50 protein-coding genes, 1 rRNA gene and 1 riboswitch (1 of these 52 only partly in view) are annotated in these 50,172 nt (G+C 62.2%); of the genes, 14 read left to right on the top strand and 37 right to left on the bottom strand.

The genetic code is table 11. The annotated features are described in order from the left end of the window. Positions 1-116: ribosomal RNA gene (locus tag AB7F10_RS19570) — 16S ribosomal RNA — on the bottom strand; the annotation flags it as partial. Positions 117-930: 814 nt separating this feature from the next. Between AB7F10_RS19570 and AB7F10_RS19565 the strand changes: the two genes are divergently transcribed. Beyond that, complete coding sequence (locus tag AB7F10_RS19565) at positions 931-2,919, top strand: M23 family metallopeptidase (protein WP_428563464.1); 1,989 nt, start codon at positions 931-933, stop codon at positions 2,917-2,919. Between the two features lie 46 nt (positions 2,920-2,965). Here AB7F10_RS19565 and clpB read toward each other — a convergent pair whose 3' ends face one another. After that, the gene (clpB, locus tag AB7F10_RS19560; protein ID WP_428563466.1) at positions 2,966-5,569 is read right to left on the bottom strand and encodes an ATP-dependent chaperone ClpB; all 2,604 of its coding nucleotides are present in this window, start codon (positions 5,567-5,569) and stop codon (positions 2,966-2,968) included. Between the two features lie 148 nt (positions 5,570-5,717). Here clpB and AB7F10_RS19555 point away from each other — a divergent pair, with 148 nt between their 5' ends. Then, positions 5,718-6,500 (top strand): MOSC domain-containing protein, encoded by a 783-nt coding sequence (locus AB7F10_RS19555; protein WP_428563468.1) that lies wholly within the window; start codon positions 5,718-5,720, stop codon positions 6,498-6,500. Here the strand turns inward: AB7F10_RS19555 and AB7F10_RS19550 are convergent. The 5 genes from AB7F10_RS19550 to metX all read right to left on the bottom strand — a co-directional run bounded on the left by AB7F10_RS19550 (position 6,497) and on the right by metX (position 11,700). Next, positions 6,497-7,564 (bottom strand): TIGR02594 family protein, encoded by a 1,068-nt coding sequence (locus AB7F10_RS19550; RefSeq protein WP_428563470.1) that lies wholly within the window; start codon positions 7,562-7,564, stop codon positions 6,497-6,499. The two genes, AB7F10_RS19555 and AB7F10_RS19550, sit on opposite strands and share 4 nt — an antisense overlap. Positions 7,565-7,728: 164 nt before the next feature. Next, positions 7,729-8,469: a TIGR02594 family protein gene (locus tag AB7F10_RS19545; RefSeq protein ID WP_428563472.1), complete on the bottom strand. Its 741-nt coding sequence runs from the start codon at positions 8,467-8,469 to the stop codon at positions 7,729-7,731. Positions 8,470-8,896: 427 nt separating this feature from the next. Further along, entirely contained in the window at positions 8,897-9,400 is a 504-nt protein-coding gene (locus tag AB7F10_RS19540) for a TIGR02594 family protein (protein ID WP_428563474.1), read from the bottom strand. 450 nt (positions 9,401-9,850) lie between these two features. Next, positions 9,851-10,495: a methionine biosynthesis protein MetW gene (gene metW, locus AB7F10_RS19535; RefSeq protein ID WP_428563476.1), complete on the bottom strand. Its 645-nt coding sequence runs from the start codon at positions 10,493-10,495 to the stop codon at positions 9,851-9,853. Between the two features lie 2 nt (positions 10,496-10,497). Beyond that, positions 10,498-11,700 carry a homoserine O-acetyltransferase MetX gene (gene metX / locus AB7F10_RS19530; protein WP_428563478.1) on the bottom strand — a complete coding sequence of 401 codons (1,203 nt, stop codon included), beginning with the start codon at positions 11,698-11,700 and terminating at the stop codon, positions 10,498-10,500. A gap of 83 nt (positions 11,701-11,783) precedes the next feature. Continuing rightward, positions 11,784-11,863, bottom strand: a riboswitch (SAM riboswitch). A gap of 138 nt (positions 11,864-12,001) precedes the next feature. Here metX and AB7F10_RS19525 point away from each other — a divergent pair. From AB7F10_RS19525 to AB7F10_RS19515, 3 genes are read left to right on the top strand one after another with little or no spacing between them, the layout of a single operon-like run. Further along, positions 12,002-12,850: a chorismate mutase gene (locus AB7F10_RS19525; RefSeq protein WP_428563480.1), complete on the top strand. Its 849-nt coding sequence runs from the start codon at positions 12,002-12,004 to the stop codon at positions 12,848-12,850. Positions 12,851-12,894: 44 nt separating this feature from the next. Then, positions 12,895-13,998 (top strand): histidinol-phosphate transaminase, encoded by a 1,104-nt coding sequence (gene hisC, locus AB7F10_RS19520; RefSeq protein WP_428563482.1) that lies wholly within the window; start codon positions 12,895-12,897, stop codon positions 13,996-13,998. Continuing rightward, complete coding sequence (locus tag AB7F10_RS19515) at positions 13,995-14,960, top strand: prephenate/arogenate dehydrogenase family protein (RefSeq protein WP_428563484.1); 966 nt, start codon at positions 13,995-13,997, stop codon at positions 14,958-14,960. The genes hisC and AB7F10_RS19515 overlap by 4 nt, the downstream gene beginning before the upstream one ends. 6 nt (positions 14,961-14,966) lie before the next feature. On the opposite strand, the gene AB7F10_RS19510 is transcribed toward AB7F10_RS19515, so the two are convergent. Beyond that, positions 14,967-15,509: a Spy/CpxP family protein refolding chaperone gene (locus AB7F10_RS19510; RefSeq protein WP_428563486.1), complete on the bottom strand. Its 543-nt coding sequence runs from the start codon at positions 15,507-15,509 to the stop codon at positions 14,967-14,969. A gap of 24 nt (positions 15,510-15,533) precedes the next feature. Beyond that, a complete protein-coding gene (locus tag AB7F10_RS19505; protein ID WP_428563488.1) occupies positions 15,534-16,520 on the bottom strand; it encodes a DUF2125 domain-containing protein in 987 nt (328 codons plus the stop codon). Between the two features lie 211 nt (positions 16,521-16,731). On the opposite strand from AB7F10_RS19505, the gene AB7F10_RS19500 reads away from it, so the two are divergent. Beyond that, entirely contained in the window at positions 16,732-17,304 is a 573-nt protein-coding gene (locus AB7F10_RS19500; RefSeq protein WP_428563490.1) for a gamma-glutamylcyclotransferase, read from the top strand. Here AB7F10_RS19500 and AB7F10_RS19495 read toward each other — a convergent pair whose 3' ends face one another. From AB7F10_RS19495 to ftsE, 4 genes are read right to left on the bottom strand one after another with little or no spacing between them, the layout of a single operon-like run. Next, a complete protein-coding gene (locus AB7F10_RS19495; RefSeq protein ID WP_428563492.1) occupies positions 17,305-18,027 on the bottom strand; it encodes a lysophospholipid acyltransferase family protein in 723 nt (240 codons plus the stop codon). It lies immediately after the preceding gene. A gap of 10 nt (positions 18,028-18,037) precedes the next feature. Beyond that, the gene (locus AB7F10_RS19490) at positions 18,038-18,646 is read right to left on the bottom strand and encodes a YdcF family protein (protein ID WP_428563494.1); all 609 of its coding nucleotides are present in this window, start codon (positions 18,644-18,646) and stop codon (positions 18,038-18,040) included. Positions 18,647-18,649: 3 nt separating this feature from the next. Then, positions 18,650-19,606: a cell division protein FtsX gene (locus AB7F10_RS19485; RefSeq protein ID WP_428563496.1), complete on the bottom strand. Its 957-nt coding sequence runs from the start codon at positions 19,604-19,606 to the stop codon at positions 18,650-18,652. Beyond that, entirely contained in the window at positions 19,599-20,258 is a 660-nt protein-coding gene (ftsE, locus tag AB7F10_RS19480; protein ID WP_428563498.1) for a cell division ATP-binding protein FtsE, read from the bottom strand. The genes AB7F10_RS19485 and ftsE overlap by 8 nt, the downstream gene beginning before the upstream one ends. A 257-nt stretch (positions 20,259-20,515) precedes the next feature. On the opposite strand from ftsE, the gene AB7F10_RS19475 reads away from it, so the two are divergent. Continuing rightward, on the top strand, positions 20,516-21,532 hold the full coding sequence (locus tag AB7F10_RS19475) for an MJ0042-type zinc finger domain-containing protein (RefSeq protein ID WP_428563500.1): 1,017 nt from the start codon (positions 20,516-20,518) through the stop codon (positions 21,530-21,532). A 24-nt stretch (positions 21,533-21,556) separates the two neighbouring features. Here the strand turns inward: AB7F10_RS19475 and AB7F10_RS19470 are convergent, their stop codons facing one another. The 4 genes from AB7F10_RS19470 to argH form a co-directional block, all read right to left on the bottom strand. Continuing rightward, a complete protein-coding gene (locus tag AB7F10_RS19470) occupies positions 21,557-24,133 on the bottom strand; it encodes a TIGR02302 family protein (RefSeq protein ID WP_428563502.1) in 2,577 nt (858 codons plus the stop codon). A 129-nt stretch (positions 24,134-24,262) separates the two neighbouring features. Further along, a complete protein-coding gene (gene lysA, locus AB7F10_RS19465; RefSeq protein ID WP_428563504.1) occupies positions 24,263-25,528 on the bottom strand; it encodes a diaminopimelate decarboxylase in 1,266 nt (421 codons plus the stop codon). Between the two features lie 7 nt (positions 25,529-25,535). Continuing rightward, positions 25,536-25,787 carry an LPS translocon maturation chaperone LptM gene (lptM, locus tag AB7F10_RS19460; RefSeq protein ID WP_428563506.1) on the bottom strand — a complete coding sequence of 84 codons (252 nt, stop codon included), beginning with the start codon at positions 25,785-25,787 and terminating at the stop codon, positions 25,536-25,538. Positions 25,788-25,879: 92 nt separating this feature from the next. Continuing rightward, a complete protein-coding gene (gene argH, locus AB7F10_RS19455) occupies positions 25,880-27,271 on the bottom strand; it encodes an argininosuccinate lyase (protein WP_428563508.1) in 1,392 nt (463 codons plus the stop codon). 42 nt (positions 27,272-27,313) lie between these two features. Between argH and tlpA the strand changes: the two genes are divergently transcribed. Beyond that, positions 27,314-27,979, top strand: coding sequence for a thiol:disulfide interchange protein TlpA (gene tlpA / locus AB7F10_RS19450; protein WP_428563511.1), 666 nt, complete (start codon positions 27,314-27,316; stop codon positions 27,977-27,979). A gap of 9 nt (positions 27,980-27,988) precedes the next feature. Here the strand turns inward: tlpA and AB7F10_RS19445 are convergent, their stop codons facing one another. From AB7F10_RS19445 to AB7F10_RS19415, 7 genes are all read right to left on the bottom strand, one after another. Further along, positions 27,989-28,282: a hypothetical protein gene (locus AB7F10_RS19445; RefSeq protein ID WP_428563513.1), complete on the bottom strand. Its 294-nt coding sequence runs from the start codon at positions 28,280-28,282 to the stop codon at positions 27,989-27,991. An 86-nt stretch (positions 28,283-28,368) separates the two neighbouring features. Then, a complete protein-coding gene (locus tag AB7F10_RS19440; protein ID WP_428563515.1) occupies positions 28,369-28,755 on the bottom strand; it encodes a hypothetical protein in 387 nt (128 codons plus the stop codon). Positions 28,756-28,867: 112 nt separating this feature from the next. Further along, a complete protein-coding gene (locus tag AB7F10_RS19435; RefSeq protein WP_428563517.1) occupies positions 28,868-29,749 on the bottom strand; it encodes a 3-hydroxybutyryl-CoA dehydrogenase in 882 nt (293 codons plus the stop codon). A gap of 163 nt (positions 29,750-29,912) precedes the next feature. Then, positions 29,913-30,857, bottom strand: a complete 945-nt coding sequence (locus tag AB7F10_RS19430; RefSeq protein WP_428563519.1) for an electron transfer flavoprotein subunit alpha/FixB family protein — start codon at positions 30,855-30,857, stop codon at positions 29,913-29,915. Position 30,858: 1 nt separating this feature from the next. After that, on the bottom strand, positions 30,859-31,605 hold the full coding sequence (locus AB7F10_RS19425; RefSeq protein WP_428563521.1) for an electron transfer flavoprotein subunit beta/FixA family protein: 747 nt from the start codon (positions 31,603-31,605) through the stop codon (positions 30,859-30,861). Positions 31,606-31,684: 79 nt separating this feature from the next. After that, positions 31,685-32,374: a rhomboid family intramembrane serine protease gene (locus tag AB7F10_RS19420; protein WP_428563523.1), complete on the bottom strand. Its 690-nt coding sequence runs from the start codon at positions 32,372-32,374 to the stop codon at positions 31,685-31,687. Between the two features lie 26 nt (positions 32,375-32,400). Further along, positions 32,401-32,973, bottom strand: coding sequence for a cob(I)yrinic acid a,c-diamide adenosyltransferase (locus tag AB7F10_RS19415; protein WP_428563525.1), 573 nt, complete (start codon positions 32,971-32,973; stop codon positions 32,401-32,403). 90 nt (positions 32,974-33,063) lie between these two features. On the opposite strand from AB7F10_RS19415, the gene AB7F10_RS19410 reads away from it, so the two are divergent. Continuing rightward, complete coding sequence (locus AB7F10_RS19410; RefSeq protein ID WP_428563527.1) at positions 33,064-33,243, top strand: hypothetical protein; 180 nt, start codon at positions 33,064-33,066, stop codon at positions 33,241-33,243. Between the two features lie 18 nt (positions 33,244-33,261). On the opposite strand, the gene AB7F10_RS19405 is transcribed toward AB7F10_RS19410, so the two are convergent. Then, positions 33,262-33,456: a twin transmembrane helix small protein gene (locus AB7F10_RS19405; RefSeq protein ID WP_428563529.1), complete on the bottom strand. Its 195-nt coding sequence runs from the start codon at positions 33,454-33,456 to the stop codon at positions 33,262-33,264. A 179-nt stretch (positions 33,457-33,635) separates the two neighbouring features. On the opposite strand from AB7F10_RS19405, the gene AB7F10_RS19400 reads away from it, so the two are divergent. Further along, positions 33,636-35,672 carry a glycosyltransferase family 2 protein gene (locus AB7F10_RS19400; RefSeq protein WP_428563531.1) on the top strand — a complete coding sequence of 679 codons (2,037 nt, stop codon included), beginning with the start codon at positions 33,636-33,638 and terminating at the stop codon, positions 35,670-35,672. Here the strand turns inward: AB7F10_RS19400 and AB7F10_RS19395 are convergent. Further along, positions 35,617-36,234, bottom strand: coding sequence for an SCO family protein (locus AB7F10_RS19395; protein ID WP_428563533.1), 618 nt, complete (start codon positions 36,232-36,234; stop codon positions 35,617-35,619). The two genes, AB7F10_RS19400 and AB7F10_RS19395, sit on opposite strands and share 56 nt — an antisense overlap. Positions 36,235-36,243: 9 nt before the next feature. Further along, positions 36,244-36,405 carry a hypothetical protein gene (locus tag AB7F10_RS19390; RefSeq protein ID WP_428563535.1) on the bottom strand — a complete coding sequence of 54 codons (162 nt, stop codon included), beginning with the start codon at positions 36,403-36,405 and terminating at the stop codon, positions 36,244-36,246. Positions 36,406-36,631: 226 nt separating this feature from the next. Between AB7F10_RS19390 and AB7F10_RS19385 the strand changes: the two genes are divergently transcribed. Then, on the top strand, positions 36,632-37,495 hold the full coding sequence (locus tag AB7F10_RS19385) for a polysaccharide deacetylase family protein (RefSeq protein WP_428563537.1): 864 nt from the start codon (positions 36,632-36,634) through the stop codon (positions 37,493-37,495). 73 nt (positions 37,496-37,568) lie between these two features. Here the strand turns inward: AB7F10_RS19385 and AB7F10_RS19380 are convergent, their stop codons facing one another. The 6 genes from AB7F10_RS19380 to AB7F10_RS19355 all read right to left on the bottom strand — a co-directional run bounded on the left by AB7F10_RS19380 (position 37,569) and on the right by AB7F10_RS19355 (position 44,891). Further along, on the bottom strand, positions 37,569-38,258 hold the full coding sequence (locus AB7F10_RS19380) for a glucosaminidase domain-containing protein (RefSeq protein ID WP_428563539.1): 690 nt from the start codon (positions 38,256-38,258) through the stop codon (positions 37,569-37,571). Positions 38,259-38,978: 720 nt separating this feature from the next. Continuing rightward, the gene (locus AB7F10_RS19375; RefSeq protein WP_428563541.1) at positions 38,979-39,947 is read right to left on the bottom strand and encodes a glutaminase; all 969 of its coding nucleotides are present in this window, start codon (positions 39,945-39,947) and stop codon (positions 38,979-38,981) included. A gap of 14 nt (positions 39,948-39,961) precedes the next feature. Next, on the bottom strand, positions 39,962-41,011 hold the full coding sequence (locus AB7F10_RS19370) for a YeiH family protein (RefSeq protein ID WP_428563543.1): 1,050 nt from the start codon (positions 41,009-41,011) through the stop codon (positions 39,962-39,964). A gap of 29 nt (positions 41,012-41,040) precedes the next feature. After that, the gene (locus AB7F10_RS19365; protein WP_428563545.1) at positions 41,041-42,114 is read right to left on the bottom strand and encodes a maleylacetate reductase; all 1,074 of its coding nucleotides are present in this window, start codon (positions 42,112-42,114) and stop codon (positions 41,041-41,043) included. Continuing rightward, the gene (locus AB7F10_RS19360) at positions 42,114-43,544 is read right to left on the bottom strand and encodes a glutamine synthetase family protein (RefSeq protein ID WP_428563547.1); all 1,431 of its coding nucleotides are present in this window, start codon (positions 43,542-43,544) and stop codon (positions 42,114-42,116) included. Before AB7F10_RS19360 ends, AB7F10_RS19365 begins: the two co-directional genes overlap by 1 nt. 30 nt (positions 43,545-43,574) lie before the next feature. Beyond that, positions 43,575-44,891 carry a Rieske 2Fe-2S domain-containing protein gene (locus AB7F10_RS19355; RefSeq protein ID WP_428563549.1) on the bottom strand — a complete coding sequence of 439 codons (1,317 nt, stop codon included), beginning with the start codon at positions 44,889-44,891 and terminating at the stop codon, positions 43,575-43,577. Between the two features lie 160 nt (positions 44,892-45,051). On the opposite strand from AB7F10_RS19355, the gene AB7F10_RS19350 reads away from it, so the two are divergent. The 3 genes from AB7F10_RS19350 to AB7F10_RS19340 all read left to right on the top strand — a co-directional run bounded on the left by AB7F10_RS19350 (position 45,052) and on the right by AB7F10_RS19340 (position 47,457). Continuing rightward, the gene (locus tag AB7F10_RS19350; RefSeq protein ID WP_428563551.1) at positions 45,052-45,375 is read left to right on the top strand and encodes a 2Fe-2S iron-sulfur cluster-binding protein; all 324 of its coding nucleotides are present in this window, start codon (positions 45,052-45,054) and stop codon (positions 45,373-45,375) included. Beyond that, the gene (locus AB7F10_RS19345) at positions 45,375-46,604 is read left to right on the top strand and encodes an NAD(P)/FAD-dependent oxidoreductase (protein WP_428563807.1); all 1,230 of its coding nucleotides are present in this window, start codon (positions 45,375-45,377) and stop codon (positions 46,602-46,604) included. Before AB7F10_RS19350 ends, AB7F10_RS19345 begins: the two co-directional genes overlap by 1 nt. 67 nt (positions 46,605-46,671) lie before the next feature. Then, positions 46,672-47,457 (top strand): IclR family transcriptional regulator domain-containing protein, encoded by a 786-nt coding sequence (locus AB7F10_RS19340; RefSeq protein ID WP_428563553.1) that lies wholly within the window; start codon positions 46,672-46,674, stop codon positions 47,455-47,457. A gap of 36 nt (positions 47,458-47,493) precedes the next feature. Here AB7F10_RS19340 and AB7F10_RS19335 read toward each other — a convergent pair whose 3' ends face one another. The 4 genes in view from AB7F10_RS19335 to AB7F10_RS19320 are tightly spaced (at most 36 nt apart) and all read right to left on the bottom strand, a layout consistent with a single transcriptional unit that may run on beyond the window. Beyond that, on the bottom strand, positions 47,494-48,276 hold the full coding sequence (locus AB7F10_RS19335; protein WP_428563555.1) for an ABC transporter permease: 783 nt from the start codon (positions 48,274-48,276) through the stop codon (positions 47,494-47,496). 10 nt (positions 48,277-48,286) lie between these two features. Further along, positions 48,287-49,072: an ABC transporter permease gene (locus AB7F10_RS19330; protein WP_428563557.1), complete on the bottom strand. Its 786-nt coding sequence runs from the start codon at positions 49,070-49,072 to the stop codon at positions 48,287-48,289. Between the two features lie 6 nt (positions 49,073-49,078). Further along, the gene (locus AB7F10_RS19325) at positions 49,079-50,032 is read right to left on the bottom strand and encodes an ABC transporter substrate-binding protein (RefSeq protein WP_428563559.1); all 954 of its coding nucleotides are present in this window, start codon (positions 50,030-50,032) and stop codon (positions 49,079-49,081) included. A 36-nt stretch (positions 50,033-50,068) separates the two neighbouring features. Then, positions 50,069-50,172, bottom strand: the final stretch of a protein-coding gene (locus AB7F10_RS19320) for an ABC transporter ATP-binding protein (RefSeq protein ID WP_428563561.1). Its footprint extends 754 nt past the window's final position; 104 of the gene's 858 nt are visible here — the last part of the coding sequence; its start codon lies off the right edge, out of view; its stop codon occupies positions 50,069-50,071.

Here is a 50,172-nt window from a genome sequence, read left to right as displayed (position 1 = left end):
CGTTCCCACGTGTTACTCTCCCGTCTGCCGCTGCCGTATTGCTACGGCCGCTCGACTTGCATGTGTTAGGCCTGCCGCCAGCGTTCGCTCTGAGCCAGGATCAAACTCTCAAGTTGGATGAGATTTTGATACCGGCTGGTCACGTTTGCTCGCGACGACATCAAGCACTGCTGCTCGATATCGCCATTGACGAGGTCCACCCACTGATTGCCTGCACAACTGGGCGAAAGCCCAGAAAAGCAAACAAGTCAGCGATGTACCTTTGTCTCGAAACGTGTACCGCCGAAGTCTCTATCCTGACCGCCGCTCCTGGGAAATTGCTTCCCCATGAGACCGCGGCCCGCAAGGACCCCGCCGTCCACGTTTCTCTTTCTTCCGATTCAGTTTTCAAACAACCGGAACGCTCTGGCCGAAGCCGCGGCAATTCCCACCCTCCGGCGAACCGAAGGGCCGTCGAAGCCCGCGCATCCGAGAACTGTCGGATACCGTTTCACTGTTCCAGTGAGGAGCTTCAACGGCGCGCCAGCGCGCCCGGAGGCGGGCGACGTGCCGAGGAGCGGTATATAGGCCAGCCCCCATTTTGGTGTCAACACTTGTCCGCTGTTCTCGTGCAAAAAAACGCACGCCAGCGCGGCACCGGCAGGCCCTCCCTTAACTCTGGTTAAAATCCCCGCCGGCGTCCGCCGGTCCGGCTGTTGCGCCGCACTGAGGCCATTTTTCTGCGCCGTTCTGGAGCCCCAGAACAAGACCCAGACCGCCCGGGGGAGACACCCAAACCGTTCGAAGCACTGGAAAATTCGCGGCTTCCTGCGACATTGACGTTCGCCAGGTTGAACGGCATCGTGCCGCGCGATTCATCCGGATGCGCCGGTCCCGGCGCGGCTTGATCGGTTTTCCCGTCGACGGCGGCGGACGTAGGGGACGGCAGGCTTGGACCAACACAGGTCACACGCGCATACCCGCCATAAGCGCGGCGACGGGCTCGAGCTTGGCAACGAGCCGCCGCTGTCCGTCGATGGCGGCACTGCCGATGTCATCGACCGCCGCCGCGTGTCGGTACAGTGGTTTTCCGGAACGATCCTGACAGCTTTGTGTGGCGCGGCCCTGATGGGCGGCGCCGTTTTCACGTCGCTCGACGGCGAAACGAATTTTGCAGCGCTGCCCGAGCGCGTCGAAGTCGCGCTGCGCGGCGCGCTTGGCGCGGCGGGCGACCGTCTCGGCCTCGTTCGCAAGAGCGACCGCCTGCCGATCGCGGAGGAGCCGAATGTCGCGCGCCAGGTCATCCGCGTGTCGACGACCACGCGCGTCGGCAATCATGAAGTGGTCCGCGTTCGTCCCTTCGTGCGCATCGCCGGAAATTTGTCGCTGACGACCACCGATCTGTCCGCTCATCTGCCGGCGTTCAATCCGCAGCGCATGCTCGCCGAGTCGGCGACGGAAGCCGCGCCTGACGACAACGTCGCAGCGGCCGCGCCGGACGCCGAAGTCGCCTTCGTGATGCGCGATCTTCCCGCCGTGATGGGCAGGATCAAGATCGCGAGCCTGACGCCGAACGACGAAGTCATCGCGCATGTCCGTGAAGCCGCGACCCTCGCCAATCAGACTGCACGGCATCTTCCTGTCGGCACCGGTATCTCGGACATCCGCCTCGCCTATGCGACGCCCGGCGCGCCCGATCCCTACAAGGGCTTCGAAGCCCGGATCGTTCCCGAAAACGTGACGCTGCTGCCGAAGACCACCAACAGCCAGATCACCGGCGGCAACGCCTGGAGCGAGCGCGTGCTGACCGCCAAGAAGGGCGACACCGTCGGTTCGCTGCTGCGCGAACTCGGCGCCCAGCCCGATGAGGCCAAGGCGATCCAGGCCGTACTGGATCCGCGCTCGCAGGACACCGCGCTCAAGGACGGCCAGAAGTTGCGCGTCCTGCTCGCGCCGGTCACAAGCGCCGCCGGAGCGCCGCTGCAGCCGATCCGGATCGTCATCGCCAACGAGGGCAGTATCGAAGCGGTCGTCGCGCTCTCCGACATCGGCAAATACGTCTCAGTCGATGTGCGCAGCATCGATACCGAAATCGCCGAAGCCAAGGACGATGAAAACGACGGCGATCCGAGCGGCGTGCGGCTCTACCAGAGCGTCTACGAGACCGCGCTGCGCAACAATATCCCCCGCCCGATCGTCGACGATCTGGTCCGCATCTACTCCTACGACGTCGACTTCCAGCGCAAGGTGCAGCCCGGCGACTCGTTCGAGGTTCTTTACGCCGGCGAGGACGAAACGCCCACGAGCGATAGCCGCAACGACGTTCTGTTCGCCGCGCTGACGATCGGCGGCGAGATCAAGAAATTCTACCGCTTCCAGTCGCCCGACGACGGCATTGTCGACTACTACGACGAGGCAGGAAAAAGCGCGAAGAAATTCCTGGTTCGCAAGCCCGTGGCGAACGGCATCATGCGGTCGGGCTTCGGTTCGCGCCGCCATCCGATCCTCGGCTACACCAAAGTGCACACCGGCGTGGACTGGGCGGCTCCGACCGGCACGCCGATTTACGCGGCCGGCAACGGCGTCGTCGAGAAAGTCGGCTGGGAATCGGGCTACGGAAAATATATCCGCCTGCGTCACACCAACGGCTACGAGAGCGCCTACGGCCACATGACCGCGTTTGCCCGCAACATCGATGTCGGCACGCGCGTTCGCCAGGGCCAGGTGATCGGCTTCGTCGGCTCGACCGGTCTGTCGACCGGCTCGCATGTCCACTACGAAATTCTGGTCAATGGCCGCTTCGTCGATCCGATGCGCATCAAGCTGCCGCGCGGCCGCGTGCTCGAGGGCCGCATGCTGGCGAACTTCGAACGTGAGCGCCAGCGCCTCGACAACATCATGACCCGCAAGCCGTCGCGGGTCGCCGCGAGCTACCGCTAGCGACCCGCTTTAGCGGCTGGCGCCGCCGTTTGTCAGGCTGCCTTTTTCAAGCCGCCTTGGCGAGCTTTCCGTTGAAGGTCAGGCCCTGCTTGTCGGCGGAAACGCTGACCTTCTCGCCATCCTTGATCGTGCCGGCCAGGATCATCTCGGCGAGCGGGTCCTGCACCGCCTTCTGGATCACGCGCTTCAACGGACGCGCGCCATAGGCGGGATCCCAGCCCTTGTCGGCAAGCCACTCGCGGGCCTGCGCATCGAGCGCGATCTCGATCTTGCGCTCGTCGAGCAGCTTCTGCAGCCGCACAATCTGGATGTCGACGATGCGCCCCATCTCCGCCTTCTTCAGCCGGTGGAACAGGATGATCTCGTCCACACGGTTGATGAATTCGGGCCGGAAGCTCGCACGCACGATCGCCATCACCTGGTCGCGCACTGCGTCGGTGTCCTGGCCTTCCGGCTGGTTGACCAGGAATTCCGCGCCGAGGTTCGACGTCATGATGATCAGCGTGTTGCGGAAGTCGACCGTGTGGCCCTGCCCGTCGGTCAGCCGGCCGTCGTCGAGCACCTGCAACAGGACGTTGAACACGTCCGGATGCGCTTTCTCGATCTCGTCGAACAGCACGACCTGATAGGGCCGGCGCCGGACCGCTTCGGTGAGAGCGCCGCCTTCCTCGTAGCCGACGTAGCCCGGAGGCGCGCCGATCAGCCGCGCGACCGAGTGCTTCTCCATGTATTCCGACATGTCGAGCCGCACGAGCGCGGTCTCGTCATCGAAGAGGAATTCCGCCAGCGCCTTGGTCAACTCGGTCTTGCCGACGCCGGTTGGGCCGAGGAACATGAACGAACCGATCGGCCGGTTCGGATCCTGCAAGCCGGCACGCGCACGGCGCACCGCGGTCGACACCGCCTGCACGGCTTCCTTCTGGCCGATGACGCGCCTGCCGATCTGCTCTTCCATACGCAGCAGCTTGTCGCGCTCGCCTTCCAGCATCTTGTCGACCGGAATGCCGGTCCAGCGCGACACCACCTGCGCGATGTGGCTGGCGGTGACCGCCTCTTCCATCATCGAGCCGGCCTTGCCCTTGCCTTCGGCGGCTTCGGTCTCTTTGAGCTTCTTCTCGAGCTCGGGGATGCGGCCATAGGCCAGTTCGCCGGCCTTCTGGTATTCGCCGCGACGCTGCGCATTGGCGAGTTCGACCCGTAACTGATCGAGCTCGGTCTTGATCTTCTGCGCGCTGGTGAGCTTTTCCTTTTCGGACTTCCATTGCGAGGTCAGATCGGCCGACTGCTTTTCGAGGCTCTTCAGTTCGGCCTCGAGATTCTTCAGCCGCTCGCGCGAGCCCGCGTCGGTTTCCTTTTTCAAGGCTTCCTGCTCGATCTTCAATCGCACGATCTCGCGGTCGATCGAATCGAGTTCCTCGGGCTTCGAATCGACTTGCATCTTCAGTCGCGCGGCGGCTTCGTCGACGAGGTCGATCGCCTTGTCCGGCAGGAAACGGTCCGTGATGTAGCGGTTCGACAGCGTGGCGGCGGCGACGATGGCGCCGTCGTTGATGCGCACGCCGTGATGCGCCTCGTACTTTTCTTTGAGGCCACGCAGGATCGACACGGTGTCTTCCACCGATGGTTCGCCGACGAATACCGGCTGGAACCGGCGCGCGAGCGCCGCGTCCTTCTCGACATGCTTCTTGTATTCGTCGAGCGTGGTCGCGCCGATACAGTGCAACTCGCCGCGGGCCAGCGCAGGCTTCAACAGGTTGGACGCATCCATCGCGCCGTCGGCCTTGCCGGCGCCGACCAGCGTGTGCATCTCGTCGATGAACAGGATGATGCCGCCGGAGGCGGAGGTCACCTCCTGCAACACGGCCTTCAGCCGCTCCTCGAATTCACCGCGATATTTCGCACCGGCGATCAGCGCGCCGAGATCGAGCGCGAGCAGTTTCTTGTCCTGCAGGCTTTCCGGCACATCGCCATTGACGATGCGCAGCGCAAGGCCTTCGACGATGGCAGTCTTGCCGACGCCCGGCTCGCCGATCAGCACCGGATTGTTCTTGGTCCGGCGCGACAGCACCTGCACGGTGCGGCGGATTTCCTCGTCGCGGCCGATCACCGGATCGAGCTTGCCGTCGCGGGCGGCCTGCGTCAGGTCGCGGGCATATTTCTTCAGCGCATCATAGGCGTTCTCCGCCGAGGCGTTGTCGGCGGTGCGGCCCTTGCGCAGCGCGTTGATCGCGGCGTTGAGGTTTTGCGGCGTGACGCCGGCCTGCGACAGGATGCGGCCCGCCTCGCTGTCCTTCTCGAGCGCGAGCGCGAGCAGCAGCCGCTCCACCGTGACGTAGCTGTCGCCCGCCTTCTCGCCGGCCTTTTCGGCGGCGTCGAATACGCGGGCGAGCGCCGGCGCGAGATAGACTTGGCCCGCGCCTCCGCCGGAAACCTTCGGAATTTTGGCAAGCGCGGCTTCGACCGCCTGATGTGCCTGACGGGACTTGCCGCCGGAGCGGTCGATCAGGCCGGCCGACATCCCCTCGGGATCGTCGAGCAGCACTTTGAGCAGGTGTTCGGGCGCGAACTGCTGATGGCCCTCGCGGAGCGCCAGCGATTGCGCCGACTGGACAAAACCGCGGGCGCGGTCGGTGTATTTCTCGAAATTCATACGGTCTACTCCCTCGGCCCTGAAAGGCACCGGTTAATGCGGGCCCCCGGAGGCAGCCCGCTGTTCAAAATATGGGTGCAAGACTACCAGAGTTGAAGGGGCATCCCAGCCGCTGGCCAATTCAAATCCGCTTCGTTAACACTCGGCGATGGCAGCAGAATCAGCGATCGTCCGGGCGATCTACCGTTACCCAGTGAAGGGCCTGTCGCCCGAAGCGCTCGACCGGGTGGCCGTCGGCCCCCGCGAGACCCTGCCGGCGGACCGGCTCTACGCCATCGAGAACGGCCCCTCCGGCTTCGATCCCGCCGCGCCGGCGCACCTCCACAAGATCCAGTTCCTGATGCTGATGCGCAATGAGCGGCTTGCAGCCTTGCGGACCGCCTTCGATCCGGCGACCCACACGCTCACCATCATGGAGGACGGCCGTGAGGTGCTGCGCGCGGACCTGCGCACGGCGGAAGGGCGGCTCGCCACCGAGGCCTTCTTCCGCCGCTTTATGCCCGATGAGTTGCGCGGGCCGCCCAAGGTGCTGCATGCGCCGGGCTTCAGCTTTTCGGACGTGGCGAGGAAGGTCGTCTCGATCATCAACCTCGCCTCGGTGGCGCAGGTTGAGACGGTCGCGGGCGCGCCCATCAATCCGCTGCGGTTCCGCGGCAACCTCTACGTCGCCGGGTGGCCGGCCTGGCGTGAATTCGACCTGCTCGACCGCGAGGTGACGGTCGGGAACAGCGTACGGCTCAAGGTCGTCAAGCGCATCCAGCGCTGCGCGGCAACCGATGTCGATCCCGACACCGGCATCCGCGACCGCACCATTCCGAAGACGCTGATGAAGGCCTTCGGCCATCCCGACTGCGGGGTCTACGCAGAAGTCATCGCCGGCGGCGAGATTGCCACCGGCGACGCCATGACAGCGAACGGACAAGCGCGTTAGCGCTGCTTGACGCCGAGTAAGCGCGCAAGCGCCGGATCGAGCGGCAGCTTGCGGCTCGGCGCGACGGCATAGACCTGACGCGCGGCGGCCGGAACCGGACGCACGTAATTCACCTGGATGCGATTGTCCTGCACGCGCTCGTTGTCCGCGATCTGTTGCACGACACGATGCGGCGTCATCGGCCGCTGAACCTGCTGAACCGCCCGTTGCGGTTCCACGCGCGTGATTTGAACTCGCGGGCGCGGCTGCGCCGCCGCACGATTATCGCCCTGCTCTTCGGCATTGATCGCAGCAAGCAATTCGCCAATCGGCGACGAGATGCCGCCCTCTTCGCCGGCGTTGCCGCGCGGCGCGTCGGTAGCACGCAGTGTCGACCCCGGCCCGGAGAGCGAAGCGAGGCGCGTCGGCGACGGATCGCCGACCGGCATCACATAGGCGATAACGCGGCGGCGCGGATAGACGCCGATGCCGACCTTGCGGCCGTGATTACCGGACAGAATGATCGGATTACCGCTGCCGTCGAGGCCGGTGACGATGCCGACATGGCCGCCACTCTTGCCGCGTGTCAGCACGGCGATGGCGCCGATCTTCGGCTCATGGATGCGCCGGCCGTAGCTCGCGAAGGAACGCGCGGCGTCCGAGCCGGTACCGGGATAGCCGACGCGAGCCAGCACCATATTCATGAAGGTCGCGCACCATAGCTTCGACCGCTTGGTCGGATTGGTGCCCATGTATTTGCGCGCCTCGGTGACAAGCGCGGGCCAGCCAAACGCCGGACGATGACGCAGGGCGGAAATCGAAACATGCCTGGCGTTGACGCTGCCGTCGTCCTCGACACGCACGATTGCGGCCATCGGGCGGCGGTCGTGTTGCGCGGCGCGGCTGTTCGCGCGCTTCGTCTGGACGTTTGGCTTGAGAGATTTGTGGTTCTTGGCGGCGCGGCTCACGTTGGCGCGCTGATGGCTTTCAGCACCGCGCTTTGCCGGCTTGCTGTCGGCCGAAACGCTGAGCGCGAGCAGCGCCGTCAAACTCAGGGCGAGCAGAGCCAAAAACCTGGTACGCATGCGGAGTCCCCTCGACGCCCGCCGGCACGTGCGCCGACGACGGACTCCGCGTAGCACGATAATTTTCGTTAAAACGCGCGCGCTGAATTAACGGTGAAGCAGCGTGGTGAACTGGTTTACGGTGACGGCGCTTCACGTGGCGCGTAAACCCTAATGCAACTCCATCACTGCGGGATGACGTAGGCGACGACGCGACTGCGCGGATAGGTGGAGATCGCGACGCGGCGATTGTGATTGCCGGAAATCACGATCGGGTTGCCGTTGCCGTCGACACCCGTAACGATGCCGACATGGCCGCCACCCTTGCGGCGCAGTACCACGATGGCACCGACCTTCGGCCCGGCAATGCGCTTGCCATAGCGCGCATAGGCGAGCGCGAGATTGCCACCGCCGCGATATCCGGTCTTCCGCAGCACCATGTCGAGAAACGCGCCGCACCATAGCGTCGCGCGCCGGGTCGGATTGGTGCCGAGATAGCGCCGCGCTTCGGCGACAAGCGCGCTGCCGTTGAATACGCTCGGTGCGACGGACGCAGTGACGGCGCGCTGGTCCGGAGCGACACGCGCCTGCGCCTGCCGGCCCTCTTCCGCGCCGTCTGCCGGCGCCGCGTAGCGGACGGGGTCGGTCGGCGGGACGTTGCCGTTCGCGTCGGTCACGATCGTGATCGGACGAGCGGGCGCTGCGATCGCCAGCGTCAGAACCGCGTCGATGGCCGCGCGGTCGAAATTGAAGCCGTCCTCAGGAAAGGATTGCGACACCGGCAGACGGCCGGAGACACCGGCGACCTCGTTGCCTGAGGCATCCACCGGCCGACCGCCGAACAAGGCGATATCCGGCCGCAGAAGCGCGCCGGTGACGGCGAGCACCAGGGCGAACGCTGCGAGACCTGCGACGGCGAGATTCACGGACCCGCTGCGGCGCAAACCCGCCACCACGGCATCAATGGCCGACGCGCCGGTGCGCGCCTTTGATGTCGCGTCCGTTGATGTCGCGGTCTTGCGGTTGTTCGGCCGCTTTCCGCGCGCAGAAATATTTCGAGTCCGTGTCGTCACATTCAACCTGCCGCAGGGTTTGCGGTACGAAACCCATCCAGATTATCGATGACGGTTGTGAAGCACCGCGAAGGCGCGGCCAGCAACCCGTTAACGCGCGGCGTGTTTAAGCGGTATCCTTAACGGCGGCGGCGTCCCGCGCAGACTCTGCCGTATTCGCGCGCCATATCACGGCCCGGGTGCGACGATCGAGCGCACGGCAAGGTCCAGCGCGCCACGGCGTGAAAAGGCCGCGCACGAGGCGCGGCCTGTTCGTTTCAGCGGGAGTTCGTCGTGTCGCTTACGGAACGACGTAGGTGAGAATCCGGCTGCGCGGATAGGCCACCTCAGCAACACGATTGTTGTGGTTGCCGGAGATCACGATCGGATTGCCGTTGCTGTCGATGCCGGTAACGATGCCGACATGGCCGCCACCCTTACGGGCCATCACGGCGATGGCACCGACCTGCGGACCCGACACGCGGGTGCCGTAACGGGCGTAGGCGCGGGCGAGATTGCCGCCGCCCGGATGACCGGTCCGCTTCAGGACCATGTCCATGAACGCGCCGCACCAGAGGCTGCGGCGGCCGGTCGGGTTCCCACCAAGATATTTGCGGGCTTCCGACACCAGCGAATTCGAGCTTCCGCCGAACGAAGCGGTCGTATCGGGCATACCGCCGATCTCGCGGCGGTTGCTGGCGCGGGCCGCCCGCGCCGCCTTGCGGCCGACCGGCTGGGCCGTCGCTGACGCGGTGGGAGATACGTAGCGGCCGTCATTACCCATGACGGTCGGTTGCCCCTGCACTGTCGACCCCGTCCCCGACGCGGCACGATGTTTCGGGCGCGCAGTCGCGTCGGTCGCGACAACGGCCAGCGCGGCACAGGCAATAGCCAGTGCCGTGATTTCCTTCTTCAGATCCATCCTGTTCAAACCCCATCTCGTAGCAAAACCGGAGGTCCGAACGAATCGAACGAAGCCGGCTCGCCTAACGGCTAGTCAAACGTGACAAATTTATGGTTGCGTCTTGGTACGTCAGCGTTGAACGATCAAGTCATACCAGCCATGCGCCATTAATATTTACGATTCGGAGCGTATTCAGAAAGTTTACACCAAGAAATTCTCATAAATACTTTTAACAATAAAATTACTTCTATATTCGCGGATCGAATACTGAAATCGTCCACAGCCCGCAAGTTGGCGGACAGTTAAAGTTGCATCGCAGCAAGAAAAACACTTGCCCAACGACTTATCGGGCTAGCCGCCCCGCCGGAGCAAGAACACCGCCTGCTCGCCGAACAGGTTCCAGAACCACCACGGCGCGTTCAGTCGTAGCGGCTTGCCCCAGGCGTTGAAGGCGATCGACCGTTCGATGCCCACCCCGACCTCTGCGCAGAGCTGACGGAAGTCCTTGATCGTGCAGTGGTGGATATTCGGGGTGTCGTACCAGCTATAGGGCAGGATCGCGGTCCGCGGCATCGCCCCCTGGGTCAGCAGCTTCAGCCGGACCTGCCAATGGCCGAAATTCGGGATCGATACGATGGCGCAGCGGCCGATCCGCAACATGTGCTCCAGCACCACGCGAGGGTTGCGGGTCGCCTGCAGCGTCTGCGACAGGATCACATAGTCGAAGGCGTCATCCGGATAATCGGCGAGATCCGTGTCGGCGTCCCCCTGGATCACCGCGAGCCCCTTGGCGACACAGGCGTTCACCCCCTCCCGCGACAGCTCGATGCCCCGGCCGTCGACGCCGCGCTCGTCGGTCAGCAGGCGCAGCAGCTCGCCGTCGCCGCAGCCGACGTCCAGCACACGGGCACCGCGCTCCACCAGATTTGCGACGAACAGCAGGTCGACGCGGGCATTCGCCGGAGGACGGCCATTCGAGTGAGAATTGTCCGTCATGGTCACGCCTTGCCGGCCGGAGGAAGACCGCGGGCCTTCCCGGCGCCTTCAAGAAATCCCCGCACGATTGCGAACAGTTCCGGCTCGTCGAGCAGGAAGGCGTCATGGCCTTTGTCGGTTTCGATCTCGGCGAACGACACCCGTGCACCTGCTGCATTGAGCGCGTGGACGATCGCGCGCGAGTCCGAGGTCGGGAACAGCCAGTCGGAGGTGAAGGAGACAACGCAGAACCGGGTCGGCGTGCCCTTGAAGGCATTGGACAGCACGCCGTTGTGGTCGGCGGCGAGATCGAAATAGTCCATCGCCCGCGTCAGGTAGAGATAGGAATTGGCATCGAACCGCTCGACGAAGGAGATACCCTGATGGCGCAGATAGGATTCGACCTCGAAATCCGCGTCGAACGAGAATGTCGGGTTGTCGCGATCCTGGAACTTGCGGCCGAACTTCCGGTGCAAAGCCGCATCCGACAGGTAAGTGATATGTGCTCCCATGCGCGCGACCGCGAGGCCGCGGCGCGGATTGGCTTCGTCGACCAGATAACGTCCGCCGCGCCATTCAGGATCCGCCATGATCGCCTGACGGCCGACCTCGTGGAACGCGATATTCTGCGCCGAGTGCCGCGTCGCGGCCGCGATCGGCAGCGCCGCGAAGACACGCTGCGGAAAACTCGCTGCCCATTGCAGCACCTGCATGCCGCCCATCGAACCGCCGGCCGCGGCGAACAATGAATCGATGCCGAGGTGATCGAGCAGCATGGCCTGCGCCCGCACCATGTCGCGGATGGTGATCACCGGCAGATCGAGGCCCCACGGCTTGCCGGTCTTCGGATCGGTCGAGGCCGGGCCGGTCGAGCCCATGCAGCCGCCGATCACGTTCGGGCAGATTACGAAGTAGCGGTCGGTGTCGATCGGCTTGCCGGGACCGACCAGCGACTCCCACCAGCCCTGCTTTCTGGTCACCGGATGCTGGCTCGCGACATGCTGATCGCCGGTCAGCGCATGACAAACCAGCACCGCGTTGGAGCGCGCCGCATTGAGGGTGCCGTAGGTCTTGTAGGCAATCTGGAACGGCGACAGCGAGACGCCGGCGTCGAGCGTCAGCGGCTTGTCCGGCCCGAACACAGCCACCTCGGAATCGCGTGGATGGTCGGCGTCGCGCACGATCGCGCGTGCGGCCTCACTTTGCAGCGGCGGAACTCTTTCCATCGACAACGGCCTCCGCAGAAGCCCCGCTGAACCGCGCCGCTCAGGCCACAAAAAACCCGGCCTGAACTGAGGTTCAGCCGGGACCCATGTGTTCCCCGGCCTGTTTAGCGAGTTGTTTAACGTGGCTGCAAGCCGGCCGGCTCAAATGACCACGGATGGTTGGTCTTATTCCTCGTGCAAGGCGCCGTCAAGCAACCGCATTCGCAGGGCAGGTTCGCCCACCCGTCCCATCATGTTTTCTTTGCCTTCACCCACCGTCTTTCCTATCAATGCGCCAGACAGAAAAACGCTGAAATTCAAGATGTCGAAACCCGCCGACCAGCCCTCGCGCCAGCCTTCCCTTGCCGACCTGCGCAAGGACATCGACCGCATCGATGAGGGGATGCACAAGCTGCTGATGGAGCGCGGCGAGATCGTCGGCCGCCTCATCGCGGTGAAACGCAGTCAGGAAACTGGCTCGGCGTTCCGTCCGGCGCGCGAAGCCGACATGATGCGCCGGCTGGTCGAGCGCCACAAAGGCGTGCTGCCGCTCGACACCGTCGAGAGCATCTGGCGCGTCATCATCTCGACCTTCACTTATGTGCAGTCGAACTTCTCGGTGCATGCCGACCTCTCGGCCGGCGACGCCTCGATGCGCGATTCCGCCCGCTTCCATTTCGGCTTCACCGTCCCCTTCATCCCGCACATGGGCCCCTCCGGCGTCGTCACCGCCGTGTCGGAGTCGAAAGGCGATCTCGGCCTCGTGCCGGCGACAGCCGGCACCACTGCCTGGTGGAGCGCGCTCGAATTCGACGCCGCACCGAAGATCATCGCCCGCCTGCCCTTCGTCGAGCGCGCCGATCATCCGGCCGCGATGCCGGTGTTCGTGATTTCGCGGGTCGCCGCCGATGCGATGGCGACCGAAACCGGGGTCTGGAGTATCCGCGTTGCCGGCTGGAACGCCCGGACCGCGCAGGCCCTCTCCGCCGTGGCCGAATTCCTCGCCGCGCCGGACCGGGCCTTCGACGGCGCCGCCCTGCTGGTCACGGTGCCGCACGGCCATAGTCTCGAGGGCATCACCGATGCCCTCGTTAAGGCTGGCGCGACCGTGCGATCCACGGCCCTCGTCGGCAGCCACGCAACCCGCTATACGGTTGGCGCCGAGAAATAACTGCCCCTCCGCGGGCCCCCTGTTTGAGATATCCGAGGTCAGTCATGTCCGCCCAGCGCCCGCAGCCGCGGCCCGGTGTGCTTGCGATCAAGGCCTATGTGCCGGGAAAGAGCGACGCGCCCGGCGCCGCCAAGGTCTTCAAGTTGTCGTCAAACGAAACGCCGCTTGGCGCGAGCGAGAAGGCAATCGCCGCCTATCAGACGGCCGGCACGCATCTGCAGGATTATCCGGACGGCGCCGCGACCGCGCTGCGCGAAGCGATCGGCGAAGCGTTCGGTCTCGATCCGGCGCGCATCGTGTGCGGCGCGGGCTCCGACGATCTCCTGAATCTGCTGGCGCGCGCCTATCTCGCCGACGGCGACGAGGCTGTACACACCACGCACGGCTTCCTCGTCTATCCGATCGCCACGCTCGGCACCGGCGCAAAGCCCGTGGTCGCCGCAGAAAAGGAATTTACCGCCGACGTCGACACCATCCTCAAGGCGGTGACGCCGAAGACCAAGGTCGTATTCCTGGCCAACCCGAACAACCCGACCGGCACCTATGTGCCGTTCGACGAGGTACGCCGGCTGCACCGCGCGTTGCCGCCGCATGTACTGCTCGTGCTCGACGCGGCTTACGCCGAATACGTCCAGCGCAACGACTACGAGTCCGGCATCGAACTGGTCGCGACCAGCGAGAATGTCGTGATGATCCGCACCTTTTCGAAAATTTACGGCCTCGCGGCGCTGCGCCTCGGCTGGCTCTACGGACCGGCGCATGTCGTCGATGCGCTGAACCGCATCCGCGGACCGTTCAACGTCAACACGCCGGCCATCGTCGCCGGTATCGAGGCGATCCGCGACACCGTGCATGTCGAGCGGGCGCGCCAGCACAATGCGAAGTGGCTGCCGTGGCTGACGGCGGAAATCGGGAAGCTCGGCCTCAAGGTGACGCCGAGCGTCGCCAATTTCGTGCTGATCCATTTCCCGACGACGCCGGGCAAGACCGCGAAAGAAGCCGACGCCTTCCTGACTAAACGCGGCCTGGTGCTGCGCCAGGTCGGCGCCTATCACCTGCCCGATGCCTTGCGCATGTCGGTCGGCAGCGAGGAAGCGAACCGGCTGGTGGTCGCCTCGCTTGCCGAATTCCTGGGACAGAAGGCGTGACCGGTAAAGCGCCGCTCTACAATCGTCTCGCGCTGATCGGCGTCGGGCTGATCGGCTCCTCGATTGCGCGCGCGTCGCGGCTGCAGAACGTCGCAGGCTCCATCGTCGCCACCGCGCGCTCGCCGGCGACGCGGCGGCGTATCGCCGAGCTTGGCCTTGCCGATCAGGTGGTCGAGACCAATGCGGCAGCGGTCGCCGGCGCCGATCTCGTCATCGTCAGCATCCCGGTCGGCGCCTGCGGCGAGGTCGCCAGAGAAATCGGTCCTTATCTCGCACCCGGCGCGACTGTCTCCGACGTCGGCTCGGTCAAGGGCGCGGTAGTGCGCGACATGGCCCCGCATCTGCCGGCCAACGCCCACTTCGTCCCGGCGCATCCGGTCGCCGGCACCGAATTCTCCGGCCCCGACGCCGGCTTTGCCGAGCTGTTCGTCAATCGCTGGTGCATCCTGACGCCGCCGGACGGCACAGACGCGGCCGCGACCGAGAAGCTCGCGACGTTCTGGCGTGCGCTCGGCGCCAATGTCGAGACCATGACGCCGGACCATCACGATCTGGTGCTCGCCATCACCAGCCATTTGCCGCATCTGATCGCCTACACCATCGTCGGCACGGCGGCCGAACTCGGCGAGGTTACGCGATCCGAAGTGCTGCAATTCTCCGCAGGCGGCTTCCGCGATTTCACCCGCATCGCGGCGTCCGATCCGACGATGTGGCGCGACGTCTTCCTCGCCAACAAGGACGCGGTGTTGGAGATGCTGGGTCGCTTCAACGAGGACATCTCGGCGCTGACCCGCGCGATCCGCAATGGCGATGGTGAAAAGCTTTTCGAGCACTTCACGCACACGCGCGCGATCCGCAAAGGCATCGTGCAGATCGGCCAGGACTCGCCGGCGCCCGACTTCGGCCGGCCGCATCCGGATTTGCCGCACACGCCGCTGCCGAAGCCTTACGCCGGCGAATAGTTGCCGTTAATGGCGGTGCTTGTGCTCGCCGCCGCCTCGACCGTCGCCATAGCCGCGCAACGCCCCATAAAGCGCGATCTGATGCGCCGACAGCAAGGCGCGCGTCTCGAGGTGATATTTGAGATGCGTGTTGCGTAACGCGGCCTGCGTGCGGCCGATCTGCGAGAGTGCGTCCGACAGCGACGCCTCGGTGACGGTCCGGCTAGAGAACGCGCGGTCGAGGGCAACTTCCTGCGCGATCAGCGTCTCGCCCAATGGAACGGCCTCGGCCTTCATCGCATCGAACAGGGCCTGCATCCTGGCCCGCTGCGCCGCGTCGAGGCCGAGCTTGTCCGCGAGATCGAGAACATGAACCGGCCCCGGATAGCCGTTGAGTTCGGCGGCAAGCGCAAAGCCCATGCCGCGCCCCGCCCGCAGATCGGAGATTTGCTGCTCCGACAACGCCTTGATCGGCCGCGCCTCGAAGCCGGCATAAGGCCGTGGCGTATCGGCGGCGGCGAAAGCGGGAACAAATGCGACAGCCAGAACCACTAAAGAGCGAACTCGCATTCGATTACTCCTGCGCTATGTGGCTTAGAACAGCGGCGGAATCTCGCCGACCTTCAGCGGCCCGAAAAACACCGAGCCGTCGCTGACGCGCAGCGGCAGCGAGATCGCAGGGCGGCCTTCGACTCGCGCATTGCCGCCGAGCAGGCCAAGCCCCAGCGTAAAGCCGAAGCCGTTGCGCTGCTGCGTCGCTGCACCCAGCGCGTTAATGAAACCTTCGATCCCGGCGACCGCCATGTTGATCTGGCCGTCGAGCCGGCCGCGCGCATTGATCGACAGCGTGCCGCTGCCGAGCGCCAGCGTGTCGCCCTGTTGCAGCCGCGCGCGCGACACCTCGATGCGGCCACCGTTCGCCTGCATGTCGCGGAAGCGCTCGGGCCAGGACTTCGGCGAGAAATCGGTCAGCCCCCGCAGCGTTCCGGTAATGTCGGCATTGATCGGCGCGGTGGCCAGCGGCCCCGCCGCCGGCGCCGACAGCTGCTCGGCCTGCAAGACGATATCGATCACCGGCAGGCTGGCGATCGAGCCATCGGCCAGCCGGCCGTGGATTTCGATGTGCTTTGCGCGCAGCATCGTACCGGCAGGATTGGTGCGCTCGACCACCGGTTGATCGACCACGATCGAGACGCGCTCCGGCGCGGACGGCGTGCCGCGCACGCTCGATTGTGCCAACGTCCAGCTCAGGCGCATGGCCGGAGCCTGTCCGCGCGTTCCCCCACTCAGCGGTCCGACATATTCGGCGATCAGCAAATTGGGCTGATAGATCTGCGTCGCGACATGAATGCTGGGGGTCTTCAGTTCGAACGGTGGATTGGCGCCGTGAAAGATCGCTGTCGCGCCGTCGCAGGTCATCTCGAAGCGGAAGGGAAACCCGCCAAAGGCCTGCCGGTCGCAAATATATTCGCGCCCGGCCTTCGCCTCCCGCGCGCGCCAGCCTTCGACCGCCGCCTCGCCGCGACCGACGGCGTAGTACCACAGCGCCACCCATCCGCCGGCAAGGCCGAGCACCAGCATTGTCAGGACAAGATAGTGGCGATGTCGTCGGCCAACGGCCCGGTCATGTCGACGGAGTAAAGCCATGGTGTCAGGGACCTGCCGATTGCGGCGAATATGGGCCGCGCCGTAGCATCGCCAGCCGCCGGCAGGCTTGCCTCCGCCGGGCCGCCCTGTTACGCGAACGCGACTTGCCGGCCCTTGTCAACGCCGCAGCCGCTTCGTCGCCGCAATGAACACACAAAAAACGCGAGAGCCGAACGATTTCTGGGTGTTCGGTTATGGCTCGTTGATGTGGCGGCCGGGCTTCGACTTCAAGGAGCGCATCCCGGCGCGGCTGGTCGGCGCCCATCGCTCGCTCTGCGTTTATTCGTTCGTGCACCGCGGCACCGCGGAAAAACCGGGCCTTGTGCTCGGCCTCGACCAGGGTGGCAATTGCCGCGGCGTCGCCTACCGGGTTGACACCGGCAAGCGCGACGCGACCGTCGATTATCTGCGCGGCCGCGAGCAGGTCACCATGGTTTATCGCGAGGCGTGGCGTACCGTCTGGCTGGATAACGACCCCCGCCGGGCAACACGCGCGCTGGTCTACACGGTGGATCGCGGCCACGCGCAATATGCCGGCCGCTTGACGCTTCAGCAGCAACTCCATTTTGTCCGCCAGGGTCACGGCCGCTCAGGCGTCAACCGCGACTATGTGCTGGACACGGTGAAGGAACTCGACGCGCTCGGCATTCGCGACAACGACCTGCGCCGTCTCGCCGAAATGCTCAAGGGACCGCACGAAGCACAACCGGCAGAATAGTCAGCCGGATTTCGCTTCCGCAACGAGCCGTGCCGTCGCGGCCTCGATGGTGTCCCGCAGCCGTTGGAAAAATTCGTCCCTCGGCAGGCCCGGTGCAATCGGATCGAGCACCTCGACGATCACGGTGCCCGGATAGCGCAGGAAAGTGCGCCGCGGCCAGAACAGACCGGAATTGAGCGCAATCGGCACGCACGGCACGCCACCGGCCTCGTACAGATAAGCGACGCCATATTTGTATTTCGGCTCGGCGCCAACCGGACGGCGGGTGCCTTCCGGAAAGATCACGATCTGGCGGTCACGCGCGAGTTCGGCATGGGCGCGTGCATTCATCGCGGTCAGCGCCTGCGAGCCGGCGCCGCGATCGACCGGGATCATGCGGCCCTTGATGGTGAACCAGCCGAACAGCGGAATCCATTGCAGTTCGCGCTTCAGGATGAAGGTCGGATCCCGAAACATCCACAGCAGAGCGAAGGTGTCCCAGGCCGACTGATGCTTCGCCGCCGCGACGAAACCGCCCGGCGGCAATTTTTCGAGGCCGCGAAAATCGGCGCGGATGCCGGCGATGACGCGCAGCAGGAACAGATTGCTCAGGCCCCAGGTCTTCGCGACCCAGACGATGGCGCGATAGGGCAGGAAAAACGTCGGGATGGCCGCGATGAGCCACATCGCCGTGTTGAGATAGAAGGCGAGATTGAAGGCCAGCGAACGCAGGAAAATGATCAAGCAGCCGCCCTCATATCATGTCCGGGTCGATCGAGATGCGGATGACCGCGAAAACATATTTGAGATACTCGGCGAGGTAGAGCCGCACGATCCCGGCATTGGTCCACCAGGTTTCCGACTTGGAACGCTCGCCGACCACCGGATAGGGAATGAGCTTTGCCTCCGGCATCTGATGGGCGATTTCCGCCATCGCCCGTGGCATATGCCAGTTCGAGGTGACGACGATCAGCGAGCGAAAGTTGCGCTCGCTCGCCCAGCGCCGCGTCTCGATGGCATTGCCGAGCGTGTTCAACGCCGAGCGGTCGAGATCGACGCAGCACGCGAACAGCTTGTCATAGACCGGCGTGAGGCGGGCGATTTCAGGCGCAGTGGTCGCGCGATGCACGCCGGTGATCAGCAGCCGCTTGCCGCGCTTGGCCGCCAGCAATTCCATCGCGTCGGGAATACGCGCAGCGGCGCCGGTCAGCACCACGATGCCGTCGGCATCGCCGGACAGCCGCGGCTCGTCGGTTGCGATGCTCGCCGAAAACCAGACAAAGCCCACCGACAGCACGACGAGGCCCGCGAGGGCCGCGACCATCGTCAGGTAACCGATCCAGCGGGAGAGACCGTAAAACATCGTTCAGTCGATAGCGTCCAACGTGCGGTTCACGGTCTGGCGCGAGGTCCAGGCCGTCACCAGCGCAATCAGCACGATCTGGCCAAGCACCGCAATATAGCCCGCGGTGCCGATCGAGAAGGTGCCGAACAGCGCGGCGGTCTGTTCGCCCGCGGCAGTGCCGGTAAGCCAGCCGCTGACGAGGCTCGCCAATGTGAAAATCGCCAGCGCGGCGAAGCCGCCAATCGCGCCGCCCTTGAAACCCAGCAGCAGGAAATGCCGCTCGAAATTGCGGGCGATATAGCGGTTACGGGCGCCGATAAAGTGCAGCACCTCGATAACGGGCTTGTTCGCCGCCATCGCACCGCGGGTTGCGAAGCTGACTGAGAGAACGGTCGCCGCCACCATGAGAATGAGGATGATGACGCCGCCGGCAACCGCCGCCCCGGCCATCGCGCGCATGCGGTCGATCCAGCCGCGGTGATCGTCGAGCGTCGCGCCGGGGACCTCCGCCTGCAGCAGACGCCGCAGCTCGGAAATGTCAGGCGCAGCGCCCGAAGCGATGGTGACCACGATCAGCCGCGGCACCGGCAATTCCGCCAGCGACAAGCCGCTGCCGAGCCAGGGCTCGAGCAGCTGCGTCGACTCCTCTTTCGACATCGCATGTACGCCGCCAATGCCGTGGAAGCGGCTCGCCAGCGCGGCCGCTTTCTCCACGGACGCATCGAGATTGCGGCCCGGCGCCGGACTGATCTGGATCGTGATCTCGCGCGCGACGTCGGCCTGCCAGTCGCTCGCCGCCGACTGCACCAGGATAACCGCACCGGTCGTCAGCGATGCAAGGAACGTCATGATGGCGACGACCGCGATCAAGGCGCGCGCGGCGATCGTATTCGGCGGCACGATCGGCGCTTCGTTACGCGGCTTGCGGCCGCGCGGCCATTGAGGCGCGGAGGTTTCGGTCGTTGCGTGATCAGTCATAGACGTGCAGCCGTCCGTCATGCAGCACCAGCCGGCGCGCGTCATACTGGTCCATCAGGGCGATATCGTGGGTCGCGATGACGACCGAGGTGCCCGACTTGTTGAGTTCCACGAACAGCCGCAACAGCCGTTGCGCGAGGCTCGGATCGACGTTGCCGGTCGGCTCGTCAGCGAGCAGCAGTTGCGGACGCGCGATAACCGCGCGCGCGATCGCGGCGCGCTGTTTCTCGCCGCCGGAGAGCACCGGGGGCAGCGCCCAGATGCGATCACCAAGGCCGACCCAGTTCAACAGCTCGATCACCTCGTCGCGATAAGTCGCCTCGTCGCGGCCGATCACGCGCAGCGGCAGCGCGACGTTCTCATACGTCGTCATGTGGTCGAGCAGACGGAAATCCTGGAACACGATGCCGATGCGCCGCCGCAGCGTCGCCAGCGCGTCGCGGCTGAGCGAGGCGACGTCGTGGCCGAATTGCGTGATCAGGCCCCGGGTCGGGCGCAGCGACAGGAACATCAGCCGCAGCAGCGAGGTCTTGCCCGCGCCAGAGGGACCGGTGAGAAACTGGAAGGAATGCGGCTCGATCCGGAAGGTCAGGTCGCGGAGAACCTCCGGGCCGAGTCCATAGCGCAAGCCGACATTTTCGAATCGGACCACACACGTCTCCGCATTCGCCGACCCGGCGGCCGGTCCCCGGGCCCGGATGCGCGCCGTCTCGGACGCGCCCGCCGAATCGCCCTTTTCCGCTATGCCGCCCCAGAGCGGCGTTTTACAGGAATATCGCCCTCCCGCCACCGCCGAAGCCGCGATTTTCCCGCGTCAATCGGGCCTTGATCGGTCCCTGGCGGCCGCCTCCATGGTTTCCGATGCGTTAACGGACGGCTGGTAGTTTCGCCCCGTTTACTCGCGACGCCATGGCCATGCTGATCGTCTGTCCGACCTGCACGACCTCTTACATGATCGATGCCGCCTCGCTGGGGCCGGCCGGTCGAACCGTGCGCTGCGCCCGCTGCCGCGCCTCCTGGCACGCCGGGGGGCCGGAAAAGTCCGGCAGCATCCAGGGCTTCGTCAATGACGTGATCGCCGAAGCCGAGGCGCAGCAGTCCGCTCCGGCCACCGACGCCAACCCGCCGATGCCGGCGCGCTCCGCAAGCGAGTCTTTCGCCAACAAGCGCGACATTCCCGCGCCGGACGATTTCGGCGCCGAGACCGAAACACCTTTTGCGCCGCCTCCGGATGGCGCCCCGAACGACAGCGCATGGCAGGCCAGCAACGATGCTTCGCCCGATGACGACATCGGCGGCATCGACCACCGCGGCCCCGTCGCGCCGCCGGAACCCGTGCATGACGCGCCGTCCATCGTGCCGCCCGCCGCGCCCTCGCCGATGCGCCGGCCGGCCGCTGCATCGACCGCGCTCGATGTCGACGACGTGGAGGACTTCGTCGCCCGCCGCGAGCGCATGAAGAGCAAACGCACCAAGCGCCGCCGCGCCTCGAAATGGACGGCGATCGTGCTGGTGCTGCTCGGCTTCAACATCGCGCTGGTCGGCGCGCGCAACGAAGTGGTGCGCTACCTGCCGCAGACCGCGTCGCTGTTCGCGATGATCGGCCTGCCGGTCAACCTGCGCAATCTTTCGTTCGAGAACGTCAAGGTGCTGAAGGAAGAAGCCGACGGCGCCAGCGTGCTGCTGATCGAAGGCGAGATCGTCAGCACCGCGAGTTCCACCGTCGAAGTTCCGCGCCTGCGTTTTGCGGTCCGCAATACGCGCGGCCAGGAAATCTACGCCTGGACGGCGCTCGCCACCCGCGGCTCGCTCGCGCCCGGCGAGCGCCTGCCGTTCCGCAGCCGGCTCGCCTCGCCGCCCGCCGATTCAAGCGACGTCATGGTGCGTTTCTTCACCACGCGCGACGCTGTCGCCGGCGGCAAATAACGCTGACACTCGAAGCCGAAAAAATCAGAAGTCCTTGAGCAGCCGCTCGATATAGTCGAGTTCGAGCTGCGGCCGCGCCGGATCGGCAAAGCGGCGGCGCAGTTCCTCGAGGATTCGCCGCGCCCGCTGGGCATCAATCTCGCCCGGAACCTTCACGGTCACGTCGTCGCCATAGTCGCGGCCACGCAGCGGCCGGCCGAGCGGATCGGTGCTCTGCTGCGCGCGCTGCTGGCCGTTGCGGCCGGGCTGACCGTTCGGCCCCTCGCCCATCATGCCGTTCTGCTGCATGGTCTGCGCGAGGCTCTGCGCGCCCTTGCGCATCGCATCGAGCGCGCGACCCTGCGAGTCGACGGCGCTGTCGGTGTCGCCCTCGCCGATCTGACCCTCGGCGTCGCCCATCGCGTCCCCGGCTTCGCCGAGCTGCTGCATTTCCTTCTGGCCCTGACCCTTGCCTTGGCCTTTGCCCTGACCTTCCTGATCGTCCTGGCCATCCTGTCCGGGCTGGCCGAGGCCGCGCTGACGCAGCTGCTCGAGCAGCTTGCTGAGGCGATCGCGCAACGCCTGCTGGTCCTGCTTGAGGTCGTCCATGCTCTGCGGCGCGCGCTGCGACTGCTGGCCCTTCTTGAAGGTGCGGTCGCGCAACTGCTGCTGCTTACGGATCATGTCGCCCAGTTCGTCGAGCGACGACATCATGTCATCGTCATCGCCATTCTGGGGGGCACCGCGCCGCGCCGTCTGCAGGTTCTCCAGCATCTGCTGAAGCTGTTCCAGCATCCGCCGCGCCGCATCCTTGTTGCCGGAGCGCGCCATCTGCTCCATGCGGTCGATCATGTTCTTGAGGTCCTGCGGCGAGATCGCGCGCGCATTGCGGTCAAGCGGACGCGCCAGCTGCTGCGGGTTCTTCTGCATTTCCTCGGCGAGCGCCTGCATGAACTTGTCGAGCGCGGCGCGCAGGTTATCCATCAGCTTCTTGAGTTCTTCGTCGCTCGCGCCGCGTTCGAGCGCCTGCCGCAACGCCTCCTGCGCCTGGCGAAGCGCCTGTTCGGCGTCGGAGACGTTGCCGTCCTCGATATGAACCGCCATGTCCCACATGCGGGCGACGACATCGCGCAAGCCATCATCGTTGCGGGCATTCTTCAGGTCAAAATAGATCGAACGCAGGCCGAGATAGACGCCAGCTTCGGGCGTGAAGCGCTCCGGCGCGATCGTCAGCGCGTCGAGCGCGGTGGCGACGCGCTCTTTTTCATTCGCGTCCATCGCGAGATTGCGGCGCTGCTCGATCAGCGCACGCGCAACCGGCTTGACGAAAATGCGTTGCGGCAGCACGACATCGCGCGGCTCGCTGGTGCCGACATTGCCGGCCTCGTCGCGCGCCGACAGCGTTATCGAGACCTCCGCGCCAGCCCAAGGATGATCGCTGAGGTCATGCGTGGTCTGTCCGGCGCCGGTGCGGGTCCGCGCCTGCGGCAGCGCAAGATTGATGCTCGGCGCGCCAAACAACGGCCGCGGCGTCTTGTCCGCGGTCTTTGCGTTGTCCTTGGCCGCCTCCTGCTTGCGGTCGAACGCCGCCTTGGCTTCGACCACGCCATAATCGTCGTCGATCTTGTAATCGAGCCGCAACGAACCCCGCGCCTGGCGCTCGGGATCCTTGGTCAGCGAAATCGTCGGCGCCTTGTCCTCGATCGCGGCAAACCGCCAGACCACGTCGCTGCTGCCCGGCCCGCGCAGCGTGGCTGTGCCGTCCTTGCGAATAACGTAATGGCGTTCTTCGGTGCCGGTCGGCAACGGCGTCGGTGCGGTGTCGGCAGACTGCTCGATGCCGCCCTGCGCCGCGACGTCGAACTGCACCTTGCCGGTCGCGCGAACGACGAGTTGGCTGCCCGCGGGCACCGATACCGGAGCGCCGGCATTGGCGGCTTGCGCCGTTTCGCCCGGCCGCATGCCCGGCAGCATCACGGGAGGACGGCCGGTATAAAGCGGCGGGTTGATCCAGGCATCGATACGGTAGTTCGCAGGCGCGACGACGCCGTGCCAGTCGAACGCCGCGCCGATGCGCTTCATGCGCTCGCCGCCTGCGGCAAAGAACGTGACGACGACCATCAGCAGCACCAGCGCGCGCAGCGCCATCGGATCGCGCGCAGCGATCTTCGGCGACGGCCAGCCCGCCTTCAGCTTTTGCGCGGAGAGCAGCGCCCGCTCGATGTGCGCGCGCCACAGCGCCTGCGCGACCGGATCGTCGCGGTTGGCCGACATCTCGTCGGCGATCGCCGTCGCCGGACGATGCGGTTCACCGCTGCCGCGGTCGAGCCGGCGCAGTCCTTCGATGACGTCAGGGAAGCGGACCCAGACGAGCGGCAGCACAGCCGCGCCGATGATGACCGCAAAGATGAAAAGACCGATGGCGCGGCCTAGCGGCGGCAGCGCAAGCCAAAGCCCGGCCCAGGAGAATGCGAGGAACAGCCCGACGGCAGTCGCAAGAGCGGCCAGCGCCGGCCACAGCCGCTCCCACAGCAAACTGCCGCGCGCCCGGCGCAAGGCGTGCCGAAGCAGCAGTTGTGCCGAAGCCGTGTCCCGATTCAGTTCGTCGCCCGAACCGTCCAAAAAACGCTCCGCATCCGGCAGGATCGAGAATCTGCGAATAAGCTAACACGCAGGCCCGTGGCGGGCCACGTGCTTACGTTTGAGCACGGCCTTGCCCGAAAACCGGTATCCACTTTTCGGGACCGTGCTCTAAAGCCATGCCGGAAGCCGATCCAGCGCAATCAATTGGTCGACTTCAAGGCGGGGGCGGATGACGGCCCATTCGCCGCCATTGACCAACGTTTCGGGGACCAGGGCGCGGGTGTTGTAAGTGCCGGCCTGCACCGCGCCATAGGCGCCGGCCGACATGACAGCAAAGAGATCGCCCGGCTTCGGCTCGGGAAGATCGCGGTCGAGACCCAGAAAATCGCCGGATTCGCAGACCGGGCCAACGATATCGGCACGGATGCGGCGCGCGCCGGCCGCCGCTTCGCGGACCGGGCGAATGTCGTGATGCGCCTCGTAGAGCGTGGGCCGGATCAGGTCATTCATCGCCGCATCGACGATCACGAAGTTTTTAGCCTCGCCGTGCTTCACGAACAGCACTCGCGTTACCAGGATACCCGCATTGCCGACCAGCAAACGCCCCGGCTCGAAGATCAGCCGGCAGTCGAGATCGCGCGTCGCGCGCTTCACGACCGCCGCATAGGCCTCGGGGCGCGGCGGCGGTTCGTTGTCGTCACGGTAGGGAATGCCGAGCCCGCCGCCGAGATCGACATGCGAGATCGTATGGCCGTCGGCGCGCAACTCGCGCACGAACGACGCCAGCAGCGAAAACGCATCGCCGAACGGATCGAGGTCGGTGATCTGGCTGCCGATGTGCATGTCGACACCGGCAACGGCGATGCCGGGCAGCTTCGCGGCCCGGGCATAAACCTCGCGCGCCCGGCTGATCGGAATGCCGAACTTGTTTTCGGCCTTGCCGGTCGCGATCTTGGCATGCGTCTTCGGATCGACATCGGGATTGACGCGGATCGAGACATGCGCCCGCGCACCCTTCGCCTTGGCAATCGACGACAGCAGTTCAAGCTCCGGCTCGGACTCGACATTGACGCACAAAATCTTCTCGTCGATGGCGAGCGCGAGTTCGTCCGCCGTCTTGCCGACGCCGGAGAACATGATCTTGTCGGCGGGAACGCCGGCGGCGCGGGCGCGCTTCAACTCGCCGCCCGACACGACGTCGGCGCCGGCGCCAAGCTTCGCCAGCGTGCGGATCACCGCCTGGTTGGAATTCGCCTTCATCGCGTAGCAGACGAGCGACGGCACATCGGCGAACGCGTCCGCGAACACCTTGTAATGGCGCTCCAGCGTCGCGGTCGAATAGCAATAGAACGGCGTGCCGACGGCATCCGCCAATGCGGTCAGGTCGACCCCTTCGGCATGCAGCACGCCGTTGCGGTAAGCGAAATGATGCATGGCGCGCTCAGTTGAGCAGGACGTCGAGCGGGATACGCTTGTTCGGCGCCTGCGATTTTGCGGCCGGATCTTCGCCCGTCGCGGCGGGGGCGTCGGCGTCATCGGCGGAGGCGCCGCCCGATGGCGCGCCGGCCGGACCCGCCGTCGCCGCCGGCGGCGGATCGAGCGGGCCTTTGCGGCCACAGGCCGTCAGGCCGAGCGTCGCGGCCAGCGCGACGATCAGCGCAAAACGGAAAGTCAGATGGCCTGTCCCGGTCATGTCGGCATGCGCTCCCGAAAGTTGCGGCACCATAGCAGATCAGCCACCGTCTTGAACCCTGACGCGGCGACCTCTGCGACTTTTGCGCCGGTCTATTTCCGCTCCTTGTCGAGCCGTTTCAGCCATTTCCGCGCCTGCGCCCGCACGTTCTTCGGCGCGGTGCCGCCATAGCTGATCCGGCTTTTCACCGAGCGGTCGACCGACAGCACCTTGAAGACATCATCGGTGATCCGCGGCTCGACCGCCTGCATGGCCGCGAGCGGCAGCCGGTGCAGCGGGACGCGATCTTCCGATGCCTTGGCGACGATCCGCCCGGTGATGTGATGCGCTTCGCGGAACGGAATGTTCAGCGTGCGCACCAGCCAGTCGGCAAGGTCGGTCGCGGTTGCATAGCCCTCGCCTGCCGCCTTCTTCATCTTCGCGGCGTCGGGCGCCATGTCGCGCACCATGCCGGTCATCGCCGCAATCGCGAGGCTCAGGGCGGAGAGCGCGTCCATCGCGCCTTCCTTGTCCTCCTGCATGTCCTTCGCATAGGCGAGCGGCAGGCCCTTCATCACGATTAGCATGCCGTTGAGCGCGCCGATGATGCGGCCGGTCTTGGCGCGCACCAGTTCGGCGGCGTCCGGATTGCGCTTCTGCGGCATGATCGAGGAGCCGGTGGTGAACTTGTCGGTCAGGCTCACCAGCGCCGTGATCGGCGAGGTCCAGATCACGATCTCCTCGGCGAAGCGCGACAGATGCACCGCCGCGATCGACGCAGCGGCCAGCGTCTCCATCACGAAGTCGCGGTCGGACACGGCATCGAGCGAGTTCGCGGTCGGCCGGTCGAAGCCGAGAGATTTCGCCGTCATGTCGCGGTCGAGGTCGAACGACGTGCCGGCGAGCGCGCCGGAGCCGAGCGGAGATTCATTGAGCCGCTTGCGCGCGTCGGCGAAGCGGCCGCGGTCGCGCGCCGCCATCTCAACATAGGCGAGCAGATGATGACCGAAGGTCACCGGCTGCGCGGTCTGCAGATGCGTGAAGCCCGGCATCACCGTGCCGGCATGCTCCTGTGCCTTCTCCGCGAGCGCGTGCTGGTAACCGGCGAGCGCCGCATCGAGCGTGTCGATGGTATCGCGCACCCAGAGCCGGAAGTCGGTGGCAACCTGGTCGTTGCGCGAACGCGCGGTGTGCAGGCGGCCCGCAGACGCGCCGATCAAGTCGGTCAGCCGGCTCTCGACATTCATGTGAATGTCCTCGAGCGCCCGCTTGAAGCTGAATGCACCCTTGTCGATTTCTGACAGGATCGTGTCTAGACCGTGAGCGATCTTTTTCGCATCGTCAGCCGCAATAATGCCTTGCTTCGCCAGCATCTGCGCATGAGCCTTGGACGCGGCGATGTCCTGGCGGTAAAGGTGGCGGTCGAAATCGATGGAGGCGTTGATCTCCTCCATGATGGCATCGGGGCCTGACGCGAACCGCCCGCCCCACATCTTGTTGCTCATGACCGTTCCACCGAAATTGAACCAGCCGGCATCCTGACCATTATGACAGAACCAGCCGAACAGGCCGCAAAGAGCCCATCGAAACGCCGCTTCGCCCTGATCGCGGCCGGAATTGCCGCAGGCCTCGCCGTTGGGCTTGCCGGGGTATACGGGATCGGCGGGTTCGGAGGCAATGGCGGCGACCCCGCCTGCCGCCCCGCGGTCAGCCTTGCCGGCAAGATCGCGCCGCTGGCGCGCGGCGAAGTGGCCGCCGTCAACATGGCGACCAGGCCGCTGAAGCTGCCGAATCTCGCCTTCAACGACGCCGACGGCAAGCCGCGCAGCCTCGCCGACTGGAAGGGCCGCACCGTGCTCCTCAATCTGTGGGCGACCTGGTGCGTGCCGTGCCGCAAGGAAATGCCGGCGCTCGATGCGCTGGAAAAGAAACTCGGCGGTCCCGCCTTCGAGGTCGTCGCCGTCAACATCGACACCCGCAACCCGGAAAAGCCGAAGCAGTGGCTGCAAGAGGTCGGCATCGAGAAGGTCGGCCGCTACAGCGATCAGAGCGCCAAGGTGTTCCAGGAACTGAAGTCGATCGGCCGCGCCATCGGCCTCCCGACCACGCTGCTGGTGGACGGCAATGGCTGCGAAATCGGCACCATCGCGGGTCCCGCCGAATGGGCGAGCGACGACGCGATCAAGCTGGTCGAGGCGGCGTTGAAGAAGTAGCGGCGCGCGTCAGACGGTGATGTCGATGCTCGAGAACTTGTTCTTGATGTCGCTCTGAATGCGATCGAGCGCCATCTGGCCCGCGATCGTTCCCAAGCCCTGCATCTGATTGATCTGGATGCTGGAGAGTTGCGACGCCAGCGCGAGTCCATCATCGATGCCGAGGCCGTCGCTGAGGAGGCTGCTGTCGGCTCCCGTCACCGCATCGAGGATCGCAATGCCGGTCCCGCTGGACTGCGACTGGATACTGTTCCAGGCGCTGGTCACCCAATCGATCGCATTCGCGGCGCCGACGACGGACATGGCAGTTCACCGAATCAATTCTTAACGACGTCCGCCAGCGTAGCGGGCGGGCCGTTAACGAACCGATAATCAGTCGCGCGACGCCGTCAGGCCGTCGTATCGACGATACTGCCCGGCTCGGCGAACCCGTCGACCTGCGCAAGGAGATCCTCCTGCGCGACTGGCGATGCGTCGGTGTCCGAGGTCGATGCCGCCGCGGTCTGCGTGGCCTTCACCTGGTCCTGCACGCGCGTCAGCGCGGCCTGCCCGGCCAATACCCCCTGCTGCTGAACGAGATTGTCCTCGATCGAGGCGAGTTGCGAGGCGAGCGCATCGCCGTCCGCGATGCCCAGGCCGTCGTCGAGACTGCTATCCGCTCCCGACGCGGCGTCGAGAATGGGAATGCCCGTCGCTTTCGAGGATTGCCCCTGAATGTCGGCCCAGGCCGACGTGAGCCAGTCGATGGTGTTGCTTGCGCCAGCGATGGTGGACATGGTCCGTCACCCATTGCTACGCGCCCCCGCCTGCAATGTGCGCCGCTGCGGTAAATGGACCGCTAAAGCAGAGGTTATCCGGAATTTATGTGGTGACGGCGCGCGACGACGATCAGCGCGTCGGCACCGGCTTTTCGCCGCGATAGTCGTAAAAGCCGCGCTGCGTCTTGCGGCCGAGCCAGCCGGCCTCGACATATTTCACCAACAGCGGACACGGCCGGTATTTCGAGTCGGCGAGGCCTTCGTAGAGCACCTGCATGACCGAGAGGCAGGTATCGAGGCCGATGAAGTCGGCCAGCTCGAGCGGCCCCATCGGATGATGCGCGCCGAGTCGCATCGCGGTGTCGATCGCCTCGACGTTTCCGACGCCTTCATAGAGCGTGTAGATCGCCTCGTTGATCATCGGCAGCAATACGCGGTTGACGATGAAGGCCGGGAAGTCCTCTGCCACGGCGATGGTCTTCTTCAGCGACGCGACGAAAGCCTTGCTGGTCTCGAAGGTCGGATCGTCGGTGGCGATGCCGCGGATCAACTCCACCAGTTCCATCAGCGGCACGGGATTCATGAAGTGGATGCCGATGAACCGTTCCGGGCGGTCGGTCGCGGCGGCGAGCCGCGTGATCGAGATCGACGACGTGTTGGTCGCGAGGATCGCGTCCGGCCGCAGCACCGCGCAGACGTCGGTGAAAATCTTGCGCTTGACATCTTCTTTCTCAGTCGCGCTTTCGATGATGATGTCGCAATCGGAAAGGTCGTCGTACTTTTCGGCGCCCTTGATGCGCGCCAGCGCGTTCTTGCGGTCGTCTTCGCTGATGGTCTTCTTGGAGACTTGCCGCGTCATATTGCCGTTGATCGTCGCCAGCGCGGTCTTGATGCGCTCGGCATTGACGTCGTTGAGCTTGACGGAATAGCCGGCCAGCGAACAGACGTGGGCGATGCCATTACCCATCTGACCCGCGCCGATTACGCCGACATTCTGAATTTTACCCGACATTGTTTTCCCGGTTGGTACCGTTTTTCCGGCCGGTGCGAGAGCGCACCCAGCCGTTCTTTTCCAAGGAGCCGGCCGACGCGGCCACGGATGCGCTTTTTACGACGATCCGGGCGGCGTTTCCACCGGCTCCCGTGAACATGCATGGCTGCATCGCGGCGGGCCGCTATTTGCCGCCTTTTCCAAGCTCGTCGGCCAGTTCGGGCAGCGCCTGATACAGGTCGGCGACCAGCCCGTAATCGGCGACCTGAAAGATCGGCGCTTCCTCGTCCTTGTTGATCGCCACGATCACCTTGGAGTCCTTCATGCCGGCCAGGTGCTGGATCGCGCCGGAAATGCCGACCGCGACATAAAGCTCCGGCGCCACCACCTTGCCGGTCTGACCGACCTGCCAGTCGTTGGGCGCATAGCCGGCATCGACGGCGGCGCGCGAGGCGCCGATGGCGGCGCCGAGCTTGTCGGCCACCGGCTCGATGTATTTCGTGAAGTTCTCGCGGCTCTGCATCGCCCGGCCGCCGGACACGATGATCTTGGCGGAGGTCAGTTCCGGACGATCGGACTTCGACAGTTCCTCACCGACGAAAGACGACAGGCCGGGATCGGCGGCCGCGGCGGCGGCTTCGACGGCGGCCGAGCCGCCCGCGCCTGCCGCCGGGAAGGTCGAGGTCCGTACCGTGATGACTTTCTTGGCGTCGGTCGACTTCACCGTCTGGATCGCGTTGCCGGCATAGATCGGCCGCTCGAAGGTGTCGGGTGACACGACCTTGATGACATCGGAGATCTGCATGACGTCGAGCAGCGCGGCGACGCGCGGCATCACGTTCTTGCCGCTGGTGGTGGCCGGCGCGACGATCGCCTCATAGGAACCGGCGAGCGACACGATCAGCGCGGCGAGCGGCTCGGCCAGCGCATGCTCGTAAGGCGCGGCATCGGCGATGAGAACTTTCTCCGCGCCGTCGAGCTTGGCAGCGGCATCCGCTGCCGCCTTGCAGTCCTTGCCGGCGACCAGGACGTGAACCGGCTGGCCCAGCGCCATGGCGGCGGACATCGCCTTGTTGGTGGCATCCTTCAGCGACTTGTTGTCGTGTTCGGCAATGAGAAGCGTCGGCATGTCAGATCGCTCCCGCTTCTTTGAGTTTAGCAACGAGTTCGGCAACGCTGCCGACTTTGACGCCAGACTTGCGCCCCGAGGGCTCCGTCGTTTTCAGAATTTCGAGCCGCGACTTGATGTCGACGCTGTAGGCATCCGGCGTCTTTTCGTCGATAGGCTTTTTCTTCGCCTTCATGATGTTCGGCAAGCTCGCGTAACGCGGCTCGTTGAGCCGCAAGTCGGTGGTGACGATGGCCGGCATCTTGAGCTTGACGGTCTGCAAGCCGCCGTCGACCTCGCGCGTCACCGAAGCGCTGTCACCGTCGATCGCGAGCTTCGAGGCGAAGGTACCCTGCGGCCAGCCGAGCAGCGCGGAAAGCATCTGCCCGGTCTGATTGCTGTCGTCGTCGATCGCCTGCTTGCCGAGGATCACGAGGCCCGGCTGTTCGGCATCGACTACCGCCTTAAGAATTTTCGCGACGGCGAGCGGCTCAACCGTCGCGTCGGTTTTCACGAGGATGCCGCGGTCGGCGCCCATCGCGAGCGCGGTCCGGATGGTCTCGGAGGCCTGCGCCGGGCCGATCGACACCGCGACGATCTCGGTCGCCTTGCCCGCTTCCTTCAGGCGGATCGCCTCCTCGACGGCGATCTCGTCGAAGGGATTCATCGACATCTTGATGTTGGCGAGTTCGACGCCAGATCCGTCGCTTTTGACGCGGATTTTGACGTTGTAATCGACGACCCGTTTGACCGGGACCAGAATTTTCATCGGCCAATCCTCTGTGCGGTGCACCGCAGCAAGGTCGGCAACCTAATGGCGGCGCGGTTCATGTGTCAACGGAGGCGGTCTAGCGGCTGAACCAAGGAAGCGCGACGCCGGGCCGCCGCATCAGGGCGGTCAAAACCAGTCCCGTGAGGAAACCGGAGACGTGGCTCCAATAGGCGACATTGGTTTCCGCCATCGGCACCACCAGATTGGCGACCTGCCAGGCGAACCACAGCGCGACGACCCAGAACGCGCGTGCGGTGATCGGCAGGATGCCCGCGACGAGGAACGTAATGCGTGCGGTCGGACGCAGCAGCACATAGGCGCTGACGACGCCAGAGATCGCGCCGGAGGCGCCGATCAGCGGCGCACCCGTTTCCGACGACATCGCGACATGGGCAAGACCGCCGACAATACCGCAGGCGGCATAAAAGACGATAAAGCGGAGATGCCCCATCGCCCGCTCCACGTTGTCGCCGAGCACATAGAGAAACAGCATGTTGGCTGCGAGGTGCATCCAGTTGCCGTGCAGGAACGTATAGGTGATGAGCGTCAGCGCCGGCGGGATCATCAGCGTGACGCCTTCCGGTGCAACGCCTGCCGTGACGAAGGACGGCACGATACCGAAGTTGTAGGCGAGGTTCTGCATGACCTGCGACGGAAGCGCCGCGAGCATGAGAAAGACCCCGACATTCACCGCGAACAGAATCCAGACGACCCACGGGCGGATGCCCGGCGTCGTATCGACATCGTCATAGACAGGAATGACCACGGCGGTTTCGCAATTCCATTAATCGGTCAGCGATTTTGTCCCGGCGCCCAGAGCACGTCGGACGTGCCCTTGTCATTGGCATAGCGGCCGGCGACGAACAGATAATCGGACAAGCGATTGACGTATTTCAGCGAGGCATCGGACACCTCTTCGTCCGGTTGGTCGCGCAGCGCGACCATGATGCGCTCGGCGCGCCGGCAGACCGTGCGGGCAAGATGCATATAGGCGGATGCCGCGCTGCCGCCGGGCAGAATAAACGACGTGAGCGGTGCGAGACTGTCATTGAGCGCATCGATCTGGCGCTCGAGCCATTCGACCTGTCCGTCGGTGACCGTCAGCCGCGCGCCGCCGGGGCCTTTCTCGGACAGGCAAAGGTCGGCTTCGACATCGAACAGGTCGTTCTGGATGCGCCGCAGCGCCGCATCGAGCTCGGGCATCGCGCCGGTATGCAGGCGCACCAAGCCGAGGATCGCATTGACCTCGTCGAGCGTGCCGTAGGCGTCGACGCGCAGGTCGTACTTCTTGCGCCGCGCGCCGGAGCCAAGCGAGGTGGTCCCGTCGTCACCGGTACGCGTGTAAATGCGGTTGAGGACCACCATCCGGATATCTCCTTCGCCCTTCGTGGCGCGGCGGATCTGGGCTAATCTGCCCGGCCGATCCGGCAAAGCTTTCGACCATTGGGGGGCAACATGCGCATGATTGCAATCGCCATCGCTTTCACGATCGCTCAGATCGCGGCACCTGCGGTCGCATCGAGCGTCGCGGCACCGGGCCTGTCAAAGGCTGCGGCGCTCGATCTCTCGGCGGCCAAGAAGAAAGCCGCCAAGAAGAAGAAGGAAAAAGTGCAGTACATGCGTTCGGCGTCCTGAGCGGACCGCCCCGTCAGGCTAGCGCCCGAGCAGCCAGATCGTCGCCATCACGATCACGATGGCGACGAACTGCAACAGCACGCGCAGCCGCATCAGCTTCTGCGATGTGTTCGGCGAGCCGCCGCGCATCATGTTGTAAAGGCCGAGCAGCAGAACAACGGCCACCGCTCCGACCGCGATCGGCACCACAACGCTCGACATGAAGCCTGACATGGCGGGCTTCTAACACCCGCCCGGCGGCAGGACCATGCGCTCGCGCCCATAGCTCCTACACGCAAAAGTGTGTACCAAGCCATCGCCCAAGACTTCCGATTGTGCTAGTTTCGCTTGGGGAAAAGCTGCCTGCTCCGGCTGCCGGCAGCTTTTGCGTCTTTAGGGCGTATGGGGCTGAAATGGCTGGTGGCGTGGCGTCGCAGGCCGAGTTCGACCTGCTGGAGGCGGTTTGGCGTCGCCATACCGACCATACGGCGCATCCCGCCGACCACCCCGCTCCCCACGATCCGCTGCGAAACTACCCCGAACTGCGGTGTGTCGCCGACCGTTTCGCCTTGGCCTCGCTGACAGCCGCGGCGGACCGCGCCGGCAAGGTCGGCGTCAGCGCGGATCGCGTCCTCGTCAGTTCGGGCGCCATCTCGGACGAAGATTATGTTCGGGCGCTGGCCGAACGGCTCGACATCGCCTTCGACGCGCTCGCCCTGACGCCGCGCAACTGGTGCCCGCTCGACGACAGCCGGCTGATTGAGGCCATCCCGGCCGGGATTGTTCCTCTGCGGATTGGCGGCGAGCTGGTCTATGTCGTCGCGCCACGCGGCATCGCGGCGCGGCGGTTGACCGAACTGAGCGCCGGGGACCCGCGCTGGCGGAAGCGCATCCGTCTCACCACGAGCGAGCATCTCAAACGTTTCGTCGAACGGCATAGCGCAGACGCGATCGGCGCGCGTGCAACCGACCTGCTGCGCACAGCAATGCCGCAGATGTCCGCCGCGCCCCGGCAACGCCAAACGTTCCGCTGGAAGGCCGCGCTGGTCGCCGCGCTGACCGCCGCCGCCATCGCGATACAGCCGCACACCTCCATGACGGCGATCGAGGCGCTGCTGGCCTTGATGTTCATCGCTTGGATCGTGATGCGTCTGGTCGGTGCGATGATGCGCCTGCCGGGCGAACGGCGACAGGTACGAATTCCCGACGACACGCTGCCGGTCTACACGATCATGGTCGCGCTTTATCGCGAGGCCTCGTCGGTCGACGGACTGATCGCCGCCATCCGCGGTCTCGATTACCCGGCCGAAAAACTGGATGTAAAATTCGTCATCGAACCCGACGACGAGGACACCCACGCCGCGCTGTTGCGCGCACAGCTCAGCGCGCCGTTCGAGATCGTCGTCGCGCCCGCTGTGGGACCGAAGACCAAGCCGAAAGCCCTTAACGCCGCACTGCCCTTTGCGCGCGGATCGTTTCTCGTCATCTACGACGCAGAGGACCGGCCGGAATCCGACCAGCTTCGCCGGGCGCTTGGTGTCTTCCGTCGCAATGGTGACGCGCTCGCCTGCGTGCAGGCCTGCCTGACAATCGACAACACCGGCGACAACTGGCTCTCCGCGATGTTCACCGCCGAATATGCCGGTCAGTTCGATGTATTCCTGCCGGCACTGGCGGCGCTGAACCTGCCGTTACCGCTCGGCGGCTCGTCGAACCACTTCCGGACCGCCGCATTGCGCAAGGTCGGCGGCTGGGATCCCTACAACGTCACGGAAGACGCCGATCTCGGCATGCGCCTTGCGCGGTTCGGCTACCGTTCCGACGTGATCGATGCCGCAACGTATGAGGAGGCGCCGGCACGGCTGCGCCCATGGTTGCGGCAACGGACCCGCTGGTTCAAGGGCTGGCTGCTGACATGGGCAGTCCATATGCGCGAGCCGCGGCGGCTCGCGCGCGATCTCGGCCTGCCCGGCTTCATCGCTTTCCAGTTGATGGTCGGCGGCAACGTCCTTGCCGCGCTCGTGCATCCGATTTTCATCGGCGTTCTTGCGGTCTCGATCTGGCGCAACGGGGGCTGGCCGCACGACCAATTGACGACCGCGCTGTTCGGTATCTCCGTCGCGGTCGGCTATCTTACCTCGGTGCTGCTTGGCGCGATCGGGCTGGTGCGCCGCCGTCTCATCGGCGCCGCATGGGCGCTGCCGTTGATCCCGCTGCACTGGCTGCTGTTGTCCACCGCTGCGTGGCGCGCGCTGTTCCAGTTGATCGCCGATCCCTATCGCTGGGAGAAGACCGACCACGGGTTCGCGCGCACGTCACGGCTTGCACGGCGCAAGCGCGCCGATCGCATCATCGCGACGATCCTTGAAGGCGCCGGCGCGAAAATCAGGCCGGCTAGAAGTATTTCCGCAGGTCGGCGGCCGCCTGCTCGGGAGGCCGCTTCATATTGAACGGCGCGACGAAGTTGCCTCGCTTGTCCATCAGATAGACAAGCGCGGTGTGGTCCATCGTGTATTCGCCGTTCCCGGTCGGTACTTTTTTCGCGTAGACGCGATAGGCCTTGATCATCGCGTCGATGCTCGCCTGATCGCCGGTCGCACCGCGCACATGCGGATCGAAGTTCGACAGATAGTCCTTCATCACCGGCGGCGTGTCGCGTTCCGGATCGACCGAGACGAACAGCGCGGACGCCTTGTCGGCGTCCTTGCCAAGCGCGCGCATCATCTCGGACATCTCGAACAGCGTGGTCGGGCAGACGTCGGGACAATGCGTGAAGCCGAAGAACACCAGGAACGGCTTGCCGAGAAAATCCTTTTCGGTGATCTTGTTGCCGCTCTGATCGACCAATGCGAACGGCCCGCCGACGGCCGAGGCGGTCGTGCCGCCCGGCGTGCGCCCGGTCACGAACAGCACGATCACGACAAAGACGAACACGCCGGCGAGAAACGCCGCGAGAATGAGGCTCAGCCGCGCGCCGAACGGCGAATCCGGAGTTTTATCGCTGTCTGTCATTGCAGTCCGTCAGAAACAGGCCGCCCATCCGGCCCGGATGACTTCGAAAAATACCGCCGTGCCGTAATAAGCCCAGAGGCTCACGGTGCCCGCCAGCAGGATGAAAATCACGGCGCCCGCCGTGATGATCCCGGACGCAAGCCTGCGGTTGTCTATCGAAGATTCGGCCATGAAAGGCTCCGAAAGTCGCCCCGCTTTGAAATAAGACGCGCCGCCGCGACCGGCAACCGGCGTTTCGGCAAGTTGTAGCCGGTTGCGCCTCGCGCGTTAACCATATCCTCATTCCGACGTCCAAACCGCCTGCAAATCGGGGCTTTTCGTTGACTCATATGGTTAAAGCCGCGATGAATAGCCACAGCTTTAACAACAAGCGTCCTTTTTAAAGGATGGAGGCGTTATGCGCAGTTCAATCGCGTTGGCCCTGGCCCTGTCGGTATCCTTTGCCGGCTCCGCTCTGGCCCAGACCGCTGACACCGCGAAGTGTGACAACCCGAACGCGCTCGGCGTGTCGCGGACCATTCAGATCGACACCGAGAGCGGCCCGGGCTTCGGCTTCGAGCACTTCAAGGCCTATGACTTCCTGAAGGAAAAGGAAGTCGTCCTGACCTTCGACGACGGCCCGTGGCCGGGCAACACGCATGCGGTGCTCAAGGCGCTCGCCGATCAGTGCACCAAGGCGATGTTCTTCGTCATCGGCAAGCACGCCTCGTGGCATCCGGAACTGCTGAAGCAGGTTGCCGCGGCCGGCCACACCATCGGCACGCACACCTGGTCGCACGTCGACCTGTCGCGCAAGACTTTCGAAGAAGCCAAGGCCGAAATCGAAAAGGGCATCAGCGCCGCCAGCATCGCGCTCGGCAACAAGCCGGTGCAGCCGTTCTTCCGCTTCCCGGCCCTGCGTCATCCGCCGGAGCTGGTGAAGTACATGGCCGAGCGTCACCTCGGCATGTTCTCGACCGATCTCGACTCTTTCGACTTCAAGGTGCGCAAGCCGGAGAAGGTCGTCGACAACGTGATGAAGAAGCTGGAGAAGCACGGCAAGGGCATCATCCTGATGCACGACTTCCAGCACGCCACCGCACTCGCCGCTCCGGAACTGCTCAAGAAGCTGAAGGCCGGCGGCTACAAAGTGGTCCACATCGTCGGCAAGACGCCGGTCGAGCCGCTCAAGGAGTACAACGAGATCGTGCTCAAGGAGATGGGCGGCGGCATGGAAAACGCCAAGCCGATGTCGAGCGTGATCCAGACGATCAGCAACTGATGTGAACCGATCGACGTCTGAATGAATTGAAGCCGGCCGCCTCGCGCGGCCGGTTTTTTTTATCAGCAACGCCTCATTGGGTCGCCGCGACTTTCGGATTTGCGCAGAACTGCGCGGCAAACCGCGCGGCCACGCCTCCGATGGTGCGGCTATAGGCGCGGTGGCCGGAGCCCACCCATTGGGTCGCGAGATCGTCGAAGGTCACCGGACGCCGCAGTCGGCTCATCGCCTCCTGCACGCCCTGCTGCACCAGTCGCGTGCGCTTCGCGACCGGCCCGGGGATGCGCGTCGTCGAATACATCAAGACGTGCTGGAGATGGGCGAGCACGCCGGTTTCCGGGTCTCGGAAATGCTCACCCGGCCTGCCCGGCACCGTCGCGCCGATACCGGCGAAATTGTTGTCGCTCGCAGGCACGCCGGCCGGACGGCCGTCGGGACGGCGGAACGTCAGGTAATTCGTCTCGACCAGCATCTGAAAGAAGGCATAGTCCCAGCGCACCGCGACGCATTTCTCCGGCGCCCGCGACACGCAAGCGCCGATGCGCTGATAGCGCGCGGCGAGGTTCTCGAATTTCGCTTCGATATCCTGCGGCGGTTGGTGCCGCTCGTTGCGGCGCTCAACGAAGGCCATCAGAGCCCTCGGCGTCACACAGGCCGGGACTTTATTGGAGGCATCCGCGACGATGCGCGGCAATTCGCCGGCATAACCGACAACGGGCGACAGCAGTGCCGCCAGCACGACAACACGCAACGCGACAGACACAACGCCACCCGCACGCAACACAAAACCAAGGCGGCGGTTCTAGCGGAAGAGCGTTTAATAAGACTTAACCATGCGCAGCGCGACGCTCGCTGGCGCGCGCAAGACATAATGTATGCGGCGAGAAATTGGAGCGGGCGAAGGGAATCGAACCCTCGTATGCAGCTTGGGAAGCAGAAGTTATTCGTGGAATGTCAGAGTCTTGACTGCAAAACCGTGCAAATGCGTACCCATCTTTTTCAATGGGTTACGCAAGGATCACAAAACTCAATTCCAGTCGCTGAAGGCCCTTGCGTGAGCCAAATGCTCTCGAATGCACGACGAGAACTGATGAACTCATGAACAACCGCTGCCTCGATTCTGTGGTCGAATCTGTGGTCGGCGGAACGACCAAGGCAACGCGGCAGTGACAACGCGTTGAGTTCAGTGGTGGGCCCGGGAGGACTCGAACCTCCAACCAGACCGTTATGAGCGGTATTGCTCTCTCGGGAAATTCAATGAAATCCGGTGTTTTTCGTCGAGATTGAACACGTTTGTTCGCGTTCGTTCACGGAGTTTCTGTGGTCATACTGTGGTCCCGGGCGCAAACCATCCGAGATATCTGACTCCAAGCTATTTATCGTCCAAAAAGAAATGGACTGGCGGCTAGCCGCCAGTCCAAGTTTCCGCACGTCCGATTTCCGGACCTTGGCCTGGGAGGAAAACGGCCTGCGGCAGTGATCTCTACTGAAAGTTCCCGAATATCGACCAGCCCATCCTTGTGGTGAGCATCTCAAGGGCAACTCTTCCAAGCTGCGAGTTTCCATTGACATCAAGTCCAGGCGACCAGACGGCAATTGAAGCTACGTTCGGTACAATGGCTAGAATTCCACCTCCAACGCCGCTCTTGCCCGGAAGACCAACGCGATATGCGAATTCGCCCGACCCATTGTAGTGACCACACGTCAGCATCAGTGAGTTTATCCTTCGCGCGCGCTCCGATTGAACGACCATCAGATTCGTCGAAGGGTCTCGACCAAGATGTGCGAGGAAACGTCCTGCCTTCGCAAGCTGCCGGCACGACATGGCAATCGCACAATGATGAAAGTATACCCCCAATACATGTTCGACTGGATGAACAAGTACGCCAAACGACTTCATGAAATTCGCCAACGCCGCATTCCTGAATCCTGCGCGTTGTTCCGAGGCGACCACCGTCTCGTCAATTCTGATGGACGAATCCGCCGTAATGCCCCGCACAAAACTCAAAATTTCGCCGAGCGCTTCTCGAGGTTCGTGCCCGGAAAGGATCAAGTCCGTCACGACCAAAGCGCCCGCGTTTATAAAGGGATTCCGTGGGATTCCCCGGTCAAACTCCAACTGGACAATCGAATTGAATGAGTTCCCAGATGGTTCTCGTCCAACTCGTTCCCAAATCCGATCGCCAAAACGGCCGAGGGCAAGTGTAAGAGTAAATACCTTTGAGATGCTCTGAATTGAGAAAGGGGTATCTGCTTCGCCGACAGCGGCAACTTTACCGCCAGCATCCACGACAGCCAGCCCAAAGGATTCTATGTCAACGTCCGCCAGCTCCGGAATATAGGCTGCAACTTGGCCGCGCTCCTTGCGCTGAGTTATCTCTCTGAAAATGTCGCAGAGAACAACGTCAACGTTCGATCGCACGACTTGGCGCTCGTTTTCGATTTTCGCCATAGTCCGCGGCACCATCAATTCGGCAACAGTGCAATAGCAACGAAAACCGTAAGAAATAATACGGCGGTCGGCCCAAGTAGAATCGCAGCATGCCGCCAACCCATGGTCCCGAATGAGGTCAACGAAGTACTTAGACCCAACGCCGCCATGGCAACCAACAGGCCGATATTTGACAGCTGGATCAGGAGGTCTCTCAGCTCAGCGTAGAAAGGCGCCACAGAACTCATTGACGTCAGAACAGTGTTCAATCCGCAGAGTATGATGAACGCAACAGCAAAGAGCGGCGGCGGAACTTTTGATTCCCGAACAAGCGCCCCGGAACGGCTGATCCAAAGCCCGACAGCCAATACAAACGGAAGCAGTAGAAGAACCCGGAACAGCTTTACGATTACCGCGGTGTTACCGATGCTGTCAGACATCGGGTAACCTGCTCCTACTACCTGCGCCACATCATGAATTGTACCGCCGAGCAAGACGCCAGACGCAAAGGTATCGAGGTGAAGCAGTTTACAGATCAACGGGTAAAGAAACATTGCGGCTGTCGACAGGGTGTTGACACCGATAACGACAAACACCACATCGCGATCCTTTTGAGGATACGCTGGAAGTACAGTCGCCGTCGCGAGTGTCGCGGATGCGCCGCATACTGCGACACCGACTCCCGCCAGAGCGCCATATTCGCGCCCCTGCCCTAGAATTTGCGAAATCCAAATTCCAAAAACGACCGTGATAATCATGCTGATTATCACCACGGCGGCCGTCTCAAATCCAAGCACGCGAATTTCGCCAAGAGATATTTTCAGACCTAGGAGCGCAACCGCATAACGCAGTAGAACCTTAATACAGAACGATACCCCGCTACTGTATCGCGGGTGGCGCGCAATTTTATGAAGCAGGCACCCGATAATGAGCACCAGAATCATGCTTGGCACCGCAACAACACGAGCGAGAATTGGCTGCAATACGATTCCTGCAATGACGACCGCGCTAGCCAGCGCAATGCCTGGAACCAGCATGAAGGCGCGCAGTTTGGGGGATGAATTTCGATGCAATACTTCAGACAACACCTTGCTCCGCTCCGATCGGTTTTATTTCATGCGGCTTCGATTAATGGCGGATCACCGCGGTAGGCCCGTTGCAAAAGCTGCAAGATCGAACTGCGAGTGACTGGGCGCGGATTTTCGTATCGATTTTCCAACACGAGGTCGGCAGCCCGTCGCAGGTCCGACGCCTTCATGCCTAGTGCTTGAAGAGATCTCTGAATGCCGAGTGATTTGCCGAGTTCGTAGAATGCGAGTGCCGGATCTTCGTGGCCTATTGTGGCGATTAGAATCTTGGTCGCGTCCGGCGTGACGGTCGCGTTATAGGCGGCGGTGTGAGGCAACAGGGCCGCATGTGTTTCCGAGTGCGGCAGGTCGAACGAACCACCCAGCACATGGCAGAGCTTGTGGTGTAGCGCCATCGGCGCCATTCCCAGGCATGATCCGCACAGCCAACTTCCATAAAGTGCAGCGGTACGCGAATTTCGATCTTCCGGCGTGGCTACGACTTGGACGAGGCTATGAAACAGCGAGCCTATTCCTTCCGCCGCCATAAAACGCACAATCGGACCGCACTCCGGCCAGTAGAGAGCTTCCAGACCGTGCGCGATTGCGTTGAGGCCGGACGAGGCCAATACCATTGCCGGTACTGACAAAGTCAGGTCCACATCGTAGATAACAGTCTTGGGTAATATCTTCGTATTGCGCCGGGTTTTCTTTTCACCGTTGGCGGTTTCGCCAATGATCGGTGTCATTTCCGATCCCGAATAGGTCGTTGGAATAGCTAAATGAAATAGATCCGTTCGGAACGATATTGCCTTGCCAAGTCCGATCGCAGAGCCGCCGCCAAATGAAACGACGCAATCGGCGCTGACATTATGTGCAATATCCACCGCGAGCTCTGTAACACTAAGCGGGGTGTGCATTTTCGCGTCGGAAAATGCCCCGACGCACAGTGGACCAAGCGATTGCGCAATAGCTTCAATCTTTCTGCGCTGGCCGGGCGTGGACAGAAGTAGCGCGCGTCGACGACCGGCCGCTTCCAGCTCCGACGACAGTCGCGCAACGCTGCCCCGCGCGAATATGACTTTCGAGCCAAGGCCCATATGAACAAAGTTTGGGACCATCAGAATATCTCGAGATATTCACGTTGTTCCCAATCGGTTACCGTCATTGCGAATCGCTTGAGTTCCGCAGTTTTTATATGAATGTAGTAGTCAATAAACTGCTCACCAAATGCCTCTTGGAAGCACGAGTCTTCGCGGAGAGCACGCAACGCAGCGTCAATACTTGTGGGAAGCGATTGTGTTTGCGCTTCGTAAGGAACGTCGGCGGACCGGCCGGGCGCCAGAGATCCGTTGATCCCGTGTAGTCCCGAAAAGATTTGAGAGCTTATGTACAGATACGGGTTGGCCGCAGGTTCACCAATGCGATTCTCCAACCGCATGGAGTCGTCAGCGTTGCTACCTACGACACGCACCATAACGCCGCGATTGTCGCGACCCCAATTTGCGCGATCCGGGGCGAGGGAATACGGACGAAATCGCTTGTAACCATTGATCGTGGGCACAGCAAAAGCTGTAGCCGCAGGTGCGTGCTTCAGGAGACCGCCAAGATAGTAACTGCCAATTTCCGAAATTTGATTTTCGGTTCCGACGAAGGCATTCCGGCCCGTCTTCAGATCCTTCAGAGATTGGTGGAGGTGCCATCCGCTCGACATCACATTCGGCAGTTGCGGACGACACATAAAGGTCGCGTGATAACCCATGCGACGGCAAATTTGCTTGGTTGCGTTTCGGAACAAGATCATATTGTCCGAAACTTCCAGAGCGCCGCCTGGCTTGAAGGTAAATTCACACTGGCTAGGGCCGTACTCGATTTCGACTGTGCGCAACGGCAAGCCCAAAGCGATGATGTAGCGGCGAAGCGGCTCCAGCACATGCTCGATTTGGTCGCTTCGAAGTTCCGTCAGATACTGATAGCCATGATTTATCAGGCTGACAGTGGGCGGTTCTCCAGGCTGGCCTGAGTCTTGAAGACCCATCCGGGAATCTTCGAGCTTAAATATGTGAAATTCGACTTCCAAACCTGCGACTAATTCGTATCCGGAATGGCTGGCCGCTTCCGTGGCACGCTTGCAAATCTGGCGGGTCGCAAAGGGGACCGGATTTCCGTTGGGAAAATAGGCATCGCACAGGATCCAGCCAGTTGATGGAGACCACGGCAGACTGCGAAACGTGGTTGGGTCGGCGACCAATACCACGTCGGCGCCGCCCTCCATCTCCTTCATATTAAACCCGCCGCCAGCCTCGAATACGGAATACACGTTTCTGTGCGACGTATCCTTTGTGAAAAGCGTACTTGTTAGAGGACAGCCACTTCGCAGGGCATTCCGTACGGCCGCCGCCAGAATTGTCTTGCCACGAAGGATTCCGTGTTGATCTGGGAACGAGAACCGAACGACCTCTATTCCATCCTTTTCAATTCTCCGTTCGACGTCGTCCGCACTCGCGGACTGCTCGCTTGACCACAATCCGTGGCGCTCGACGAAATCCATTGCAATTACTTCTTTGATTGGAATGGCCGCTCAGGCGGACTTGCGCAGCCAAGCAGCGCCTGACCTTCGTTTGGCTTCAACCTGTTTCCAGTACGCCTCCCAACCGTCGGTGGGCCCTATGCCATCGACAGTTGCGGGTCCGGTTATCTGTCGTGCCTCGACCTCATCCAATCTCATGATCGGCTTTTCGCCGGCCTGTGCTTGGTCGATCGACTGCACGAGTAGTTTCCGATAGGCAATAATTGCTTTGTCGGACTGTCCGAGATGCTCGCGTGTACGGTCCTGAATTCGACCCTGCGATTCGATCGCCCATTGATCGTGGACGTTGATGTCGGAACCCATCCCCGTATAGGTCTGGCTTTTTTGCTCCTCGGCACTGTAGCCGTAATCATTTCCACGGTTCAGTCGTGGCTTGTAGTCAGGCAGCGTGTAGAGCTTCAGGCGTTGCTCGCGCATTTCCTGCTTATTTACCGGGGCGCTGAAGCTGGTAAAAATCGCATACCAATAGCAAGATTCATCGTCAGTCGGCACGTGCCACTGAGTGATCGTCATTTCTCCGCTAAGCGGGATCACAAACGCGTGCGGGAATACGAGATTTGTTACACGAACATGCGTTCTGTTGTCGTCGATCTCCCGAAGTGCGAGCAACCGCAATCCAAATTCTGTCAGTTTCACGTCAATACTCGGACACGGATATTCGCGCATAATTTTCGTCATCGGAATATCGGAGTCTGCCGAAGTGCTACGAAATTGTTTGCCGTAGGAGTGACTAGGATCTTCGTCTTCTTCGAAGCGGTGCAGAAAAGATGCGTGCGCTGGGTCTATTCCAACTTCAAGAGCCTGAAGCCAGTTACAATCTATGTATCCCTTGAAAGCGAAGGTGTGTGTATCGGGCGCGACAAAACAATCGAGATCAGCGAATGCAGGAGGATCGCCCTCTCCGAGGTAACCAAAAATAATTCCATTTCGTTCCGCGACGGGATAGGACCGTTGCCTGATGTTTTGACAAAGTCGGCTTCCCTTGGGCTCCGCTGGTGTTTCAAGGCACCGCCCTTTGGTGTCGAACAACCAGCCGTGAAAAACGCAACGCAGACCTCCGTTTTCGAGTCGTCCAAAACTAAGGTCCGTCCCACGATGCGGACAATCCCGGTCAAGCAGTCCCAACCTGCTATTTTCGTCCCGGAACAACACGAAATCCTGTCCGAGTAACCGGACAGCCTTTATGGGGCGCGACGGATCGAGCTCTTCACTTAGTGCAACGGGCTGCCAGTAGCATCGCATCAGCTTTCCTGTTGGGGTCCCCGGAGCGACTCTCGTAATCTTGTCGTTCTGCTGCACGCTGAGCATTGATCAATTCCCTTGTTCGTATATCGAACATTCGTGCGATAAATATACCGCGGCAGGTCTTCAGAGTCGACCCCAAATTCAAACCATTGGGAAAATATGAATTGTATATGGATCAGCAATTTGATAAACGAACATTTGTTCATTATACGAACGACGCAAAATGCCTAAAGTACTATTTGTTGAAGCGGACGGAATTCAACGGCTCGTCGACGCCAATGTCGGAGAGAGCCTGATGTCTACGGCAATACGCTCGAATATCAAAGGCATCGAGGCGGATTGCGGTGGCTCCTGCTCTTGCGCGACATGTCACGTGTATGTTGATCCGGTCTGCCTTCAAATGATCCCTAGACCGGAATCAAATGAAATGGAGATGCTTGAGGGCGTTGCCGCGGAGCGTCGCGCGAACAGTCGGCTGAGCTGCCAGATTGTCGCGACCAACGGCATCGACGGCCTGAAAGTCGAGATTCCAGAAAAGCAATCTTGATGCGTGATGGCCTGTTGATCGTGGGCGGCGGCTATTCTGCGATCCAGCTGGCGGCTTCCGCTAGGCAGTTTGGATATTCCGAAAAGATTCGAATAGTCAGTTGTGAGGGTGAGCTGCCCTACCAGCGCCCACCTCTATCAAAGGGCTTCCTGGTCGGCTCGGTACCAGAAGAGCGATTGGCATTGCGCTCGGAAGCGTTCTATAGGGAGAACGATATTGAATTGATGTTGAATACCGAGGCAATTGCCCTCGATGTCAGTTCTTCAATTGTTGGTATGAGCGATGGTGCTCAATTGCGATACGATTATCTTGGATTTGCCACGGGTTCCCGGCCCCGACAATTGATGGTGCCTGGAGCGGCCCTCAAAGGGGTTTACTATCTAAACTCCATTGAAGACGCGCGATCTCTAGCTTCGGCCATTGAAGACGCACATTTTATTGCAGTCATTGGCGGCGGCTTTATCGGGCTGGAGGTGGCGTCGTCAGCGCAGAAGCTTGGAAAAGAAGTCGAGGTATTCGAATCTCAACAACGCATTCTCGGCCGAGTTGTTGCACCGGAGGTCGCGGCATTCGTTGAGAGATTGCATGCCGCGAAAGGAGTAAATATTCGAAAAGGGAAAATTGTTCGAAAACTTATTGGCTCTCATGGACGTGTCACTCATTTGGAATGCGAAGACGGTTTCCGTACTGCCGCTGACATTGTGGTCGTTGGTATCGGTGCTGTCCCAAATGTCGAGATAGCCAGCGCGGGTGGCGTCACGTGTACGAATGGTATCGTCGTAGACGAGTTGACCAGATCAAATATACCGAACATTCTCGCTGCAGGCGATTGCACCAATCATTTCAATATCCACGCGGATGAGTGGACACGCCTTGAGTCAGTGCAAAATGCGCTGGATCAGGCAAAAACCGCGGCTGCAACGATTGCCGGATTGAATAAGCCATATTTGGCCACGCCATGGTTTTGGTCGGACCAATTTGACTGCAAACTTCAAATTGCGGGGATTTCTTCGGGCTACGATTCGGTCGTGATTCGCTCAAGGAACTCATCGAGAGGCGAGGCATTCATTGCATTGTATTTCCGGGCCGGAATGCTGATTGCCGTTGATACGATCGATGCGCCGGCCGACCATATGGCCGCGCGGAAGCTACTCGCAAAACCGCGTTCCGTGGGCAAAAACGATCTAGAATCGTTCGATTTCGATATCGCCGCCTATGCAAAAAAATAGGGTAGCGGGTCACCTGAAACCTACGGTAATTGTGTCACGAACGAAAAATGCTTACGGCACAGAAAAAATGGCTCGTATTCGGCGAAGGAACGGTATCTCAGATGAACCTAATTTTATCGCCGGCCTCGCACGAGGCCTGCAGATAATTTTGGCCTTCGACGCCGAGCGCCAGAAAATGACGCTCAGCGATATTTCCAAGATCGTCGATCTGCCGCGGGCTACGGTTCGGCGCTCTCTATATACGCTGGGCGTGCTTGGTTACGTGGAGAATGATGGTAGACTGTTTCGCCTCTCTCCGAATATTTTGAAACTTGCTTCGGCCTATCTCCTTTCAAATTCAGTGGCGACTGTTTTGCAACCCGCCTGCGAGAGAATTTGCGGGGAGGTCGAAGAAATGTGTTCGGCCGCAGTACTGGATGATCAGGACGTTGTCATAATCGCGCGGGCGTCTCCTCCGCGCGCCACCGCGCTAGGAATCGGCGTCGGATTTCGGATTCCAGCCGCTGCTGGCGCTCTCGGCCGCACACTACTCGCCTCGCTTCCCGATGCGGATATCGAGCTGTTTGTTAGCCGTCTTAAGCCGGTGCGGCATACACCTCAAACAATTATCGACAAGCGGGCAATTAAAAAGGCGATTTTTGACGCCAGGAAACAAGGCTACGCATATGCCGACCAGGAGGTCGAGGTGGGCTATCGATCTATCGCGGTGCCTCTCCTGGCTTATGACGGAAAAACGGTCGCGGCACTTCACATAGGCGCGCTGGCTGAACGCGTAACAACAAAAAAGATGCTGGCGGAGTTTCTTCCCGTACTGCAGAGAGAGGCTGCCTTGCTCAAAACGCAACTGATTTAGTCGCGTGGAGGGCCCATAAATTTCAAAGCTAAACTATTAGATTGGCGAGTTGCGCGCGCCAACTGTCTGGTGACGCCAGTTTAGTACGCGATAATCAATCGCGAGATAAATCTTATTAATAGCCAACGCAACAAATGCGAGGACGACAAGGCCCGCTATTCCGTCCACCAGCCGGAAATGTTCTTGGCTTCGCAGCAAGAATATGCCCATCCCATCGGTGCTCAACAGCATCTCCGCAGTGATGCTAACGAGTATAGATACGGATACACTAATGCGAACTCCAGCCATGATTTGTGGGAGTGTCGCCGGCATGAACACAAGCATTGCGGCTTCAAAACTGGATAATCGTAGCGACTTCGCCGCCAGCGCCAAAGATGGGTGCAAACCTCTGGCGCCATCGATTGCATTCAGAAGAATCGGAAAAGCGGCCGCATAAAATATGACCAGAACCTTGGCGGCATCTCCGATTCCAGCAATGAGCATCATCAGCGGTATGATTGCCGGCGTCGGCAATGGTCGCAGCAATTCGACGATCGGCTCGACAACACGCGCAAGCGCCCTGCTTCTACCGATAGCGACCCCGAAAGGTATCATTGTGAGAATTGCCAGAAGCAATCCGATCATCGCGCGCTTTAGCGTATGCATCATCTCGATCGCAAGCTCTGTACGAAGCTCAACGATCCGCGCGGCTACCTCGGTCGGCGACGGGAAATCCTTGATTGCGAATAAATGGAGTCGCGCACTCATTTCCCAGACTGCCAAGACCACGATGATCGAGGTCGCACCCAACAGCCATCGACGTTCTGCGCTAAGTTTCATCGTTTAGTACCTACTCGGCCGGATGCGATGCTGAAAGCTGACGTGACAATCCCAAGTGCCACGCGGTCAGCAGATATCGCACCTGATTTGTCACCCAATTGAGTACGGATCCGTTTATTCCTGCGATAATTACAAAGGCGAACATTAAGGGAATTTGGAGAGAAAACGCGCTGTCGAAAAGTTGGAAGCCGATTCCGCCGCGGCCCGCCAGCATCTCGACGACGATTGTCGCAAGAAACGCAATTCCGATACCAACTCGCAATCCAGTGAAGATTTCTGGGAGCGCAACCGGAAACCTGATCAGGATCAACTCTTCAAGCCTTCCGCATCCGAATGACCTTCCGGTATCGATCAACACGCGATCAACGGAATTTAACGCATTTGCGGTGCTTACATATATTGGCCACACGCTCGCAAAAGCGATCGTGAAAAGAAAAAGCTCTTTTCCTATGCCAAGAAAGAAAATCGAAATCGGTATCATTGCTGCCGGTGGAATTGGACGAAGCAGTTCGACGATTGGAGCAAGCATCGCATCGAATACTTCGGAGCTGGATGCAGCGACAGCCAGCGTAATACCAATCCCGGCAGCTACAGCCACACCTGAGAGAGCCCTGCCGATTGTCAGCGCTTCGTCGCGCCAAACACTTTCGGAAAACAGGGTCTCCCAGAGGGCCATCAGCACCGTGCTGAGCGGCGGGAAGAACTGCGACGGGAGTATCTCCAGGCGAGATACAACTTCCCAGACAATCGCAATTGCGACGATCCCGTAAATCCGCGTCAGACGGTTTGCAAGCATCACCAGTTACTTTAGGCTTTCGACGATCTGCTTCGCGTCGAACTTTGTTTTGATCATGCCGGTCGAATACTGCGCATCGACGATGGCCTGGACGCTCGACGCCGGAATGTCGGTCATGTACACAACGAATTTAGCCTCTTTAGCAAGTTCCGGCGTCAGCTTTGTGTACTTTGTCAGGATGTCGCGTGCCTCGGACGGGTTCGATTTTAGGACGTCTACCCCACGCTGCAGCGCCTTCCTAAACCGGATAGCTTTGTCTTTATTTTTTGTGAGCCATTCATCGCTGGCAAAGATGCCGGAATTGAGGTGCGGCGTTTTGATATCGCGCTCCAGAACGAGGCCAGACATTACAACAGGTCCGATTTTGTTGTGCCGCATCTGAGTTAGGAATGGATCGGTGGTACAGGCAGCGTCAATGTTACCGGTCGAAATCGCTGCTGGCATTTGCGGGAACGGCAAAGTAGTGAATTTGACGTCTTTTTCCGCAATCCCTGCTTTTTCGAGCTGCACCCGAGCAATCAATTCGCATTGACCGCCAAACGTATTAAACGCAATTACCTTTCCTTTTAGGTCCTTGATTGACTTTACCCCGGACTTTTCGCGGCCGACAAAGACGAGGACGTGATCGTCGGGCGCCTTTTCAAAATTCAGCCCAGAGAAGAACTTGAACTTCAGACCCTTAAGGTGGGCGTTGACCAGCGACACGCTGCCTGTGAACCCTATGTCCGCCGAGCCGCTGCCAACCGCTGAAATGATCGCTGGTCCGCCCGTGAGCACGATCGGTTCGACCTCGAGACCTTCATCCTTGAAGTAGCCTTTGCTGTCCGCAATGAAATACGGGATCAGGTCGATGACCTGCAGATATGCGAATTTCAGCTTAGCGGGCTCCGTCGCAGACGCTGGCTGAAATAGGCAAGCCGTTGCGGCGACCGCCGCGGCGAAAATATGCACCTTCTTCATGATTGTACTCTCCGTTTTACAATTCTCGTGACTTTCTCACCCGCTTCCCTTTGCGGGAGCTGGATCGTCGATAACCGCTATGGGAGGTGTCCCTTGGCTGTCGCCCCGAGAGGCACCTCGTACAAGCTCTAGGACCTGGT

The sequence above is a fragment of the Pseudolabrys sp. genome (genome assembly GCF_050250095.1).
Classification (GTDB): domain Bacteria; phylum Pseudomonadota; class Alphaproteobacteria; order Rhizobiales; family Xanthobacteraceae; genus Pseudolabrys.
Note: the sequence above shows the minus strand (reverse complement) of the source record. Positions and strands in the feature narration are given on the sequence as shown.

Excerpts from the sequence above, each read along its gene's own strand:
- lysA (WP_428563504.1), bottom strand. The coding sequence starts at position 25,528 with ATGCATCATTTCGCTTACCGCAACGGCGTGCTGCATGCCGAAGGGGTC.
- AB7F10_RS19400 (WP_428563531.1), top strand. The coding sequence starts at position 33,636 with ATGGCTGGTGGCGTGGCGTCGCAGGCCGAGTTCGACCTGCTGGAGGCG.
- AB7F10_RS19375 (WP_428563541.1), bottom strand. The coding sequence starts at position 39,947 with ATGGCGAAAATCGAAAACGAGCGCCAAGTCGTGCGATCGAACGTTGAC.
- AB7F10_RS19350 (WP_428563551.1), top strand. The coding sequence starts at position 45,052 with ATGCCTAAAGTACTATTTGTTGAAGCGGACGGAATTCAACGGCTCGTC.
- metX (WP_428563478.1), bottom strand. The coding sequence starts at position 11,700 with ATGGAAAGAGTTCCGCCGCTGCAAAGTGAGGCCGCACGCGCGATCGTG.
- AB7F10_RS19325 (WP_428563559.1), bottom strand. The coding sequence starts at position 50,032 with ATGAAGAAGGTGCATATTTTCGCCGCGGCGGTCGCCGCAACGGCTTGC.
- AB7F10_RS19445 (WP_428563513.1), bottom strand. The coding sequence starts at position 28,282 with ATGTCCGTCGTCGGCGCCGCGAATGCGATCGATTGGGTGACCAGCGCC.
- AB7F10_RS19385 (WP_428563537.1), top strand. The coding sequence starts at position 36,632 with ATGCGCAGTTCAATCGCGTTGGCCCTGGCCCTGTCGGTATCCTTTGCC.
- AB7F10_RS19390 (WP_428563535.1), bottom strand. The coding sequence starts at position 36,405 with ATGGCCGAATCTTCGATAGACAACCGCAGGCTTGCGTCCGGGATCATC.
- AB7F10_RS19440 (WP_428563515.1), bottom strand. The coding sequence starts at position 28,755 with ATGTCCACCATCGCTGGCGCAAGCAACACCATCGACTGGCTCACGTCG.
- AB7F10_RS19405 (WP_428563529.1), bottom strand. The coding sequence starts at position 33,456 with ATGTCAGGCTTCATGTCGAGCGTTGTGGTGCCGATCGCGGTCGGAGCG.
- AB7F10_RS19410 (WP_428563527.1), top strand. The coding sequence starts at position 33,064 with ATGCGCATGATTGCAATCGCCATCGCTTTCACGATCGCTCAGATCGCG.
- AB7F10_RS19435 (WP_428563517.1), bottom strand. The coding sequence starts at position 29,749 with ATGTCGGGTAAAATTCAGAATGTCGGCGTAATCGGCGCGGGTCAGATG.
- AB7F10_RS19330 (WP_428563557.1), bottom strand. The coding sequence starts at position 49,072 with ATGCTTGCAAACCGTCTGACGCGGATTTACGGGATCGTCGCAATTGCG.
- AB7F10_RS19430 (WP_428563519.1), bottom strand. The coding sequence starts at position 30,857 with ATGCCGACGCTTCTCATTGCCGAACACGACAACAAGTCGCTGAAGGAT.
- AB7F10_RS19555 (WP_428563468.1), top strand. The coding sequence starts at position 5,718 with ATGGCAGCAGAATCAGCGATCGTCCGGGCGATCTACCGTTACCCAGTG.
- tlpA (WP_428563511.1), top strand. The coding sequence starts at position 27,314 with ATGACAGAACCAGCCGAACAGGCCGCAAAGAGCCCATCGAAACGCCGC.
- AB7F10_RS19525 (WP_428563480.1), top strand. The coding sequence starts at position 12,002 with ATGTCGAAACCCGCCGACCAGCCCTCGCGCCAGCCTTCCCTTGCCGAC.
- clpB (WP_428563466.1), bottom strand. The coding sequence starts at position 5,569 with ATGAATTTCGAGAAATACACCGACCGCGCCCGCGGTTTTGTCCAGTCG.
- metW (WP_428563476.1), bottom strand. The coding sequence starts at position 10,495 with ATGACGGACAATTCTCACTCGAATGGCCGTCCTCCGGCGAATGCCCGC.
- AB7F10_RS19335 (WP_428563555.1), bottom strand. The coding sequence starts at position 48,276 with ATGAAACTTAGCGCAGAACGTCGATGGCTGTTGGGTGCGACCTCGATC.
- AB7F10_RS19510 (WP_428563486.1), bottom strand. The coding sequence starts at position 15,509 with ATGCGAGTTCGCTCTTTAGTGGTTCTGGCTGTCGCATTTGTTCCCGCT.
- AB7F10_RS19395 (WP_428563533.1), bottom strand. The coding sequence starts at position 36,234 with ATGACAGACAGCGATAAAACTCCGGATTCGCCGTTCGGCGCGCGGCTG.
- lptM (WP_428563506.1), bottom strand. The coding sequence starts at position 25,787 with ATGACCGGGACAGGCCATCTGACTTTCCGTTTTGCGCTGATCGTCGCG.
- AB7F10_RS19360 (WP_428563547.1), bottom strand. The coding sequence starts at position 43,544 with ATGGATTTCGTCGAGCGCCACGGATTGTGGTCAAGCGAGCAGTCCGCG.
- argH (WP_428563508.1), bottom strand. The coding sequence starts at position 27,271 with ATGAGCAACAAGATGTGGGGCGGGCGGTTCGCGTCAGGCCCCGATGCC.
- AB7F10_RS19345 (WP_428563807.1), top strand. The coding sequence starts at position 45,375 with ATGCGTGATGGCCTGTTGATCGTGGGCGGCGGCTATTCTGCGATCCAG.
- AB7F10_RS19475 (WP_428563500.1), top strand. The coding sequence starts at position 20,516 with ATGGCCATGCTGATCGTCTGTCCGACCTGCACGACCTCTTACATGATC.
- AB7F10_RS19490 (WP_428563494.1), bottom strand. The coding sequence starts at position 18,646 with ATGTTTTACGGTCTCTCCCGCTGGATCGGTTACCTGACGATGGTCGCG.
- AB7F10_RS19365 (WP_428563545.1), bottom strand. The coding sequence starts at position 42,114 with ATGGTCCCAAACTTTGTTCATATGGGCCTTGGCTCGAAAGTCATATTC.
- AB7F10_RS19425 (WP_428563521.1), bottom strand. The coding sequence starts at position 31,605 with ATGAAAATTCTGGTCCCGGTCAAACGGGTCGTCGATTACAACGTCAAA.
- AB7F10_RS19355 (WP_428563549.1), bottom strand. The coding sequence starts at position 44,891 with ATGCTCAGCGTGCAGCAGAACGACAAGATTACGAGAGTCGCTCCGGGG.
- AB7F10_RS19340 (WP_428563553.1), top strand. The coding sequence starts at position 46,672 with ATGGCTCGTATTCGGCGAAGGAACGGTATCTCAGATGAACCTAATTTT.
- AB7F10_RS19415 (WP_428563525.1), bottom strand. The coding sequence starts at position 32,973 with ATGGTGGTCCTCAACCGCATTTACACGCGTACCGGTGACGACGGGACC.
- AB7F10_RS19505 (WP_428563488.1), bottom strand. The coding sequence starts at position 16,520 with ATGCTGGTGCTCGGCCTTGCCGGCGGATGGGTGGCGCTGTGGTACTAC.
- AB7F10_RS19500 (WP_428563490.1), top strand. The coding sequence starts at position 16,732 with ATGAACACACAAAAAACGCGAGAGCCGAACGATTTCTGGGTGTTCGGT.
- hisC (WP_428563482.1), top strand. The coding sequence starts at position 12,895 with ATGTCCGCCCAGCGCCCGCAGCCGCGGCCCGGTGTGCTTGCGATCAAG.
- AB7F10_RS19550 (WP_428563470.1), bottom strand. The coding sequence starts at position 7,564 with ATGCGTACCAGGTTTTTGGCTCTGCTCGCCCTGAGTTTGACGGCGCTG.
- AB7F10_RS19485 (WP_428563496.1), bottom strand. The coding sequence starts at position 19,606 with ATGACTGATCACGCAACGACCGAAACCTCCGCGCCTCAATGGCCGCGC.